Origin of the sequence: Pseudomonas sp. FYR_5, from assembly GCF_043106315.1 — a bacterium.
GTDB lineage: Bacteria > Pseudomonadota > Gammaproteobacteria > Pseudomonadales > Pseudomonadaceae > Aquipseudomonas > Aquipseudomonas putida_Y.
Genome location: NZ_JBICMK010000080.1, coordinates 1 through 57,162, shown reverse-complemented (window position 1 = coordinate 57,162; position 57,162 = coordinate 1). Strand labels below are relative to the sequence as shown.

The 57,162-nt window shown below is 62.4% G+C and carries 49 protein-coding genes and 1 other RNA gene (1 of these 50 only partly in view); 17 read left to right on the top strand and 33 right to left on the bottom strand.

The annotated features are described in order from the left end of the window. Together ACF8RA_RS13445 and ACF8RA_RS13440 are read right to left on the bottom strand one after the other, a co-directional pair. On the bottom strand, positions 1 to 395 hold the 5' portion of the coding sequence (locus ACF8RA_RS13445; protein ID WP_392519241.1) for an NCS1 family nucleobase:cation symporter-1. 1,138 nt of this gene lie to the left of the window's left edge; 395 of the gene's 1,533 nt are visible here — the first part of the coding sequence; the start codon lies at positions 393 to 395; its stop codon lies off the left edge, out of view. Positions 396 to 890: 495 nt separating this feature from the next. Next, positions 891 to 1,328: an Lrp/AsnC family transcriptional regulator gene (locus ACF8RA_RS13440; protein WP_003254357.1), complete on the bottom strand. Its 438-nt coding sequence runs from the start codon at positions 1,326 to 1,328 to the stop codon at positions 891 to 893. Positions 1,329 to 1,461: 133 nt separating this feature from the next. Between ACF8RA_RS13440 and ACF8RA_RS13435 the strand changes: the two genes are divergently transcribed. Beyond that, positions 1,462 to 2,385 (top strand): DMT family transporter, encoded by a 924-nt coding sequence (locus ACF8RA_RS13435; protein ID WP_392488494.1) that lies wholly within the window; start codon positions 1,462 to 1,464, stop codon positions 2,383 to 2,385. Positions 2,386 to 2,416: 31 nt separating this feature from the next. Then, entirely contained in the window at positions 2,417 to 3,343 is a 927-nt protein-coding gene (locus ACF8RA_RS13430; RefSeq protein ID WP_371928137.1) for a class I SAM-dependent methyltransferase, read from the top strand. Positions 3,344 to 3,356: 13 nt separating this feature from the next. Here ACF8RA_RS13430 and ACF8RA_RS13425 read toward each other — a convergent pair whose 3' ends face one another. From ACF8RA_RS13425 to gcl, 8 genes are all read right to left on the bottom strand, one after another. Further along, a complete protein-coding gene (locus ACF8RA_RS13425) occupies positions 3,357 to 4,355 on the bottom strand; it encodes a sulfate ABC transporter substrate-binding protein (RefSeq protein ID WP_103444723.1) in 999 nt (332 codons plus the stop codon). Positions 4,356 to 4,565: 210 nt separating this feature from the next. After that, on the bottom strand, positions 4,566 to 5,387 hold the full coding sequence (locus tag ACF8RA_RS13420) for an ion transporter (RefSeq protein WP_176685142.1): 822 nt from the start codon (positions 5,385 to 5,387) through the stop codon (positions 4,566 to 4,568). Between the two features lie 45 nt (positions 5,388 to 5,432). Next, entirely contained in the window at positions 5,433 to 6,305 is an 873-nt protein-coding gene (locus ACF8RA_RS13415; RefSeq protein WP_103462234.1) for an urea transporter, read from the bottom strand. Positions 6,306 to 6,510: 205 nt separating this feature from the next. Further along, positions 6,511 to 7,926 carry a pyruvate kinase gene (pyk, locus tag ACF8RA_RS13410; RefSeq protein WP_003254349.1) on the bottom strand — a complete coding sequence of 472 codons (1,416 nt, stop codon included), beginning with the start codon at positions 7,924 to 7,926 and terminating at the stop codon, positions 6,511 to 6,513. Further along, complete coding sequence (locus ACF8RA_RS13405) at positions 7,923 to 9,197, bottom strand: glycerate kinase (RefSeq protein ID WP_392519239.1); 1,275 nt, start codon at positions 9,195 to 9,197, stop codon at positions 7,923 to 7,925. The genes pyk and ACF8RA_RS13405 overlap by 4 nt, the downstream gene beginning before the upstream one ends. 241 nt (positions 9,198 to 9,438) lie before the next feature. Continuing rightward, the gene (locus ACF8RA_RS13400; protein ID WP_176685144.1) at positions 9,439 to 10,332 is read right to left on the bottom strand and encodes a 2-hydroxy-3-oxopropionate reductase; all 894 of its coding nucleotides are present in this window, start codon (positions 10,330 to 10,332) and stop codon (positions 9,439 to 9,441) included. Positions 10,333 to 10,484: 152 nt separating this feature from the next. Then, positions 10,485 to 11,267 carry a hydroxypyruvate isomerase gene (hyi, locus tag ACF8RA_RS13395; RefSeq protein WP_176685145.1) on the bottom strand — a complete coding sequence of 261 codons (783 nt, stop codon included), beginning with the start codon at positions 11,265 to 11,267 and terminating at the stop codon, positions 10,485 to 10,487. Positions 11,268 to 11,321: 54 nt separating this feature from the next. Beyond that, on the bottom strand, positions 11,322 to 13,097 hold the full coding sequence (gene gcl, locus ACF8RA_RS13390) for a glyoxylate carboligase (RefSeq protein WP_010955038.1): 1,776 nt from the start codon (positions 13,095 to 13,097) through the stop codon (positions 11,322 to 11,324). A gap of 257 nt (positions 13,098 to 13,354) precedes the next feature. Here gcl and ACF8RA_RS13385 point away from each other — a divergent pair, with 257 nt between their 5' ends. Further along, positions 13,355 to 13,795: a heme-binding protein gene (locus tag ACF8RA_RS13385; RefSeq protein WP_010955037.1), complete on the top strand. Its 441-nt coding sequence runs from the start codon at positions 13,355 to 13,357 to the stop codon at positions 13,793 to 13,795. Between the two features lie 122 nt (positions 13,796 to 13,917). On the opposite strand, the gene ACF8RA_RS13380 is transcribed toward ACF8RA_RS13385, so the two are convergent. Then, complete coding sequence (locus ACF8RA_RS13380) at positions 13,918 to 14,529, bottom strand: TetR/AcrR family transcriptional regulator (protein WP_209967314.1); 612 nt, start codon at positions 14,527 to 14,529, stop codon at positions 13,918 to 13,920. A gap of 132 nt (positions 14,530 to 14,661) precedes the next feature. On the opposite strand from ACF8RA_RS13380, the gene ACF8RA_RS13375 reads away from it, so the two are divergent. After that, a complete protein-coding gene (locus ACF8RA_RS13375) occupies positions 14,662 to 15,576 on the top strand; it encodes a DUF808 domain-containing protein (protein ID WP_209967311.1) in 915 nt (304 codons plus the stop codon). A 137-nt stretch (positions 15,577 to 15,713) separates the two neighbouring features. Here the strand turns inward: ACF8RA_RS13375 and ACF8RA_RS13370 are convergent, their stop codons facing one another. The 7 genes from ACF8RA_RS13370 to puuE all read right to left on the bottom strand — a co-directional run bounded on the left by ACF8RA_RS13370 (position 15,714) and on the right by puuE (position 22,671). Beyond that, positions 15,714 to 16,496 (bottom strand): outer membrane protein OmpK, encoded by a 783-nt coding sequence (locus ACF8RA_RS13370; protein ID WP_003254339.1) that lies wholly within the window; start codon positions 16,494 to 16,496, stop codon positions 15,714 to 15,716. 352 nt (positions 16,497 to 16,848) lie between these two features. After that, positions 16,849 to 17,634 carry an outer membrane protein OmpK gene (locus ACF8RA_RS13365; RefSeq protein WP_392519237.1) on the bottom strand — a complete coding sequence of 262 codons (786 nt, stop codon included), beginning with the start codon at positions 17,632 to 17,634 and terminating at the stop codon, positions 16,849 to 16,851. A 137-nt stretch (positions 17,635 to 17,771) separates the two neighbouring features. Next, complete coding sequence (locus tag ACF8RA_RS13360) at positions 17,772 to 19,127, bottom strand: nucleobase:cation symporter-2 family protein (protein WP_176685148.1); 1,356 nt, start codon at positions 19,125 to 19,127, stop codon at positions 17,772 to 17,774. 185 nt (positions 19,128 to 19,312) lie between these two features. Next, on the bottom strand, positions 19,313 to 20,632 hold the full coding sequence (locus tag ACF8RA_RS13355; protein ID WP_176685149.1) for a urate hydroxylase PuuD: 1,320 nt from the start codon (positions 20,630 to 20,632) through the stop codon (positions 19,313 to 19,315). 44 nt (positions 20,633 to 20,676) lie between these two features. Beyond that, positions 20,677 to 21,180, bottom strand: coding sequence for an ureidoglycolate lyase (locus ACF8RA_RS13350; RefSeq protein WP_003254333.1), 504 nt, complete (start codon positions 21,178 to 21,180; stop codon positions 20,677 to 20,679). A gap of 49 nt (positions 21,181 to 21,229) precedes the next feature. Next, on the bottom strand, positions 21,230 to 21,745 hold the full coding sequence (gene uraD / locus ACF8RA_RS13345; RefSeq protein ID WP_176685150.1) for a 2-oxo-4-hydroxy-4-carboxy-5-ureidoimidazoline decarboxylase: 516 nt from the start codon (positions 21,743 to 21,745) through the stop codon (positions 21,230 to 21,232). After that, positions 21,745 to 22,671 carry an allantoinase PuuE gene (puuE, locus tag ACF8RA_RS13340; RefSeq protein ID WP_176685151.1) on the bottom strand — a complete coding sequence of 309 codons (927 nt, stop codon included), beginning with the start codon at positions 22,669 to 22,671 and terminating at the stop codon, positions 21,745 to 21,747. The genes uraD and puuE overlap by 1 nt, the downstream gene beginning before the upstream one ends. 400 nt (positions 22,672 to 23,071) lie before the next feature. Between puuE and uraH the strand changes: the two genes are divergently transcribed. Then, positions 23,072 to 23,425: a hydroxyisourate hydrolase gene (gene uraH, locus ACF8RA_RS13335; RefSeq protein ID WP_003254328.1), complete on the top strand. Its 354-nt coding sequence runs from the start codon at positions 23,072 to 23,074 to the stop codon at positions 23,423 to 23,425. A gap of 835 nt (positions 23,426 to 24,260) precedes the next feature. Here the strand turns inward: uraH and ACF8RA_RS13330 are convergent. Further along, a complete protein-coding gene (locus ACF8RA_RS13330; RefSeq protein ID WP_392519235.1) occupies positions 24,261 to 25,610 on the bottom strand; it encodes an NCS2 family permease in 1,350 nt (449 codons plus the stop codon). A gap of 282 nt (positions 25,611 to 25,892) precedes the next feature. On the opposite strand from ACF8RA_RS13330, the gene ACF8RA_RS13325 reads away from it, so the two are divergent. Then, positions 25,893 to 26,648: a GntR family transcriptional regulator gene (locus tag ACF8RA_RS13325; protein ID WP_392461885.1), complete on the top strand. Its 756-nt coding sequence runs from the start codon at positions 25,893 to 25,895 to the stop codon at positions 26,646 to 26,648. Positions 26,649 to 26,797: 149 nt separating this feature from the next. Next, on the top strand, positions 26,798 to 27,496 hold the full coding sequence (gene aqpZ / locus ACF8RA_RS13320) for an aquaporin Z (protein ID WP_176685153.1): 699 nt from the start codon (positions 26,798 to 26,800) through the stop codon (positions 27,494 to 27,496). Here the strand turns inward: aqpZ and guaD are convergent. The 4 genes from guaD to xdhA form a co-directional block, all read right to left on the bottom strand. After that, complete coding sequence (gene guaD / locus ACF8RA_RS13315) at positions 27,493 to 28,797, bottom strand: guanine deaminase (protein ID WP_176685154.1); 1,305 nt, start codon at positions 28,795 to 28,797, stop codon at positions 27,493 to 27,495. The genes aqpZ and guaD overlap by 4 nt on opposite strands. Before the next feature lie 10 nt (positions 28,798 to 28,807). Next, positions 28,808 to 29,653 (bottom strand): xanthine dehydrogenase accessory protein XdhC, encoded by an 846-nt coding sequence (gene xdhC, locus ACF8RA_RS13310; protein ID WP_021783021.1) that lies wholly within the window; start codon positions 29,651 to 29,653, stop codon positions 28,808 to 28,810. Positions 29,654 to 29,772: 119 nt separating this feature from the next. Continuing rightward, complete coding sequence (gene xdhB / locus ACF8RA_RS13305) at positions 29,773 to 32,172, bottom strand: xanthine dehydrogenase molybdopterin binding subunit (RefSeq protein WP_392461883.1); 2,400 nt, start codon at positions 32,170 to 32,172, stop codon at positions 29,773 to 29,775. Next, positions 32,165 to 33,619 (bottom strand): xanthine dehydrogenase small subunit, encoded by a 1,455-nt coding sequence (gene xdhA, locus ACF8RA_RS13300; protein WP_392461881.1) that lies wholly within the window; start codon positions 33,617 to 33,619, stop codon positions 32,165 to 32,167. The genes xdhB and xdhA overlap by 8 nt, the downstream gene beginning before the upstream one ends. Positions 33,620 to 33,887: 268 nt before the next feature. Here xdhA and ACF8RA_RS13295 point away from each other — a divergent pair, with 268 nt between their 5' ends. From ACF8RA_RS13295 to ffs, 5 genes are all read left to right on the top strand, one after another. After that, the gene (locus ACF8RA_RS13295) at positions 33,888 to 34,547 is read left to right on the top strand and encodes a GntR family transcriptional regulator (RefSeq protein WP_176685158.1); all 660 of its coding nucleotides are present in this window, start codon (positions 33,888 to 33,890) and stop codon (positions 34,545 to 34,547) included. Positions 34,548 to 34,550: 3 nt separating this feature from the next. Next, the gene (smc, locus tag ACF8RA_RS13290) at positions 34,551 to 38,039 is read left to right on the top strand and encodes a chromosome segregation protein SMC (protein ID WP_392461879.1); all 3,489 of its coding nucleotides are present in this window, start codon (positions 34,551 to 34,553) and stop codon (positions 38,037 to 38,039) included. A gap of 205 nt (positions 38,040 to 38,244) precedes the next feature. Next, positions 38,245 to 39,138: a cell division protein ZipA gene (zipA, locus tag ACF8RA_RS13285; RefSeq protein ID WP_176685160.1), complete on the top strand. Its 894-nt coding sequence runs from the start codon at positions 38,245 to 38,247 to the stop codon at positions 39,136 to 39,138. Between the two features lie 236 nt (positions 39,139 to 39,374). After that, positions 39,375 to 41,705: an NAD-dependent DNA ligase LigA gene (gene ligA / locus ACF8RA_RS13280; protein ID WP_392461878.1), complete on the top strand. Its 2,331-nt coding sequence runs from the start codon at positions 39,375 to 39,377 to the stop codon at positions 41,703 to 41,705. 292 nt (positions 41,706 to 41,997) lie between these two features. Next, an RNA gene (gene ffs / locus ACF8RA_RS13275) (signal recognition particle sRNA small type) lies at positions 41,998 to 42,094 on the top strand. A gap of 28 nt (positions 42,095 to 42,122) precedes the next feature. On the opposite strand, the gene ACF8RA_RS13270 is transcribed toward ffs, so the two are convergent. Beyond that, positions 42,123 to 42,542 carry a helix-turn-helix domain-containing protein gene (locus ACF8RA_RS13270; RefSeq protein ID WP_176685170.1) on the bottom strand — a complete coding sequence of 140 codons (420 nt, stop codon included), beginning with the start codon at positions 42,540 to 42,542 and terminating at the stop codon, positions 42,123 to 42,125. Positions 42,543 to 42,625: 83 nt separating this feature from the next. Between ACF8RA_RS13270 and ACF8RA_RS13265 the strand changes: the two genes are divergently transcribed. Together ACF8RA_RS13265 and ACF8RA_RS13260 are read left to right on the top strand one after the other, a co-directional pair. Continuing rightward, the gene (locus ACF8RA_RS13265; RefSeq protein ID WP_392461876.1) at positions 42,626 to 43,114 is read left to right on the top strand and encodes a DUF2938 domain-containing protein; all 489 of its coding nucleotides are present in this window, start codon (positions 42,626 to 42,628) and stop codon (positions 43,112 to 43,114) included. A 364-nt stretch (positions 43,115 to 43,478) separates the two neighbouring features. Further along, positions 43,479 to 43,754, top strand: a complete 276-nt coding sequence (locus ACF8RA_RS13260; RefSeq protein ID WP_176685172.1) for a hypothetical protein — start codon at positions 43,479 to 43,481, stop codon at positions 43,752 to 43,754. A 261-nt stretch (positions 43,755 to 44,015) separates the two neighbouring features. Here ACF8RA_RS13260 and ACF8RA_RS13255 read toward each other — a convergent pair whose 3' ends face one another. Further along, a complete protein-coding gene (locus ACF8RA_RS13255) occupies positions 44,016 to 44,822 on the bottom strand; it encodes an ABC transporter substrate-binding protein (protein WP_176685173.1) in 807 nt (268 codons plus the stop codon). Positions 44,823 to 44,943: 121 nt separating this feature from the next. On the opposite strand from ACF8RA_RS13255, the gene dnaX reads away from it, so the two are divergent. The 3 genes from dnaX to recR all read left to right on the top strand — a co-directional run bounded on the left by dnaX (position 44,944) and on the right by recR (position 48,381). Next, positions 44,944 to 47,019, top strand: a complete 2,076-nt coding sequence (dnaX, locus tag ACF8RA_RS13250; protein WP_176685174.1) for a DNA polymerase III subunit gamma/tau — start codon at positions 44,944 to 44,946, stop codon at positions 47,017 to 47,019. A 63-nt stretch (positions 47,020 to 47,082) separates the two neighbouring features. Then, on the top strand, positions 47,083 to 47,418 hold the full coding sequence (locus ACF8RA_RS13245) for a YbaB/EbfC family nucleoid-associated protein (RefSeq protein WP_003254305.1): 336 nt from the start codon (positions 47,083 to 47,085) through the stop codon (positions 47,416 to 47,418). A 360-nt stretch (positions 47,419 to 47,778) separates the two neighbouring features. Continuing rightward, the gene (gene recR, locus ACF8RA_RS13240; RefSeq protein WP_003254304.1) at positions 47,779 to 48,381 is read left to right on the top strand and encodes a recombination mediator RecR; all 603 of its coding nucleotides are present in this window, start codon (positions 47,779 to 47,781) and stop codon (positions 48,379 to 48,381) included. Between the two features lie 118 nt (positions 48,382 to 48,499). Here the strand turns inward: recR and ACF8RA_RS13235 are convergent, their stop codons facing one another. The 8 genes from ACF8RA_RS13235 to ccoG form a co-directional block, all read right to left on the bottom strand. Continuing rightward, positions 48,500 to 49,048, bottom strand: coding sequence for an adenine phosphoribosyltransferase (locus tag ACF8RA_RS13235; RefSeq protein WP_009683910.1), 549 nt, complete (start codon positions 49,046 to 49,048; stop codon positions 48,500 to 48,502). Between the two features lie 55 nt (positions 49,049 to 49,103). Continuing rightward, positions 49,104 to 49,838 (bottom strand): Crp/Fnr family transcriptional regulator FnrA, encoded by a 735-nt coding sequence (gene fnrA, locus ACF8RA_RS13230; RefSeq protein WP_003254301.1) that lies wholly within the window; start codon positions 49,836 to 49,838, stop codon positions 49,104 to 49,106. 185 nt (positions 49,839 to 50,023) lie between these two features. Further along, complete coding sequence (hemN, locus tag ACF8RA_RS13225) at positions 50,024 to 51,406, bottom strand: oxygen-independent coproporphyrinogen III oxidase (RefSeq protein ID WP_176685175.1); 1,383 nt, start codon at positions 51,404 to 51,406, stop codon at positions 50,024 to 50,026. 104 nt (positions 51,407 to 51,510) lie between these two features. After that, a complete protein-coding gene (locus ACF8RA_RS13220; protein ID WP_176685176.1) occupies positions 51,511 to 52,191 on the bottom strand; it encodes a sulfite exporter TauE/SafE family protein in 681 nt (226 codons plus the stop codon). Then, positions 52,184 to 52,399 carry a cbb3-type cytochrome oxidase assembly protein CcoS gene (ccoS, locus tag ACF8RA_RS13215; RefSeq protein ID WP_176685177.1) on the bottom strand — a complete coding sequence of 72 codons (216 nt, stop codon included), beginning with the start codon at positions 52,397 to 52,399 and terminating at the stop codon, positions 52,184 to 52,186. The genes ACF8RA_RS13220 and ccoS overlap by 8 nt, the downstream gene beginning before the upstream one ends. Beyond that, positions 52,378 to 54,852: a heavy metal translocating P-type ATPase gene (locus ACF8RA_RS13210; RefSeq protein ID WP_392461874.1), complete on the bottom strand. Its 2,475-nt coding sequence runs from the start codon at positions 54,850 to 54,852 to the stop codon at positions 52,378 to 52,380. Before ACF8RA_RS13210 ends, ccoS begins: the two co-directional genes overlap by 22 nt. 136 nt (positions 54,853 to 54,988) lie before the next feature. Continuing rightward, positions 54,989 to 55,519, bottom strand: coding sequence for a FixH family protein (locus tag ACF8RA_RS13205; RefSeq protein WP_176685179.1), 531 nt, complete (start codon positions 55,517 to 55,519; stop codon positions 54,989 to 54,991). Positions 55,520 to 55,534: 15 nt separating this feature from the next. Beyond that, entirely contained in the window at positions 55,535 to 56,950 is a 1,416-nt protein-coding gene (ccoG, locus tag ACF8RA_RS13200; RefSeq protein WP_392461872.1) for a cytochrome c oxidase accessory protein CcoG, read from the bottom strand. Positions 56,951 to 57,162 lie beyond the last annotated feature (212 nt).

Sequence of the window (57,162 nt, the reverse complement as noted above, 5' to 3'; positions counted from 1 at the left end):
AGCGCCGGTATCTGCGCGCCGTGGATGCCGAAGGCAATGCGGCTGATGACCGGGAACGGTACCCCGGTTTTCTGCCCCATGTAACCCGACAGGTTCATGAAGAAGTACACCAGTGCCGCGCCGATGGCCAGCGACAACAGAATTTGCCAGCCACCCAGGCCGAGGGCGAACAAGCCCATGGCGAACGAATAGTTGGCGATATTGTGCACATCGTTTGTCCACAGCGCGAAGATGCTGTAGCCGCCCCAGCGACGGCCTTCCATACGCGTTGGCGCCAGGTCGCGGTTATGCAGGCGCGGGCTGAGAACAAGGTCCGGCTGGTGGCCGGCAAGCGTGGACGCGGGGTGTGTGCTGGCGACGGATTGTTCAGGGGCAAGGTCGAGGCTGCTACTCATTCCGGCGGGCTCCTGATGCACATGGACTGCGATGAGCGGGCATGCGCACGGGCTCGCCATCTCGTCGGTGCAGCGTTGGCATCACAGGGTTGTGGGCGCGGCGGCCGATATTGGGTCGGCGTCGCGGATTCTTGTGTATCTATGTTTTGTTTAAGTTGTATACAAAACACGAACACACAAAAGCGAGTTCCATGCCAAGGGAAGAGCAGGTTTCAGCAGGCGATCATTTCGAACTTATCTTGTTAAAAGGTAAGTTAATGAAATACAGAGAATATAAGTTGACCAAGTGAACAAGTTATATTTTTTAAAGACTGATTAGTTGATCATTTGGTCAAAATAACGGGTGGAAAGTGTGTAACGAATTGGGGCGCTGCTGAAGAAAGTGCACACAAAAATGGCACCTATGGTTACGTTTTTGTGTACAAAAAATAGTCAACTTTTCCAGTGCTGGCCTCTTCGCGGGCACGCCTGCGAAGAGGCCAGCACAGAAGCCAATCAATCCATTGGCGGCAACCGCCGCTTGACCGGGGTCTTCTTGATGATCGCGGTATTGGTCTCAGCCAGCACATTCATGAGGTCGAGCAGCGTGTCCAACTGCTCCATCGAGCGCACATGCAGTCGGGCGACGAAGCAGTCTTCGCCAATGACCTTGTCGCATTCGGTGAACTCAGGGATGGCAATGATCTGGCGCTCCACTTCTTGCAGCTTCCCCGGTAGCGGACGGATGCGCACGATCGCCTGCAACTGGTAGCCAAAGGCGCGTGGGTCGACCTCCACGGTATAGCCGCGCAGCACGCCACGCTCTTCCAGCCGGCGCAGGCGCTCGCTGACGCTGGGTGCGGACAGCCCGCTGACCTGCGCCAGAGCCTTGAGCGAGCGGCGCGAGTCCTCCATCAGGGCATTGATCAATAGTTGGTCGATGGCATCGGTCATACCCACCTCATCAGGTAATTCGTGTTATTTGCCTTGATAGTAAAGGCAGATCCACGAATATGCCTTGGTTATCCGCTGGATGGCCAGGCTGTTGCCTTTGCATACTGTGGCCATCATCAACGGGAGATTTGAGATGGACAGTTCATTGCGCCGTGGCTCGCTGGAAATGGTCGCCGCCATGCTGATTTCCGGGACCATTGGCTGGTTCGTGCTGGTGTCCGGCCAGCCGGTGCTGGATGTGGTGTTCTGGCGCTGCGTGTTCGGTGCCGTGACCTTGCTGGCGATTTGCGCCGCGTTTGGCTTTCTGCGCCCAGGTGTGATCAGCCGCACGGCATTTTTGCTGGCGATTGCCAGTGGGGCGGCCATTGTCGGCAACTGGCTGCTGTTGTTTGCCTCGTACGCGCGGGCGTCGATTGCCATCGGCACGGCGGTTTACAACGTGCAGCCATTCATTCTGGTGGGGCTGGCGGCGCTGTTTCTGGGCGAAAAGATCACCTTGGCCAAGGTGACCTGGCTGAGTGTGGCGTTCCTCGGCATGCTGGCCATCGTCAGTGCCCACGGCGCTGGGCAAAGTAATGGCGAGGACTATCTGCTGGGGATTGCCCTGGCGCTGGGGGCGGCGTTTCTGTATGCAATCGCGGCCTTGATCATCAAGCGCCTGAGTGGCACGCCCCCGCACCTGATAGCGCTGATTCAGGTAACCACGGGTGTACTGCTGCTGGCGCCGTGGGTCACGCTTGGCGGGTTGCCGGTTGAAGTGCCGGCGTTGGCCAGCTTGTTGACACTGGGCATGGTGCACACCGGCCTGATGTATGTGCTGTTGTACAGCGCCATCCAGCGTTTGCCCACGGCGTTGACCGGTGCGCTGTCGTTCATTTACCCGATTGCGGCAATTCTGGTGGACTGGGTGGCGTTCGGGCACCGCCTGGCGCCGCTGCAGTGGCTGGGCGTGGGGTTGATCCTGCTGGCGGCAGCGGGCATGCAGCAGGGGTGGTGGTTCCGCTCGGCGCGGCATCCTGTAGGCGCGGGTTTACCCGCGAAGAGGCCCGCAAGGTAGAATGCCGCTTTTTGCCAGCCTGCGATCCGCCATGACCTCGCCCATCGACACCCTTGAGCAACACCTGCTTGCCGCCCTCGACCCTGCACCACGGGAAACCCGCCGCCTGTTTCACGGCCGCGGCCGCTGCTGGCAGGGCCTGGAGCAGGTCACCGTCGACTGGCTGCAGGGCGTGCTGTCGGTCGCCTTGTTCCGTGAGCCGCCCGAGGGCCAGCTCGCCGAACTGGAAGCCATGCTGCGCAGCTTGGCCGAGCGCCCGCAGTGGACTGGGCAGGCAGTCATCATCCAGCACCGCTACCTGCCCGACAGCCCGGGCCAGTGGCTGCTGGGCGAGCCGTGCCAGCAACGCGAAGTGATCGAGGACGGCCTGACCTACCTGCTGGACTTGGGCGTGCGGCAAAACAATGGCCTGTTCCTCGACATGCGCTATGGCCGCCGCTGGGTGCGCGAGCAGGCCGCGGGCAAGCGCGTGTTGAACCTTTTTGCTTATACCTGCGGCTTTTCCGTGGCAGCGATTGCCGGTGGCGCCGAGCAGGTGGTGAACCTGGACATGGCCAAGTCGGCCCTGTCGCGGGGCCGGGACAACCATCGCCTCAATGGCCACGATGCATCACGGGTGGCATACCTGGGGCATGAACTGTTCAAGTCGTGGGGCAAGGTGCGCAAGTACGGGCCTTATGACCTGATCATCATCGACCCGCCTACCTTCCAGCGTGGCAGCTTTGTGCTGACCCAGGATTACGCAAAGATCCTGCGGCGTTTGCCTGAGTTGTTGAGCGAAGGCGGGACGGTGCTGGCGTGTGTCAACGACCCGGGGATCGGGCCTGAGTTTCTGATCGAAGGCATGGCAGAGCAGGCGCCTTCGCTGGCTTATGTCGAGCGCCTGGAAAACCCGCCGGAATTTCCGGACGTTGACCCGGCGGGGGGGCTGAAGGCCTTGGTGTTCCGCCGGGTTTGATGTTGCTCGTGCGTTACTGACCGGTATAGATCTGGTCAAACACCCCACCATCATTGAAGTGGGTCTTCTGCACGGTACGCCAGTCACCGAAGGTTTTCTCCACCGACAGGAAGTCCACTTTCGGGAAGCGGTCGGTGTACTTGGCCAGTACCGTCGCATCACGCGGGCGCAGGTAGTTGTTGGCGGCGATCTCCTGGGCTGCTGGTGACCACAGGTACTTCAGGTATTCCTCGGCCACGGCCTGGGTGCCTTTCCGGGCCACTACCTTGTCGACCACCGTCACCGGTGGCTCGGCTTCGGCCGATACGCTTGGGTAGACCACTTCGAACTGGTCGCGGCCGAACTCGCGGGCGATCATCTCGGCTTCGTTCTCGAAGGTGACCAGTACGTCACCGATCTGGTTGGTCATGAACGTGGTGGTGGCGGCACGGCCACCGGTGTCCAGCACGGGTGCCTGCTTGAACAGCTTGCCGACGAAGTCGCGGGCTTTGCTTTCATCGCCGCCTTGCTTGAGTACGTAGCCCCAGGCCGACAGGTAGGTATAGCGGCCATTACCCGAGGTTTTCGGGTTGGGCACGATCACCTGGACACCGTCCTTGAGCAGGTCGGGCCAGTCTTTGAGGGCTTTCGGGTTGCCCTTGCGCACGATGAACACAGTGGCCGAGGTGAACGGCGCGCTGTTGTTCGGCAGGCGGGTTACCCAGTTGTCGGGCACCAGCTTGCCCTTGTCTGCCAGGGCGTTGATGTCGGTGGCCATGTTCATGGTGATGACATCGGCCGGCAGGCCATCGATCACCGCACGGGCTTGCTTGCTCGAGCCGCCGAAGGACATCTGCACGTTGACCTTCTCGTTGTGTTCGGCTTCCCAGTGCTTCTGGAAGGCCGGGTTGTAGTCCTTGTAGAAGTCGCGCATCACGTCGTAGGAAACGTTGAGCAGGGTGGGGGCGGCCTGGGCGAGGTTACCCAGGGCCAGGCCTGCGGCGAGCAGCGAGGCGGTGAAGAGCTTTTTCACGATGCTTCCTTGTTCTTGAAGGGTGTTGGGGCAGATTGCCAGCGACTATAGCGGGTGGGTTTATACGGGTTAAAGAACAAAAAATGCTTTGGTTATGCTTCTGCCTGTGCCGGCCTCTTCGCGGGTAAACCCGCTCCTACGGGGGACCGCGCACGGTCCGCGCCTGTTGTAGGAGCGGGTTTACCCGCGAAGAGGCCGGCACAGGCGCTATCACGCTTTGGGAAACAACCCATTCCCACAGCGAGAACAGAACGCTGCCCCATGCTCGTGGGTCTTCTTGCAGCAGGTCGGGCAATCATGCTGCAACTGCTCCCCGCGCATGGCATTTGCCAGCTCTGCCGTGAAGATACCGGTCGGCACGGCAATGATCGAATAACCGGTGATCATCACCAGCGACGACAGCACCTGCCCCAGCGGAGTCTTCGGCACGATGTCGCCAAAGCCCACGGTGGTCAGGGTAACGATGGCCCAGTAGATGCCTTTGGGGATGCTGGTAAAACCATGCTCAGGCCCTTCGATCACGTACATCAGCGTGCCGAACACGGTCACCAGCGTCGATACCGTCACCAGGAACACGATGATCTTCTGTTTGCTGCCGCGCAGTGCCTCCATCAGGTAATGGGCCTGCTTGAGGTACGGGCTGAGCTTGAGTACACGGAAGATCCGCAGCATCCGTATCACACGAATGATCAACAGGTACTGGGCGTCGCTGTAGTACAGCGCGAGGATCCCCGGCACGACCGCCAGTAAATCGACCAGGCCATAGAAACTGAAGGCATAGCGCAACGGCTTCGGCGAGCAGTACAGGCGGGTGATGTATTCGGCCAGGAAGATCGCGGTAAAGCCCCACTCGATGCCGGCCAGCAGGCCGGCGTAGCCTTGGTGTACTTCGTCGATGCTGTCGAGGATCACCGTGACCAGGCTGGCCAGGATGATCAGTAGCAGGATCTTGTCGAAGCGGCGACCGGCTACGGTGTCGGTCTGGAAGACGATGACGAAGAGCCGCTCGCGCAGACTCGCTGGGTTGTTCATTGGCTCGTTCCACAAAAGCGATGGGCTGAGCCTAGGGGTTGCGTTTCAGCTGTGCAAGCGGCTGGCGTTGCGCTGCCTGGGTTGTGCCAGGTAGCTGCCCAAGTGCATCAGCCAACAGGCGGCAACGAAGGGGGCGGTCAGGGCAGGCAGCGGCAACAGCTTGAACAGCGGTTGCAGCAGCAGGGCCAGGGCTACTGCCAGCAACGTCACCCATGGTTTTTCGCCCTGGCGGCTAAACGCCAAGGCTGCCAGCGCGGCGTTGAAGCCGCAAAGGCCTAACCATGCGGCCTGTGCATGATCGGCGAGCAGGGCCACGCCGCCACCAATGGCCGAACCGATCACCGCCCACAACGCCGCATAGGGGTTGGCGATGAACATGCCGACGATGATCAGCAACCCGGCCAAGGGCTGGTCGAGCAGGAAGATCTGGCCCACGCCGCGGGCCAACGCATACAGCGGGTCGGCTTCGACGAAGCCGCTGGGCGAGGGGCTGGCGACCAGCAGTGTGGCCCAGCCCAGCAATACGAAAGGGGAGGTGTAGGCAATCAGCAACTTGCCGCCGCGCTTGCGCCACTGGTGGGTGATGATGCTGGACAGGCCGCCGGCGGCGATTATCAGTGGCGGCAGGATCGCTGACCAGGGCAGCACGGCGCTGATCAGGATGCCGATCAGCACGCCGTTGTAGCAATACAGCCCCGCTTGGCGGTCGGCACGGTCATAGCCGCGTGCCTGGGCGGTGAGCAGGCCGGCCAAGGCACCAAGCAGCGCGCCGCCGACCAGGTTGGGCGCCGTCAGCAGGATGGCCAGCAGGCAGCACAGGCCGCACAGGGGGTTGCGCAGCAGCAGCACCTGGCTGAAGCCGTTGAGTAACGCCGTGGCCCAGTCGGGGCACGGGTTGACGAAATTTTTGGTGTACATGGGGCAGTCAGTGAGGTTGATGGGGAGCGGTGGGCCTCTTTGGGCCTCGGTTTTCCGCGGTTGGGTAGAGCGGTATTCGGGGAGGGCTTTGCCCTCCAATCGCGACACAAGGACGCTCCCACAGGGATCGCATTCCCTTGTGCCAGCGCGGCCCTGTGGGAGCGGCCTTGTGTCGCGAAAGGGGCGCAACGCGCCCCCGGCAATCTCAGATCAAAGTCTCGATCCGCAACGTGTTGGTCGTACCCGGCTTGCCGAAAGGCACGCCAGCGGTGATCAGCAACGTGTCGCCACGGCTGGCCATGCCTTGCGCCTGGGCAATCTCCAGGGCGGTGGAAACCACCTCGTCGACCTGACGCAGGCGGTCGTTGACCACCGAATGCACGCCCCAGGCCACGCTCAGGCGGCGCGCGGTGTTCAGGTTCGGCGTCAGGTTGAGGATCGGTGCCCGTGGCCGCTCACGTGCCGCGCGCAGGGTCGAGGCACCCGACTCGCTGTAGTTGACCAGCACCGCCACCGGCAGAATGCCGCTGATGCGGCGGATGGCGCAGCTGATGGCATCCGATACGGTCGCTTCGGCCTTTGGCCGGCCGACGTCGAGCTGGGCCTGGTAGTCCGGGCCGTTCTCCACCTGGCGGATGATCTTGCTCATCATCTGCACAGCTTCCAGCGGGTAGTCGCCCGAGGCCGTCTCGGCCGACAGCATCACAGCGTCGGCACCTTCGGCCACCGCGTTGGCCACGTCGGTGACTTCGGCACGGGTTGGTGCTGGCGAGAAACGCATCGACTCGAGCATCTGCGTGGCCACCACCACCGGCTTGCCCAGCTGGCGGCAGGTACCGATGATGCGCTTCTGGATCTGCGGCACGCTTTCGGCCGGTACTTCCACGCCCAGGTCACCACGGGCCACCATGATCGCGTCTGCCAGTTCGGCGATGGCTTGCAGTTGCTCCACCGCCGATGGCTTCTCGATCTTGGCCATCAGGTAGGCGCGGTCGCCAATCAGCTGGCGCGCTTCGACGATGTCTTCAGGGCGCTGCACGAACGACAGGGCGACCCAGTCCACACCCAGCTCCAGGCCAAAGGCCAGGTCGCGGCGGTCTTTTTCGGTGAGCGGGGAGAGGTCGAGCACCGCTTGCGGTACGTTGACGCCCTTGCGGTCGGAAAGCTCGCCACCGTTCAGTACCTCGGTGTCGATGGCGTCGCTGTGCTTGGCGGTAACGCGCAGACGCAGCTTGCCGTCGTCCAGCAGCAGGTCCATGCCGGGCTCAAGGGCGGCGATGATTTCGGGGTGCGGCAGGTTGACCCGGCGGCTGTCGCCCGGGGTTTTGTCCAGGTCCAGGCGCAGGGCCTGGCCGCGTTGCAGCTGCACCTTGCCTTCGGCAAAGCGGCCAACGCGCAGCTTCGGCCCTTGCAGGTCCATGAGGATACCCAGCGGGTAGTTCAGTTGCTGCTCGACTTCGCGGATCCACTGGTAGCGCAGGGCGTGGTCGGCATGCTCGCCATGGCTGAAGTTGAGGCGGAAGATGTTCACCCCGGCTTCGACCAGCTGGCGGATATCGTCGATGCCGTTGATCGCAGGGCCAAGGGTGGCGAGGATCTTTACTTTTTTATCAGGCGTCATGATTGGGCAGTCTCGAGGATCAGGATGGCGCGGAAGTCGTTGACGTTGGTGCGAGTCGGTTCGGTGACGATCAGCGCATCCAGCGCGGCGAAGTAGCCGTAGCCGTTGTTGTTGTCCAATTCGTCGCTGGCCGACAGGCCCAACGCTTCGGCGCGGTCGTAGCTGGCGGGGGTCATGAAGGCACCGGCGTTATCTTCCGAGCCATCGATGCCGTCGGTGTCACCGGCCAGGGCGTAAACACCCGGCAGGCCTTTCAGGCTTTCGGTGAGGCTGAGCAGGAACTCGGCGTTGCGCCCGCCACGGCCATTGCCGCGTACGGTCACGGTGGTTTCGCCACCCGACAGGATCACGCAGGGCGCTTTGAGCGGTTGGCCGTGCTGAACGATTTGCCGGGCGATACCGGCATGCACCTTGGCCACTTCGCGCGATTCGCCTTCAAGGTCGCCGAGGATCAGCGGGCTGAAACCGGCCTGACGGGCTTTGACGGCGGCGGCCTCGAGCGACTGCTGGGGTTTGGCGATCAACTGGAAGTGGCTGCGGGCCAGGGCCGGGTCATCGGCCTTGACGGTTTCCGAGGCCGGGTTGTTCAGCCAGTCGATGACCGCTTTGGGCGCTTCGATGTCGTAGCGTTTGAGGATGGCCAGGGCGTCGGCCGAGGTGCTCGGGTCGGTCACGGTGGGGCCAGAGGCGATTACCGTGGCGAGGTCGCCCGGTACATCGGAAATGGCATAGGTGTAGACCGTGGCCGGCCAGCAGGCCTTGGCCAGGCGCCCGCCCTTGATCGCCGAGAGGTGCTTGCGCACGCAGTTCATCTCGCCGATGGTGGCGCCGGATTTCAGCAGCGCCTTGTTGATCTGCTGCTTGTCGGCCAGGGTCAGGCCCTCGGCAGGCAGGGCCAGTAGCGCCGAGCCACCGCCAGACAGCAGGAAGATGACGCGGTCGTCTTCGTTGAGGTTGCTGACCAGGTCCAGCACGCGCTTTGCCACAGCCAGGCCGGCAGCGTCCGGGACCGGGTGGGCGGCCTCGACCACCTCGATCTTCTGGCAGTTGGCGCCATGGCCGTAGCGGGTGACGACCAGGCCGGAGACTTCGCCCTGCCAGCTTTTCTCGACCACTTCGGCCATGGCGGCTGCGGCCTTGCCGGCGCCGATGACGATAACCCGGCCGCTGCGATCGGCGGGCAGGTAGGGTTCGAGGACTTGACGGGGGTGGGCGGCGGCGATGGCTGTGTCGAACAGCTCGCGGAGAAGTTTTTGCGGATCGACCGACATGGCAGGCTCCCAGTTATTGTTGTTCTGCAGAATCAAAGACGCCCCTGGAACTGCCTCCGTGCAGGCCGAACCAGGGGCGGGTGTTGCTCGATGCCACCATTGGGCCTGTGGTCGCAGGTTCAACGGCGTTGGCTTCTTCGCGGACAAGCCCCGCTCCTAAATGCACAGCTCTGAGCGATTGTGCGGTCTTTGGTAGGAGCGGGTTTACCCGCGAAGAGGCCAGTGAAGGCTAAAAAACGACTTATTTGTCGCCGCGGATCGAGAAGTTGGCCATGTGCTCCAGGCCTTTGATCAGCGCCGAGTGGTCCCAGTTGCCGCCGCCCAGGGCCTGGCAGGTGTTGAACACTTGCTGGGCATTGGAGGTATTGGGCAGGTTGATGCCCAGTTCCTTGGCGCCTTGCAGGGCCAGGTTCAGGTCCTTCTGGTGCAGGCTGATGCGGAAGCCTGGGTCGAAGGTGCCCTTGATCATGCGCTCGGCGTGCACTTCGAGGATTTTCGACGAGGCGAAGCCGCCCATCAGTGCTTCACGCACCTTGGCCGGGTCTGCACCGTTCTTGGCGGCGAACAGCAATGCTTCGCTGACGGCCTGGATGTTCAGGGCGACAATGATCTGGTTGGCGACCTTGGCGGTCTGGCCGTCACCGTTGCCACCGACGCGGGTGATGTTCTTGCCCATGGCTTCGAACAGCGGCAGGGTGCGCTCGAAGGCGTTCGGGCAGCCACCGACCATGATGCTCAGGGTCGCAGCCTTGGCACCGACTTCACCACCGGATACAGGAGCGTCCAGGTAGGCAGCGCCGGTTGCCTTGATTTTCTCGGCGAACACTTTGGTCGCGGTTGGCGAGATCGAACTCATGTCGATCACCACCTTGTTCGGGCCGACGCCTTCGGCCACGCCGTTTTCACCGAACAGAACGCTTTCGACCTGCGGGGTGTCGGGCACCATGACGATGATGAATTCGGCTTCCTGGGCAACCTCTTTCGGGTTGGCCAGGGCCACGGCACCGGCAGCGATCAGGTCGGCTGGCGCGGCGTCGTGGTGGGTGGAAATGAACAGGCTGTGACCTGCCTTTTGCAGGTTCTGGGCCATGGGCTTGCCCATGATGCCGGTGCCGATGAAACCGATTTTAGCCATGAGAAATTACCTCTTTGTAATTGTGATATCTCAAGCAAGCTTTGGCCCCCTGTGGGAGCGGGCTCGCCCGCGAAGCAGACAACTCGGTGGATGGCACCGGCTTTGCCGGTGTTCGCGGGCGAGCCCGCTCCCACAGGGTCCCGAGTTGTTCCTCAGATTGCGTTGTGGGTTTTCAGCCAGCCCAGGCCCGCTTCGGTGGTGGTCAGCGGCTTGTACTCCGCGCCCACCCAGCCCTGGTAGCCAATGCGGTCCAGGTGCTCGAACAGGAAGCGGTAGTTGATCTCGCCGGTGCCTGGTTCGTTGCGGCCGGGGTTGTCGGCCAGCTGGATGTGGTTGATCAGCTGCAGGTTGGTTTCCATGGTCCGAGCCAGGTCACCTTCCATGATCTGCATGTGGTAGATGTCGTACTGCAGGAACAGGTTGTCGCTGCCTACCTCGGCCTGGATTTCCAGCGCCTGTTGGGTGGTGTTCAGGTAGAAACCGGGGATATCGCGGGTGTTGATCATTTCCATGACCAGGCGGATCCCGGCGGCCTTGAGCTTGTCAGCGGCGTAGCGCAGGTTCTCGACAAAGGTCTTGCGCACGGTGGCGCAGTCCGGGCCTTGTGGGCGGATGCCGGCCAGGGCGTTGACCTGGGTGTTGCCAAGGACCTTGGCGTATTCGATGGCTTTGTCGACACCTGCGCGGAATTCTTCGATGCGGTCGGGGTGGCAGGTGATGCCGCGCTCACCTTTGGCCCAGTCGCCTGCCGGCAGGTTGAACAGCACTTGGGTCAGGCCGTTGGCCTCCAGCTGCTGCTTGATTTCAGCTGCGCTGAAGTCATAGGGGAAGAGGTATTCGACGCCGCTGAAGCCAGCGTCAGCGGCAGCTTTGAAGCGGGCCAGGAAGTCCTGTTCGGTGAACAGCATGGACAGGTTGGCAGCGAAGCGAGGCATGAGTTGTCTCCTTGCGATGAAGGCCCCCAGGGCGTGCCTGGGGGCGTCAGGCGATCAGTCCAGCAGCGAGATGGCGGTTGGCGCGTCGTTGCCGACCAGGGCCAGGTCTTCGAACTCGTTGACCGCGTTGATCTCGGTGCCCATGGAAATGTTGGTCACACGCTCGAGAATCACTTCAACCACCACCGGCACGCGGAACTCTTCGGCCATCTTCTGTGCCTTGATCAGGGCAGGGGCGATTTCTGCTGGCTCGAACACACGGATGGCCTTGCAACCCAGGCCTTCGACCACAGCGACGTGATCGACACCGTAGGTGGCAGCGTCGGTCGAGTTGATGTTCTCGAACGCCAGTTGTACACAGTAATCCATGTCGAAGCCACGCTGCGCCTGACGGATCAGGCCCAGGTAGGCGTTGTTGACCAGCACGTGGACGTACGGCAGGTTGAACTGTGCGCCTACCGCCAGCTCTTCGATCATGAACTGGAAGTCGTAGTCACCCGACAGCGCCACAACCTTGCGCTTAGGATCGGCTTTGACCACACCCAGCGCGGCAGGGATGGTCCAGCCCAGCGGGCCGGCCTGGCCGCAGTTGATCCAGTGGCGAGGCTTGTACACATGCAGGAACTGGGCGCCGGCAATCTGCGACAGACCGATGGTGCTGACGTAGCAGGTGTCCTTGCCGAATACCTGGTTCATTTCTTCGTAGACGCGCTGCGGCTTGACCGGCACGTTGTCGAAGTGGGTCTTGCGCTGCAGGCTCGACTTGCGCTCCTGGCACTCTTCGAGCCAGGCCTTGCGGCACTTGAGCTTGCCGGCGGCTTTCCACTCGCGGGCCACTTCCAGGAACACGTCCAGTGCCTTGCCCGCATCGGAAACGATGCCCAGGTCCGGGGTGAACACGCGGCCGATCTGGGTCGGTTCGATGTCGACGTGCACGAACTTGCGGCCTTCGGTGTAGACATCGACGGAACCGGTGTGGCGGTTGGCCCAGCGGTTACCGATACCGAATACCAGGTCGGATTTCAGCAGGGTTGCGTTGCCATAGCGGTGCGAGGTCTGCAGGCCGACCATGCCGACCATCTGCGCGTGGTCGTCCGGGATGGTGCCCCAGCCCATCAGGGTCGGGATCACCGGTACGCCGGTCAGTTCGGCGAATTCAACCAGCTTGTCGCTGGCGTCGGCGTTGATGATGCCACCACCGGCTACCAGCAGGGGGCGCTCGGCGTCATTGAGCAGAGCAAGGGCTTTTTCGGCCTGTACGCGAGTGGCGGACGGCTTGTGCACGGGCAGCGGTTCGTAGGCGTCGATGTCGAATTCGATTTCGGCCATCTGCACGTCGAACGGCAGGTCGATCAGCACCGGGCCTGGGCGGCCGGTACGCATTTCATAGAAGGCCTTCTGGAAGGCGTAAGGCACCTGGCCTGGCTCCAGAACGGTGGTCGCCCACTTGGTCACCGGCTTGACGATGTTGGTGATGTCGACAGCCTGGAAGTCTTCCTTGTGCAGGCGGGCACGTGGCGCCTGGCCGGTGATGCACAGAATCGGGATGGAGTCGGCCGAGGCACTGTACAGGCCGGTGACCATGTCGGTGCCGGCAGGGCCGGACGTGCCGATGCACACACCGATGTTGCCCGGGTTGGCGCGGGTGTAGCCCTCGGCCATGTGCGAGGCACCTTCGACGTGACGAGCGAGGACGTGATCGATGCCACCGACTTTCTTCAGGGCCGAATACAACGGGTTGATGGCAGCCCCCGGGATGCCGAACGCGGTATCTACACCTTCACGGCGCATGACCAGAACGGCTGCATCGATTGCTCTCATTTTGCTCATGGTTTGTGCCTCATCGATTTTGTAATTGTATACAACTTGCTTTGCGACAGAGTGTATTCACGCCTGGCGGCTCAGGTCAATGGGTTTTCATCGACTAAGCTGGCTTTCGTCAGAGCGCCCGTGAAAACGAGGGTTTGCGCCATCGCATACGATCGTTTAAAAATATTGTATACAAAAACATCTCTCGTTGTGTTCTATTTGTTCGATCGGTTTTCAACTGCCCTCAGGGCTTCTCACAACAAGAAGAGGACCTTTCCATGAACGTTCTGAACCTGAAAGTCGCTGTCAGCCTGGTGAATGCCGCGCTGGTGGCGGGCCGCAAGATCAATGCCGCGCCGCTGACCGTGGCGGTGCTGGATGCCGGCGGGCACCTGCTGGCGCTGCAGCGTGAGGATGGCGCCAGCCTGATTCGTCCTGAAGTGGCCACTGGCAAAGCCTGGGGCGCGATTGCACTGGGCAAGGGGTCGCGCTTGCTGGCGCTGGATGCGCAGCAGCGGCCGGCTTTTTTTGCCGCGTTGAACGGCATGGGTGAGCGGCCGGTGGTGCCGGCGCCAGGTGGGGTGCTGATTCGTGATCAGGACGGCAAGGTGCTGGGTGCCGTGGGGATCAGCGGCGATACGTCGGATATCGACGAGCAGTGTGCGATCAGTGCGATCGAGGAGGTGGGGTTGCGGGCAGATGCCGGGGTAGCGGCCTAAATCTCTATTGCCTGTTCTGGCCCATTCGCGGGCAAGCCCGCTCCCACAGCGACTCCACTACCTTCAGGCATGTGGTGATCCTGTGGGAGCGGGCTTGCCCGCGAATGGACCTTCGGGACGGTTCAGGCTGCCTCAGGCTCACAACCTTTCAAGACCATACGAATGATGGTTTCGGCTGCCGCGTCATAATCACTGTCGGCCAGCTTGGCCTTGCCGGTCACTGCAGAAATCTGCCAGTCGAAGTCCGCATAGGTCTGGGTCGCCGCCCAGATGCTGAACATCAGGTGATGCGCGTCCACATGGGCGATCTGCCCGCGGTCGATCCAGCGCTGGATACACTCGATGTTGTGTCGGGCCTGCTCGTTCAACTGCTCTACCTGGTTCGCTGACAGGTGCGGCGCGCCATGCATGATCTCGCTGGCGAACACCTTGGACGCATAAGGCAGATCACGCGAAATGCGAATCTTCGAACGAATGTACGCGCTCAGCACTTCCTTCGGGTCGCCGTCTGCATTGAACGGCGTGGATGCCTGCATGATTGGCGCGATGATGCTTTCCAGGACCTCGCGGTAAAGGTTGTCCTTGGACTTGAAGTAGTAATACACGTTCGGCTTGGGCAGGCCGGCCTTGGCCGCGATATCGCTGGTCTTGGTGGCGGCGAAGCCCTTGTCGGCGAATTCCTCGCTTGCCGCGCGCAGGATCAATTCCTTGTTGCGCTCGCGAATGGTGCTCATGGTCAGGGATCTTCCTCGTGTCTGGCCACCTCTAAGGGGGATCGGGCATGGTAGCACCGGGCTCGACGGGCGCTCAAGGCAGCGACTTTCGGCTAGACTCCGGCACATTCAATTCAGGGGAAACAGGCAAACATGGCAGGAAGCAGTCTACTGGTACTGATCGACGACATCGCCACGCTGCTGGATGACGTCTCGCTAATGACCAAAGTTGCGGCGAAAAAGACTGCGGGTGTGCTGGGTGACGACCTGGCACTGAATGCTCAGCAGGTCACCGGCGTGCGCGCCGATCGCGAGTTGCCGGTGGTGTGGGCGGTGGCCAAAGGCTCGCTGCTGAACAAGGCCATTCTGGTGCCGGCGGCCCTGCTGATCAGCGCCTTCATCCCGTGGGCGGTAACGCCACTGCTGATGCTGGGCGGTGCGTACCTGTGCTTCGAGGGTTTCGAGAAGCTGGCGCACAAGTTCTTGCACAGCAAGGAAGAGGATGAGGCACAGCACGAGGCGCGCAAGGAGGCCGTTGCCGATCCCAGCGTTGACCTGGTGGCTTTTGAAAAAGCCAAGATCAAGGGGGCGGTGCGTACCGACTTCATCCTGTCGGCGGAAATCATCGCCATTACCTTGGGTATCGTGGCTGACTCGCCGCTGACCCAGCAGATCATCGTGCTGTCGGGCATTGCGGTGGTGATGACCATTGGTGTGTATGGGTTGGTAGGCGGGATCGTCAAGCTTGATGACCTTGGGCTGTGGATGGCCCGCAAAACCTCCAGGCTGACTCAGGCAGTGGGTAACGGCATCCTGCGGGCGGCGCCGTACATGATGAAAAGCCTGTCGGTGATTGGTACTGCGGCGATGTTCCTGGTTGGCGGTGGGATCCTGGTGCATGGCATCGAGCCGCTGCATCATGCCATCGAGGCGTTCAGCGAAGGGCGTGGCGGGGCGTTGACCGGGGCGTTGCTCAACGGCGGGGTCGGCGTCATCGCAGGTGCTGTGGTGCTGGCGGTGGTAAGCGTTGCGGGGAAATTGTGGCGGGCAGTTCGGCCAGCCAATTGAGGCGTGTGGCCGGGGCTTTGCCCCGGTTCGCGGGTGAACCCGCCCCCCAGGTATCGCGTTTGCCTTGAACCCGGCGCGGCCCCTGTAGGAGCGGGTTTACCCGCGAATGGGCCGCAAAGCGGCCCCGGTAACTCAGGTCAGAAGTGAACCTTGACCAGGAAGCTCATGGTGTTCTGGTCGGTAGTGAAGGCATCGCTGTCCTTGATGCCGTACTTGTTCTTCCAGTAGTCGTACTCCACACCCACATACAGCTGTTTCTCACCCAGGTGCAATGCCTTGCCCAGGTCGTACTTGATCTGCGGGTTGAAGTGCAGGTTGGCCTGGTAGGTGCCGCGGCGGTTCTCGTCGTTGTCCACCACCCAGTCCATGAAGCCGTCGATCAGCACGTCGGAATCACCGACCGGAATGGTGTACGACCACACCGGGGTGATCTGCCACACGTTGTCGCCAGCGCGGCTGCCGTCGGTGGTGCGGTTGTAGAAGTTCAGCTGGAAGTAGTCGAAGCCCGGAATGGCCAGGTCGAAGCCTGGGCCGATCAGGTAAGACTCTGTGTCACCTTCGCCAAACTCGTAGGTCATCGCCAGCAGCACGTCCTTGACCGGGCCAAACTCGATCTTCTGATCGAAAATCTTGCCGAACGACAGGCGTGGGCTGATCTCACCGTAGTAGGTGTTCGGGCCGTTGCCGGCGTCTTTCTGGCCCTGGTAGAAAATCTTGTCGACGAAAATGAAGTTGTCTCCGTACTTCCAGCCATCGGCGTGCTCGAAGGTGACGGTTTGCTGAATCGCCGGGTTGACCTTGAAGTTCTTGCCCCACAGGTAGGTCAGGCTGTTGTTCTGCCACTGCAGCAGGTCGCCGCCGAAGGTGGTGCCGCAGGCCAGCAGGCCGCCAGCGAGGATCAGGCTCTTGATAGTACGCATTGCGAGTGTCGCTCCCTTGATTGATCTGTTGTCAGCGCTCGGTGTCGGCGCTTTTTTGTCTTTTGAGTCAGCTTTTTTCGATAGGCCACAGCTGTTTGGCAAGGGTTGGGCCAACTTTTCCGGGTTGGCAAAACCTTCCTGCTCGACTTCGTTCTGAACGGATGAAAAGGGTCTTTCAGGCTGGCAACACGTTGGCCAACCGCCCGAATTCATTGACTGAGCGGTCAGTAAACGCAGGCAGAATCCGTTCTGCCCTGATCGAGGGGGCGCGCAGATTACTGGCTTGCGCGCCGCGCCTCAAGTGCTCCGTCCTGGAGCGGGGTGGATCAAACCTGTGCGTTTGGTCAGCTTGTCAGAAGTGGACCTTGACCAGCGCGCTGGCGACGCTCTGGTTACTGTCCAGGTTGCCGCGGCTGTCAATGCCGTACTTGTCTTTCCAGTAGCTGTATTCAAAGCCAACGTAGAGCTGCTTGGCGCCCAGGTTCAGCGCCTTGCCCAGGTCGTATTTGACCTGCGGGTTGAAGTGCAGGTTGGCGTGATAGGTGCCACGGCGGGTCTGGTCGTTGTCGGTAACCCAGTCCATGTAACCGTCGATCAGAATGTCTGACCGCCCCACGGGGAGGGTGTACGACCAGCCGGGGGTAATCTGCCAGACGTTGTCACCGGGGCGGCTGCCTTCGGTGTTACGCACGTAGAAATTGAGGGTGAAATAGTTGAAGCCGGGGATGTTCAAGTCGAAACCGGGGCCGATCAGGTAGGCCTCGTTGTCGCCTTCACCACGCTCGTAGGTCATGGCCAGCAGCACGTCCTTGATCGGACCGAAGGCAAGCTTGCGGTCGAAGATCTTGCCCAATGACAGGCGTGGGCTGAACTCGCCGTAGTAGGTGGTCACACCTTTGCCGGGGTCGGCCTTGCCGTTGTAGAAGATCTTGTCGACGAACATGAAGGTGTCGCCGTACTTCCATTTGTTGGCGTGCTCGAAGGTGATGGTCTGCTGGATATCAGGGTTGACCTTGAAGTCCTTGCCGTACAGGTAGGTCAGGCTTTCGCCGTGCCATTGCAGCCATTCGCCTGCGTGCGAGGGTAGGGTGGACAGCAGGCTGCTGCCCAACAACAGGGACGTGGTGATGCGCTTCATGTTGTGATTCCCGGACTTATTGTTTTTGTTGGTGTTTTTGGCGCGCAGGCGCCCCGGGCGACCCATTCCGGCGGGTCGACGGCGTAGCGGTTACTGCAGAGGTGAATGAGGGGCGGCAATGCACCGCCCCCCTTGGCTCAATGCTGGTGACAGACGTCGTTGTGCATTGCGCGGTCGGCACCGCCAAGGATGTTGAACAGTACGTTCAACACCAGGGCACTGACCGTGGCCATGGCGATACCGCTGTGGGTGATGGGTTCCATCCACTGTGGCATCTGGGCAAAGAACTCCGGACGCACCACGGGGATCAACCCGAAGCCGACGCTCACGGCAACCAGCAGCTGGTTGCGGCGGTCGCCGATGTCCGCCTCCTGAAGAATCTTGATCCCGGTGGCGGTGACCATGCCGAACATGGCGATGGACGCGCCGCCCAGTACCGCAGGCGGGATAGAGGCAATCAGGAAGGCCGCCTTGGGCAGCAGGCTGAGCAGGATCAGCAGTGCACCGGCCACGATGGTGACATAGCGGCAGCGCACCCCGGTCATCTGCACCAGGCCGATGTTCTGGGCGAACGAGGAGTGGGTGAAGGTGTTGAAGAAGCCCGCAATGAACGACGCACCGGCATCGCACAGCAGGCCGCGACGCAGCATGCCAGGGGTTACTTCACGATCAGTCACCTTGCCCAGGGCCAGGAACATGCCGGTGGACTCGACGAAGATGATCACCACTACCAGGCACATGGACAGGATCGGCGCCAGGCTGAAGGTCGGCATGCCGAAGTGCAGTGGGGTGACCACCTGCAACCACGGTGCTTCATTCAGGCCCGACAGGTCGACCATGCCAATGGAGCCGGCCAGGATGTAGCCAAGGCCCATGCCCACCAGTACCGACACGTTGACCCAGAAACCGCGCATGAAACGGTTGATCAGCAGGATCACGGCCAGTACCAGGCCGGCCACCAGCAGGTAGATCGGCGAGCCGAACGTTTCTGCTTCATGGCCGCCACCGGCCCAGTTGACTGCCACCGGGAACAGCGACAGGCCAATCGAGGTGATCACCGTACCGGTGACCAGCGGTGGGAAGAAGCGGACAACCTTTGACATGAACGGCGCGATCAGCATGCCGAAGAACCCGGCAGCGATGGTCGCGCCGAAGATCCCCTGCAGGCCTACGCCGGGCATGCCGGCCATGGCCACCATGCTACCGACGGCAGCGAAACTGGCACCCATCATCACCGGCATGCGGATGCCCACCGGGCCGATACCGAACGACTGGATGATGGTAGCGACGCCGGCGACCAGCAGGTCGGCGTTGATCAGGAAAGCGACTTCTTCACGGGACAACCCGGCGGCCTGGCCGATGATCAACGGCACGGCGATCGCGCCACCATACATCAGCAGAACGTGTTGCAGGCCAACCAGGATCAGTTGGAACAGGGGCAAGGGTTCGCGCGGCGGCGCAATGGGGATATACGCCTTGCGTGACTCGGACATGCAGCACCTCGAGTTTTGTTTTTATTCTCGGATCCAAGCGGCAGGCTTCATGCCTGCGCGCTCGATGCTTGCTTGTTGCGTTACACATGAAGCCTGAGGCCGGGGCTACCGGCCTCTTCGCGGGCAAGCCCGCTCCTACAGGGAATTGTGATTCCCTTGGGGGCGGGTTGCCTGGCGAGGTGCTGTCAGTTGACCTGGGCGCCTTTGGCGATCCAGTCCCCGACGAGCTTGCGCTCTTCGGTGGTCATCTGGGTGATGTTGCCCAGCGGCATGATCTGGCTGGCAACCGCTTGCGCCTGAATGCGCGCGGCCTGGGCCTGGATCTGCTGCGGAGTGTCGAACATCACGCCGGCAGGGGCGGTGCTGAACAGTGGGCTGGTCGGCTTGGACGAGTGGCACACGGTGCAGCGTTCCTGGATGACATTGTGGATCTTGTCGAAGTCGCCACCACCGGCCTGGGCAGCGGCCTGGGCCGGTGCCTGCGCAGGTGTTTCGGCAGCCTTGGCGGCGTCCTCGGCGCGCTGCTCGGCAGCGGTCTTGCCGCCTACCGCAGTTGCCGGCAGCGGTTGGTACTCGATCTTCGCTGCTGCTTGCTCAGGGCTTACGGCCATCGGTTTCGGGCCGGTAACGTAAGCCAGGCAGATCATCGCCAGGGCGCCGACGGGCAGGGTCCAGGCGTACTTGTTGCTGTCGTGGCGGGTGTTGAAGTAGTGGCGGATCAGAACCGCGGCTACTGCGATACCGGCCAGGATCAGCCAGTTGTACTGGCTACCGTAGGTGCTCGGGAAATGGTTGCTGATCATGATGAACAGCACCGGCAGGGTGAAGTAGTTGTTGTGACGCGAGCGCAGCAGGCCCTTGGCCGGCAGTACCGGGTCGGGCGTCTGGTTGTTCTCGATCGCCGCCACCAGCTGGCGTTGGGCCGGCATGATGATGCGGAACACGTTACCGACCATGATGGTGCCGATGATCGCGCCGGTGTGCAGGTAGGCGCCACGGCCGCTGAACACCAGGCTGAAGCCCCAGCAGGCTGCGATGATCAGCACGAACAGCACACCACCGAGCAGCGCTGGCTTCTTGCCCAGGGGCGAGTCGCACAGGAAGTCGTAGATGAACCAGCCCGCGATCAGCGAACCGATACCGATGGCCACGCCTTCGGCACCGCTCAGGGTGCTGCCAGGTGCCAGCAGGTACAGGGTCGGGTTCCAGTAGAACACCACGCACAGCAGGGCGATACCGGACATCCAGGTGAAGTAGGCTTCCCATTTGAACCAGTGCAGGTTCTCGGGCATTTTCGGGGGGGCGAGCTTGTATTTCTCCAGGTGGTAGATTCCACCGCCGTGAATCGCCCAGAGATCACCCGACAACCCATCGCGCGGGTTGCTTCGGTTCAGGTGGTTCTCCAGCCAGACGAAGTAGAACGATGCACCGATCCAGGCGACGCCGGTGATCATGTGAACCCAGCGAATGCTCAGGTTCAGCCATTCGTGAAGGTGTGCTTCCACAGTATGTACCTCTGCCAGTCACCGAGAAGATGACTGACCTTTTCTTATTGGTGGGGATTGAGGATCAGCATCTGTTCCTCGGTGAAGTAATGCTCATCGCAGTTGTTGCCAGAACCACTGCGATCAACCACCAGGAAATCATCCCGCTTTTCGATCGTCAGCACCGGGTGGTGCCAGACGCCGCGATGGTAATTAACGCCCTGCCTGCCATTACTGCGGAAGGCTCGGACCAAGCCTGATACAGGTGCATCGCCAACGGGCGCGACCACGATCAGAAAGGGGTTGCCGAGCAGCGGGATGAAAGCCTGGCTGCCCAGCGGATGGCGTTCCAGCATGCGCACGGTCAGCGGCATGTCCTGCGCGTCGGCGCGGAAGATGCTGATGATCGCCTTGTCTTCAGGCTCGGCGGTTTCGACCGTGGCGAGCTTGTGAAAGCGCATGGTCGAGCCGTTGTTGATCATGAAGTGGTCGCTGCCGTCGGTTTCGATCACGTCTCCGAACTGGGCGAAGGCTTCTTTGGTCAAGGGCTCGATCATCAGGGTGCGCATGCGGTTATCTCTTCTATTGTTCGTTTTCTGAATAAGGTTCGGCTGTTGCTTACAGCTGCAGCAGGCGGAACAGGGCGATCTGGTTGATCTGCGTCAGGGCTTCCTTGAATTCGGCATCGGCATCGTTGTGGATGCGCTTTTCAAAGGCGGCGAGAATCTGGTGCCGGTTGCTGCCCTTCACTGCCATGATGAACGGGAACTGGAACTTGGCTTTGTAGGCATCATTCAGCTCGGTGAAGCGGGCGAACTCCTCGGCGGTGCACTGGTGAATGCCGGCGCCGGCCTGTTCGTTGGTGCTCGATTCTGTCAGCTCGCCCTGGATGGCTGCCTTGCCGGCCAGGTCCGGGTGAGCGTTGATCAGCGCCAGCTGGTCGGCGTGGTTGGCGCTGAGCAGGATGTCGCTCATGCGCTGGTGCAGCGCCTCGATCTCGTCCAGCTCGCCCAGTTGGCCCAGGTCGTAGGCTTTTTCGGCAACCCACGGCGAGTGCTCGTAGATGTCGGCGAAGGCCTTGACGAAGGTGTCACGGTCCAGGGCGGATGGTTTGAGGGTATTGAAGGCGGTCATCAGGCGTTCTCTTTCTTGTACGGGTGGGTGGTGTGCCAGTGGCGGGCGATATCCACGCGACGGGCGAACCAGACCTGGTCATGACTTTTTGCGTAATCGACGAAGCGCTTGAGTGCTGCCAGGCGCGCCGGGCGACCGACCAGGCGGCAGTGCAGGCCGATGGAAAGCATTTTCGGTGCGTCGGCGCCTTCGGCGTACAGCACATCAAAGGCATCTTTCAGGTACTGGAAGAACTGCTCGCCGCAGTTGAAGCCCTGTACCTGGGTGAAGCGCATGTCGTTGGTGTCCAGGGTGTAGGGGATCACCAGGTGCGGCTTGCCAGTGGGGTTGTTTGGCTCCCAGTAGGGCAGGTCGTCGTCGTAGGTGTCGCTGTCATAGAGGAAACCACCTTCCTCCATCACCAGGCGGCGGGTGTTCGGGCCGGTTCGGCCGGTGTACCAGCCCAGCGGGCGTTCGCCAGTGAGTTCGGTGAGGATACGGATGGCTTCGAGCATGTGCTCGCGCTCCTGGGCCTCGTCCATGTTCTGGTAGTCGATCCAGCGGTAGCCGTGGCTGCAGATCTCGTGGCCGGCTTCGACCATGGCGCGGATCACGTCGGGGTGGCGCTGGGCGGCCATGGCCACGGCGAAGATGGTGAGTGGTACGCCGCTGTCCTTGAACAGCTTCAGTAGGCGCCATACACCGGCACGGCTGCCGTATTCATACAGCGACTCCATGCTCATGTTGCGCTGGCCCTGCAGTGGTTGGGCAGCGACCATCTCGGACAGGAAGGCTTCGGATTCCTTGTCACCGTGCAGGATGTTGCGTTCGCCACCTTCCTCGTAGTTGAGGACGAAAGACAGCGCGATGCGGGCGTTGCCCGGCCATTGCGGGTGAGGAGGGTTGTTGCCGTAACCGATCAGGTCGCGAGGGTAATCAGCGCTCACTGCAGTCTTCCTTCTTGTGCGTTAGTGCGGGGGGGTGGGCGGGCCGCGTCGGTATGTCGCACCACCGGATGGGCTGATTGTATACAACTTCTGAAATCTTTTGTAAGCCTGTTTTTCCGCATTTCTTCCCTTTTGTCGCCTGACAGCGACTTGGAAATACAGTGCAAGAAACCTGCCTGATTGGTCAGCTAATAAAGTTGGCATCGTTATGGTGCGCGTATTTGCGACCGATGGGTCGTTTATGGGCATCAAAGGGAGGGTGCGACAGGGGAGATCAAAAAATTGTGTACAATTCATGGGTGGAATGTCTTAATAACGTCATTCCCGCCTGCCGCAGGCGCTAAGCTGGTGCGATGGCTGAGTATTTTTTGCCCACAGATTGAACAAGAGGCGACACGCAATGGGACGTTTGACCACACACGTACTGGATGCCGCGCATGGCTGCCCGGGTAGCTCGATCAAGGTCGAGCTGTACCGCGTCGAAGGCCAGCAGCTGGAGCTGGTGAACACCGCCCTGACCAATAGCGATGGCCGCGTCGATGCGCCGCTGTTGCAGGGGGACGATTACCGCACTGGCGTTTACCAGTTGCAGTTCAGCGCTGGGGATTACTACCGCGCCCGTGGCGTGCAACTGCCGGCCCAGGCGTTTCTGGATGTTGTTGTGCTGCGCTTTGGCATCGACGAGTCGCAGGAGCATTACCACGTGCCGCTGCTGATTTCGCCGTACAGCTATTCGACCTATCGTGGAAGCTAGTTGGTCGCTAGAAGAATCTTCGTAGGTCCTTTGGCCCGCTCTCACACTGGCGGGCTTTTTTTCGTCTGCTGTTTTTTGCGTTGCCTGTGCCGGCCTCTTCGCGGGTGAACCCGCTCCTACGGCGGGCTGTGTCCAACTGTCCGCCACCGTGGTAGGAGCGGGTTTACCCGCGAATACGGTGGCGGCAGCAACGGTGAACGGCGGGTGGGGATTGGCAGGCAGGGCCGGCCTCTTCGCGGGTGAACCCGCTCCTACGACGGGCTGTGTCCAACTGTCCACCACCGTGGTAGGAGCGGGTTTACCCGCGAATACGGTGGCGGCAGCAACGGTGAACGGCGGGTGGAGATTGGCAGGCAGGGCCGGCCCTTTCGCGGGTGAACCCGCTCCTACAGCGGGCTGTGTCCAACTGTCCACCACCGTGGTAGGAGCGGGTTTACCCGCGAATACGGTGGCGGCGGCAACGGTGAACGGCGGGTGGAGATTGGCCAGCAGGGCCGGCCTCTTCGCGGGTGAGCCCGCTCCTACGACGGGCTGTGTCCAACTGTCCGTTGTAGGAGCGGGTTTACCCGCGAATACGGTGGCGGCAGCAACGGTGAACGGCGGGTGGAGATTGGCCAGCAGGGCCGGCCTCTTCGCGGGTAAACCCGCTCCTACGGGCGACCGCGAAGGCCTTTCAAATGTTGAGCAAGGGCGCCATATCGCGGCGTACCAACAAGGCGGTCGCGCGCGTCCCTCGCGGGCATTGATGGCCCGAAACAAGCATAGGAGCGACGCGATGCGCCGCGGGGCGGCGCTCGGTCGAAAACACTGGAAATCTAAAGCCAGGCACCCTTGATCAGAGGAACACGAACTTGGCGATGAAGATCGCGCACAGCACCCACAGGCTGGCAGAGATTTCCTTGTACTTGCCTGTACCCGCCTTCAAGGCCACATAGCTGATGAAGCCCAGGGCAATACCATCGGCGACCGAGAACGTCAGCGGCATCATGATCACCGTGACGATCGCCGGAATGCTGTCGGTGGCCTCATCCCAATGGATGTGCGCCATGCTACCCATCATCAGCATTGCAACGTAGATCAGTGCACCTGCTGTCGCATAGGCAGGAATCATCCCGGCCAGCGGCGCGAAGAACATCGCGGCGATGAACAGCAGGCCTACCACCACAGCCGTCAGGCCAGTTCGGCCACCTGCGGCAACCCCCGCGGCACTCTCCACATAGCTGGTCACCGGCGGTACACCTACCACCGCACCGAACACACTCGAGGCACTGTCAGCCTTCAACGCCTTCGACAGGTTCTCGATACGCCCGTCCGGCGCCACCAGGTTGGCCCGTTGCGCGACGCCCATCAGGGTGCCGGCAGTGTCGAACATGTGCACGAAGAGGAACGCCAGCACCACGCTGATCATGCTGACGTTGAACACGCCAGCCACGTCCATGGCCATCCAGGTGGGCGCCAGGCTCGGCGGCATCGATATCACCCCGCCAAACTTGACCAGGCCCAGGCCCCAGCCTGCGACGGTGACACCGATGATGCTGATCAGGATCGCACCGAAGACCCGCTTGTAGCTGAGGATGGCGATCAGCAGGAAGCACACGGCTGCCAGCAGTGGCCCCGGTTCATGCAGCGAGCCCAGCTTGATCAGGGTGGCAGGGCTGTCGACGATGATGCCTGCGGTCTTAAGGCCGATCAGCCCGAGAAACAATCCGACGCCGGCCCCCATGGCATGGCGCAGGCTGACCGGGATGCTGTTGAGCAGCCATTCGCGCACTTTCGACAAGGTCAGGAACATGAACAGCACGCCCGAGACGAATACCGCCCCCAGCGCCGTTTCCCAGTTGTAGCCCATGGTGCCGACAACGGTGTAGGTAAAGAAGGCATTGAGCCCCATGCCTGGCGCCAGGCCTACCGGCCAGTTGGCGTACAGGCCCATCAGCAGGCAGCCCAGCGCGGCGGCGATGCAGGTGGCGACGAAAGCGGCACCATGGTCGATGCCGGCGTCGGCCATGATGTTGGGGTTGACGAAGATGATGTAGGCCATGGTGATGAAGGTGGTCACCCCGGCGATCATTTCGGTTCTGACGGTGCTGCCGTGTTGCTTGAGTTTGAAAATCCGCTCCAGCCAGCTCGTTTCGAGCGGTGGGGCGAGATCCAGCGTAGGGGCTTCGGATTTGCGGCTTTCCACAGCGGGTACTCCTCAAGTCTTTCTTGTTGTTATGGAGCCAGTTTCCTGCGCAATGCACTTGGCGGCTCCGCGAGGGAAGGCAGACGTCTGACCGTTTGTTGACTCAAGGGTCAAGAAGTTGCTCGATGGATTATGCTTTTGTGTACAAATAATGCAAATAATGTTTTATGTTTTGTATGCGCAATGCGTCGTACAACGGCTATATAGGTAAAACGCCCCCTGCGGAATCGCCTCAGCCTGTGTACAATGGCGCCATACTTTCTCTTCGTGCCTCGAGAGCCCATGAACGAACAGCTGCAACCTCTGAAAAAACCTGCACGAGTCGGCAAGGCCGGCCGCAGCGGTACCCAGGACGACATCGTCTACGCGCATATTTTCGAGGCCATCCTCGAGCAGCGTCTGGCTCCGGGCACCAAGTTGAGCGAGGAAGCGCTGGGCGAGATCTTTGGCGTCAGCCGCACCATCATCCGCCGCGCCTTGTCGCGCCTGGCCCACGAAAGCGTGGTGTTGCTGCGGCCCAACCGCGGCGCGGTGGTGGCCAGCCCGACCGTGGAAGAGGCGCGCCAGGTGTTCTTCTCGCGGCGCATGGTCGAACGCGCCATCACCGAGCTGGCGGTGCAGCATGCTACCCTCGACCAGCTCAACGAGCTGCGGCAGATGGTGCGTGAGGAGCGCGACAGCTTCTCGCGCGGTGACCGGGGTGCCGGCATCCGCCTTTCCGGTGAGTTCCACCTCAAGCTGGCCGAAGCGGCGGGCAATGCACCGCTGGTAAGTTTCCAGCGCAGCCTGGTCTCGCAGACTTCGCTGATCATTGCCCAGTACGAAAGCGGCAACCGCTCGCACTGCTCTTACGATGAGCACATGCAGCTTATCGATGCCATCGAGGCGCGCGATGCCGAGCAGGCCGTGAGCCTGATGATGCATCACATGGACCACATCGACAGCAAGCTGAACCTGGACGAGGAGAGCGCCTCGGACGATTTGCATGCGGTGTTCTCGCACCTGTTGAAAAAGCCGAAGGTTTCCATCAAGGGTTGATCGTTTGCCGGTGTGATCGAGGGGCTGCAAGGCAGCCCCCAGGCACTACTGGCCATAACCCAAAGGTCTGCTAAATTCTTGTGAGCAAACCTTCATCAAGCAGTTGGGCTTGCGCATTCGTTGCGTTCAACTTCTTGAGGAACGGATTCATGAGCATGTCCCTGGGTAAACGCATGGGGGCCGAACTGATCGGCACCTTCTGGCTGGTCCTTGGTGGCTGTGGCAGTGCGGTACTCGCAGCCAGTTCCCCTCTCGGCATCGGTGTACTCGGTGTCGCCTTCGCCTTCGGCCTCACTGTACTGACCATGGCTTTCGCGATTGGCCATATCTCTGGTTGCCATCTAAACCCTGCCGTGTCGTTCGGGCTGGTGGTAGGCGGGCGCTTCCCGGCCAAAGAGCTGCTGCCTTATGTGATCGCTCAGGTCATCGGTGCCATCCTGGCGGCCGGGGTGATCTACCTCATCGCCAGCGGCAAGGCCGGTTTCGAGCTGTCTTCGGGGTTGGCTTCAAACGGCTACGCCGACCACTCGCCCGGTGGCTACACGCTGGGCGCCGGCTTCATCAGTGAAGTGGTGATGACCGCCATGTTCCTGGTGGTGATCATGGGGGCGACCGACGCCCGCGCACCGGCCGGTTTTGCACCCATCGCCATCGGCCTGGCCCTTACCCTGATCCACCTGATCTCGATCCCGATCACCAATACCTCGGTCAACCCCGCGCGTAGCACGGGGCCGGCCTTGTTCGTCGGGGGCTGGGCCCTGCAGCAGCTGTGGCTGTTCTGGGTGGCGCCGCTGATCGGGGCTGCAATCGGCGGCGCGCTGTATCGGGGTTTGGCGAAAGAACCTTAGCGCTGGTGCACGCAGCGCCCGGCGGCGTAGGTTTCACGCACGGTACGGTCATCGCCCAGGGTGGTGAGCACGAACAAGGTTTCTTCGATGCTGTTGGACTGCTGGATGCGGTAGTCCAGCAGTGGCGTGGCCTTGTAGTCCAGCACCACGAAGTCGGCATCGTTGCCCGGGCGCAGGCTGCCGATACGGTCGTCCAGGCGTAGCGCGCGAGCGCCGCCGAGGGTGGCCAGGTACAGCGATTTGTACGGGTGCAGGCGCGCGCCTTGCAGCTGCATCACCTTGTATGCCTCGTTCAGGGTGTTAAGCAGAGAGAAGCTGGTGCCGGCGCCAACGTCGGTGCCCAGGCCCACGTTGACCTTGAACCGCTCGGCCTGGGGCAGGTTGAACAGGCCGCTGCCGAGGAACAGGTTGGAGGTGGGGCAGAAGGCCACGGCCGAGCCGGTTTCGGCCAGGCGTTGGCACTCTTCGTCGCACAGGTGCACGCCGTGGGCAAACACTGAGCGTTCGCCCAGCAGCTCGAAGTGATCGTAGACGTCCAGATAACCCTTCTGCTCGGGGAACAGCGACTTGACCCAGTCGATTTCCTTGAGGTTTTCCGACAGGTGCGTGTGCATGTACACGCCCGGGTGCTCCTTGAGCAATTGGCCGGCCAGGGTCAATTGTTCCGGCGTACTGGTTGGGGCGAAGCGCGGGGTCACGGCATAGTGCAGGCGGCCTTTGCCGTGCCAGCGCTCGATCAGTGCCTTGCTTTCGGCATAGCCGGACTCGGCGGTGTCGGTCAGGTAGTCTGGGGCATTGCGGTCCATCATCACTTTGCCGGCGATCAGGCGCAGGTCCAGGCGCTCGGCTTCTTCGAACAGGGCGTTGACCGACTCCGGGTGCACGCTGCCGAATACCAGCGCAGTGGTGGTGCCGTTACGCAGCAGTTCCTTGAGGAAGATCTTCGCCACCTGGTCGGCGTGATCTTTGTCGGCGAACTGCTTTTCGCAGGGGAAGGTGTAGGTGTTGAGCCAGTCCAGCAACTGCTCGCCGTAGGAACCGATCATGCCGGTCTGCGGGAAGTGGATGTGGGTATCGATGAAGCCCGGGGTGATCAGCGCGTCCTGATAGTGCTCGACCGGGATGCCGGCATCCAGCGTCGGCAGCAGTTCACTGGCGTGCCCAACGGCGCTGATGCGGCCATCGTCGACCACCAGCAGGCCGTCTTCGTAGTATTCATGGGAAGCCTCCAGGCCCACCTCGGCCGGGTCGGCAATGCTGTGCAGGATGGCGGCACGGTAGGCTTTGCGGGTAACGGTCATAACACACTCGTCAAATGGCTTGGCTGCGGCGGGAGGGCGGCAGCAATTGGGCAATGGGGCCGGCATTGGCGGCAGCGTCGTGCTGGCCGAAGCAGGCGTTGTAAGTGGCAATGATTTCACCGGCGATAGACACGGCGATCTCGATGGGCAGCTTGCCCTTGACCTCGGTCAGGCCCATAGGGCAGCGCATGCGTGCCATGACGGCCTCGTCGAAACCTCGCTCGCGCAGGCGGTGCTCGAACTTGACCCGTTTGGTCTTCGAGCCGATCAGGCCGAACCAGGTGAAATCGTTGCGCTTGAGAATGGCGGCGGTCAGTTCCAGATCGAGCTGGTGGTTGTGGGTCATGACGATGCAGTAGCTGCCGGGCGGCAGGTCCGCGACTTCGTCGACCGGTTCCTCACTGACGACCTTGGTCACCCCTTTGGGGATGAGTTCGGGGAATTCCTGTTCACGCGAGTCGATCCAGCGCACCCGGCAGGGGAGCGCGGCGAGCAAGGGTACCAGAGCCCTGCCGACATGGCCCGCGCCGAACACGGCGATCTGTGCCTGCACAGCGGCCATCGGCTCGAACAGCAGCACGGTGGCGCCGCCGCAACACTGGCCCAGGCTGGCGCCGAGGCTGAAGCGCTCCAGGTGCGGGGTGGTGCGCTGCTCTTCGAGCATTTGCCGGGCGATGTGCAAGGCCTTGTATTCGAGGTGCCCGCCGCCGATGGTGTCGAACAGGCCGCTGGCGCTGACCACCATCTTTGAGCCGGCATTGCGCGGTGTCGAGCCGCGTTCCTCGATGATGGTCACCAGCACGCAGGCTTCGCCACGTGACTGGTGGTCGGCGAGGGCGTTGATCCATTGGTGCATGATGCAACCTCTCTAAGCCATGCTGCCGACCCTGGTAGGAGCGGGTTTACCCGCGAATGTAGCGATGAAGCTGATATCGCATTCGCGGGTAAACCCGCTCCTACCAGGGCCTTGCGTTGTCAGGGGGTGATGGTTTCCAGTTCCCGTTCGCGCGACTGTGTTTCAGCCACTGCCTTGCGCATCTGCTCGCAGCCCCACAGCACCCGCTCCGGCGTAGCTGGTGCATCCACCTGCGGCTGCACGCGGTAATCAGCCAGGCTGGCCACGGCATCCTTGATTGCACACCAGGCAGCAATGCCGAGCATGAACGGGGGCTCGCCCACGGCCTTGGAGTGGAATACGGTGTCTTCCGGGTTCTTGCGGTTCTCCACCAGCTTCACCCGCAAGTCCAGTGGCATGTCGGCCACGGCCGGGATCTTGTAGCTGGCCGGGCCGTTGGTCATCAGCTTGCCTTTGGCGTTCCACACCAGCTCTTCGGTAGTCAGCCAGCCCATGCCCTGGATGAAACCGCCCTCTACCTGGCCGATGTCGATCGCAGGGTTCAGCGAATCGCCCACGTCGTGCAGGATGTCGGCGCGCAACATCTTGTATTCGCCGGTCAGCGTATCGACGATCACTTCCACGCAGGCAGCGCCAAAGGCGAAGTAGTAGAACGGCCGGCCGCGGGCCTGGCTGCGGTCGTAGAAGATCTTCGGTGTGCGGTAGAACCCGGTGCTGGACAGCGACACCTGAGCGAAGTAAGCCTGCTGCACCAGTTGCTCGAAGCTGACGATCTGGTCGCGCACGCGCACATGGCCGTTACGGAACTCGACGTCTTCCTCGGTCACCTGATAGTGCCGTGCGGCAAACTCGGTCAGGCGGCGCTTGAGGATTTCAGCCGCGTTCTGCGCCGCCTTGCCGTTAAGGTCGGCGCCGCTGGAAGCAGCCGTAGGCGAGGTGTTAGGCACCTTGTCGGTGTTGGTGGCGGTGATCTGAATGCGGCTGAAATCCACCTGGAAGATCTGCGCCACCACCTGGGCCACCTTGGTGTTCAGGCCCTGGCCCATCTCGGTGCCGCCGTGGTTCAGGTGGATGCTGCCGTCTGTATAGATGTGGATCAGCGCACCGGCCTGGTTGAGGAAGGTGGCGGTGAACGAAATGCCGAACTTGACAGGTGTCAGCGCCAGGCCTTTTTTCAGGATCGGGCTGTTGGCGTTGAAGCGGCGGATCGACTCGCGGCGTTCGGCGTAGTCGCTGCTGGCTTCCAGTTCGGCGGTCATCTCCTCGAGCATGTTGTGCTCGACGGTCTGGTAGTAGTGGGTGACGTTGCGTTCGGTCTTGCCGTAATAGTTGGCCTTGCGCACGGCCAGCGGGTCACGGCCCAGATGACGGGCGATATGGTCCATCACCTGCTCGATGGCGACCATGCCCTGTGGGCCGCCAAAGCCGCGGTAGGCGGTGTTGGAGGCGGTGTTGGTCTTGCAGCGGTGGCCGTGGACGGTGGCATCGCCCAGGTAGTAAGCGTTGTCGGAGTGGAACATGGCGCGGTCGACGATCGAGCCGGACAGGTCGGGCGAATAGCCGCAGTTGCCGGCCAGGTCGAAATTGATGCCGTGCAGCCGGCCGTTGTCGTCGAAGCCCACGTCATACTCGACGTAGAACGGGTGGCGCTTGCCGGTCATGGTCATGTCTTCGACCCGCGGCAGGCGCATCTTGGTTGGCTGGCCGGTCAGGCGCGCAACTACCGCGCACAGGCATGCCGGGCTGGCGGCCTGGGTTTCCTTGCCGCCAAAACCACCACCCATGCGGCGCATGTCCAGCACCACCTTGTTCATCGGTACGTCGAGCACTTCGGCGACCAGTTTCTGCACTTCGGTGGGGTTCTGCGTGGAGCAGTAGACGATCATGCCGCCGTCTTCGGTAGGCATTACCGAAGAAATCTGCGTTTCCAGGTAAAAGTGCTCCTGGCCGCCGATGTGCAGGGTGCCCTGAATGCGATGCGGGGCGCTGGCCAGGGCGGCAGCCGAATCGCCGCGCTGGTGGGTGTGGCTATCGAGCACGAAGTGCTTCTTGCGCAGCGCCTCGACCACGTCCAGCACCGGTTCCAGGTCTTCGTACTCGACGATGGCGGCCATGGCCGCTTTACGTGCGGTTTCAAGATCGCGGGCAGCGACAGCGAGCACCGGCTGGCCGAAGAACTCGACCTTGTCGATGGCCAGCAGCGGGTCGCCGGCCACCACCGGGCCGATGTCCTTCAGGCCGGGGATGTCTTCGTGGGTGATGGCAATGCGCACGCCCTCGAAGGCGTAGCACGGCGTGGTATCGATGCGCAGGATACGCGCATGGGCGCGGTCGGCGGTGCGGGCATAGACGTGCAACTGGTTGGGGAATTCCAGGCGGTCGTCGATGTACACCGCCTCGCCGGATACATGCTTGTCGGCGCTGTCGTGCTTGACGCTGCGGCCCACCCCGGTGGTCAGGTCCTGGCTGAACAGTTCGGCCATCTCGGCCTGGCTTTTGGCTACGTGATGGTTAGACATAAGCGGTCACCCGGGTTTCGATGTGCGGTGTTTGCTGTTCGATGAAATACTTGCGCAGCAGGTTCTGCGCGGTCAGCAGGCGGTATTCCTTGCTGGCGCGGAAGTCGCTTAGCGGGGTGAAGTCCTCGGCCATTGCCTGGCAGGCGCGCTCGATGGCAGCCTGGTCCCATGGCTTGCCACGTAGCGCCGCCTCACAGGCGCGGGCGCGTTTGGGGATCGCCGCCATGCCGCCGAAGGCGATGCGTACCCCGCTGACTACGCCGTCTTCGATGCTGAGGTTGAACGCCCCGCACACGGCGGAGATGTCATCGTCCAGGCGCTTGGACACTTTATAGGCGCGGAACGCCCAGTCGCTGGTGGCGCGCGGCACAATGATCTTCTCGATGAACTCGCTGTCCTGTCGGGCGGTGATGCGGTAATCGATGAAGTAGTCTTCCAGTGGCATCACCCGCTGACGCTCGCCCTGGCGCAGAACGACCTGCGCATCCAGCGCGATCAGCAAGGGTGGCGAGTCGCCAATCGGCGAGGCGTTGCCGATGTTGCCGCCGAGGGTGCCCTGGTTGCGGATCTGCAGCGAGGCGAAGCGGTGAAGCAGTGCCCCGAAGTCAGGGTACTCTTCGTTCAGCGCGGTGTAGCAGTCAGTCAGCGGCGTGGCGGCGCCGATTTCCAGGTGGCTGGCGGTTTTCTCGATGCGCTTGAGCTCCGCCACATGGCCGACGTAGATCATCACTGGCAGGGTCTTGTGGAACTGGGTGACTTCCAGCGCCAGGTCGGTCCCCCCCGCGAGCAGGCGCGCTTCAGGGTGCGAGCTGTACAGGTCGGCCAGGTCGGAGACGGTCAGCGGCACCAGGCAGCGCTTGTCGCCGCTGTTCAGCTCGCCGGTCTGGGTCGGGGCAATGGCCTTGAGGCGGCTGATGGTTTGCGCCTGCTGGCTATCGAACTGGTCGCGGCAGGGCTGGCGGCAGCTCTGCTCGGCAGCGTCGAGGATCGGTCGGTAACCGGTGCAGCGGCACAGGTTGCCAGCCAGGGCTTCCTGGGCCTGGTGCAGGTCGGGGCCGCTGCTGTTCTTTTGCAGGGCAAACAGTGACATGACGAAGCCGGGCGTGCAGAAGCCGCATTGCGATCCGTGGCAGTCTGCCATCGCTTGTTGAACGCTGTGCAGTTGGCCCTGTTGTTTGAGACCCTCGACGCTGATCAGTTGCTTGCCGTGCAGCGACGACACAAAGGTCAGGCACGAATTGAGGCTGCGGTAGCGCAGGCTGTCGTTGCCTTGGTCGTCCTGGCTCAGTTCGCCGACCACCACGGTGCACGCACCGCAGTCTCCACTGGCGCAGCCCTCCTTGGTGCCGGTTTTGCCCAGGTGCTCGCGCAGGTACTGCAGCACCGTCATGTTTGGGTCCAGGGCGTGCTCACTACGCAGCTCCTGGTTGACGAGAAACTGGATCACGGGGATGGCCTCGCAATGGTTTTATTGTTGTTGGGCGGACTCTAAGCAAGACCTGTCTAGCAGGTCAATATTTTTCTGACCCAAAGGTCAAGAAAATGCACATGTCCATGCCCAGCCGAACACACTGCCTCTATTCCAAGCATAGATCGCGCCGGGCGCGTGGCTGTCTGACAGGTCAAATAAACCACCTGGCCCCTCTGCGCGACTACCGCCCAAGTACGCTACAATTCGCCCCTTGTGCCCAGTTCAATGATTTTGAAGGAAAACCATGACGTTCAAGGCCCCGGACAGCCTCTCCGAGCAGATTGCCGATTACCTGGCCGAACGCATCATCCGCGGCGAGCTGGCACCAGGCGAACGTATCCAGGAGCAGAAGGTTACCCAGGCGCTCAACGTCAGCCGCGGCTCGGTGCGCGAGGCATTGCTGATCCTCGAACGCCGCCATCTGGTGGCGATCCTGCCGCGCCGGGGCGCCCATGTGACGCAGCTGGACGAGCGCAGCGTTCGCAGCCTGTGCTCACTGATGGGCGAGTTCTACATCCTGCTGGGCAATGCGGTTGCGCAAAAATGGCGCACCGAAGCCGACCTGCGCCCGTTTCTGGAGATCCAGCAGCGGCTGCAGCGTGCCCATGACCAGCTCGACATCAAGACCTTCGTCGCCGACAGTTTTGCGGTCATGCGTGCGGCCTATCCATTCGCCGACAACCCGTTCCTGCAGGAAACCGTGGAAAACCTGCAGCCGGCCATGAGCCGTGCCTATTACCTGTCGCTGGACCAGCGCCAGGCCAACATGAGCGACTATCTCGACCTGTTCGCCCGCCTGCTCGAAGCCGTGGTCTCGCGTGACCTGCCACGCATTCGCGAGGTGCTCACCGCCTATGGCCAGCGCAGCTGCGAACTGGTGCTGGCGGCACTGGCCAGAGGCTGACCGATGCGCCTGAAGTGCATTCGCCTGGCCGGGTTCAAGTCGTTCGTCGACCCGACCACGGTCAACTTCCCCAGCAACATGGCGGCCGTGGTCGGTCCAAACGGCTGCGGCAAGTCCAATATCATCGACGCGGTGCGTTGGGTGATGGGCGAGAGTTCGGCTAAGAACCTGCGCGGCGAGTCGATGACCGACGTCATCTTCAACGGCTCCAGTGGTCGCAAGCCGGTCAGCCAGGCCAGTATCGAGCTGGTGTTCGACAACAGCGAAACCACCCTGGTCGGCGAGTATGCCGCCTACGCCGAGATTTCGATCCGCCGCAAGGTTACCCGCGACGGGCAGAACAGCTACTACCTCAACGGTACCAAGTGCCGCCGGCGTGACATAACCGATATCTTCCTCGGGACGGGGCTGGGGCCGCGCAGCTACTCGATCATAGAGCAGGGCATGATCTCCAAGCTGATCGAGGCCAAGCCCGAGGAACTGCGCAACTTCATCGAGGAAGCGGCTGGCATTTCCAAATACAAGGAACGCCGCCGTGAAACCGAGAACCGCATCCGCCGCACCCAGGAAAACCTGGCGCGTCTGACCGACCTGCGCGAAGAGCTCGAACGCCAGCTGGAGCGTCTGCATCGCCAGGCCCAGGCCGCCGAGAAGTACCGTGAATACAAGGCTCAGGAGCGCCAGATGAAAGCGCGCCTGTCTGCCTTGCGCTGGCGAGACCTGGACGAACAAGTACGCCAGCGCGAATCGGTGATCGGCGATCAGGGCGTTTCTCACGAGGCGCTGGTGGCCGAGCAGCGCAATGCCGATGCCAGCATCGAACGCCTGCGTGATGGTCATCACGAACTGTCCGAACGTTTCAACCAGGTGCAGGGCCGTTTCTACTCGGTTGCCGGTGACATCGCCCGGGTCGAGCAGAGCATCCAGCACGGCCAGCAGCGCCTGCGGCAGTTGCAGGACGACTTCAAGGAAGCCGAGCGCACACGCCTGGAAACCGAATCGCACCTGGGCCACGACCGTACCTTGCTGGCGACCCTGGGCGAAGAGCTGGCCATGCTCGAACCCGAGCAGGAAATGACCCTGGCGGCTGCCGAGGAAGCCGCGGCCGCGCTTGAAGAGGCCGAACTGGGCATGCACGGCTGGCAGGAGCAGTGGGACAGCTTCAACAGCCGTTCCGCCGAACCGCGCCGCCAGGCCGAAGTGCAGCAGGCGCGCCTGCAGCAACTGGAAACCAGCCTTGAGCGCCAGGCCGAGCGCCAGCGCAAGTTGGTCGAGGAGCGCGAGCAACTGGGCAGCGACCCGCAGGATGCCGCCATGCTCGAACAGGCCGAGCAGTTGGCCAGCAGCGAAATGCTGCTGGAAGAACTGCAGCTCTGCGAAGAGCAGGTGATCGAGCGCCTGGAAAACGCACGCGAGCAACTGCAGCAGGCCACCCAGGCGCAACAGCAGGCACAGGGCGACCTGCAGCGCCTGGGCGGGCGCCTGGCCTCGCTTGAAGCCTTGCAGCAGGCCGCCCTGGAGCCGGGCGCAGGTGCTGCGCAATGGCTGCACGGCCAAGGGTTGGAGCAACAGCCGCGGCTGGCCGAAGGCTTGCGGGTGGAGCCGGGGTGGGAGCTGGCGGTAGAGACCGTGCTTGGCGCCGATCTGCAGGCTGTGCTGGTGGAGGATTTCAACGACCTCGATTTTGCCGGCCTGGAACAGGGTGAGCTGCGCTTGCTGCTGGCCGTCGGCGCGGGGGTGACGTTGACCGGCAGCTTGCTGGAGAAGGTCGAGGGCCGTATCGACCTGGCGCCCTGGCTGGGCCAGGTAAGGCCTGTGGAAGACCTGGCTCAGGCACTGGAGCAGCGCGGGTCGCTCGGCGAAGGGCAGAGCCTGGTCAGTCGCGATGGCTATTGGGTCGGCCGGCACTTCCTGCGGGTGCGCCGGGGTGGCGAGGCCGAAGGCGGCGTGCTGGCGCGTGGCCAGGAAATCGAACGCCTGGGCCAGGAACAACTGGTACAGGAAGCGGCGCTGGAACAGCTCGATCAACAGTTGCAGGCCCTGCGTGAGCAGCAACTGGACCTGGAGGAGCAGCGCGAACAGTTGCGCCGCCGTACACAGGATGAAAACCGCCTGCACGGCGAGCTGAAGGCCAGTCTTTCGGCCAGCCGCGCGCGCGCCGAGCAGGTCGAGTTGCGCCGCCGCCGCCTGCATGAAGAGCTGGGCGAGCTGGAAGAGCAGCGCGCCCTGGAACACGAGCAACTGGGCGAAGCCCGCCTGCTGCTGCAAGAGGCTCTGGAGCTCATGGCCCAGGACACCGAGCAGCGCGAACAGTTGATGGCCCGCCGCGACACCCTGCGCGAAAGCCTTGACCGGGTGCGTCAGGAGGCCCGTCAGCACAAGGACCACGCTCACCAGTTGGCGGTACGCCTGGGTTCGCTGCGTGCCCAGTACGATTCTACCCGCCAGGCTCTGGAGCGTCTGGAGCTGCAAGCTGCACGCCTGACCGAGCGCCAGGAACAACTGAGCCTGAACCTGGAGGAGGGTGAGGCCCCGCAGGAAGAGCTACGCCTGAAGCTGGAGGAGCTGCTGGAGCGGCGCATGAGCGTCGACGAGGAAATGCGCCTGGCTCGCCTGCACATGGACGAAGCCGACCGCGAACTGCGCGATGCCGAAAAGCGCCGCACCCAGGCCGAACAGCAGGCGCAGTTGCTGCGCGGTCAACTGGAGCAACTGCGCCTGGAGTGCCAGGGCCTGGATGTGCGGCGCAAGACCCTGCAAGAGCAGTTGCTGGCTGACGGCTATGACCTGCAAGGCGTGCTCGCCACCCTGGAAGCCGAGGCCAGCGAGCAGGGTACCGAACAGGAACTGGAGCAGCTTGAAGCGCGCATCCAGCGCCTGGGCGCGATCAACCTGGCGGCCATTGAAGAGTACGAGCAGCAGTCCGAGCGCAAACGTTACCTGGACGCCCAGGACGCTGACCTGGTCGAAGCGCTGGAGACCCTCGAAAACGTCATCCGCAAGATCGACAAGGAAACCCGCAACCGCTTCAAGGATACCTTTGATCAGATAAATGCCGGATTGCAGGCACTTTTCCCAAAAGTTTTCGGTGGTGGCAGCGCTTATCTGGAACTGACGGGCGAAGATCTACTCGATACAGGGGTGACGATCATGGCGCGACCACCGGGCAAGAAGAACAGCACCATCCATTTGCTGTCCGGCGGCGAGAAGGCACTGACCGCTTTGGCGCTGGTGTTTGCCATCTTCAAGTTGAACCCCGCACCGTTCTGCATGCTCGACGAGGTCGATGCGCCGCTGGACGATGCCAACGTCGGGCGCTACGCGCGTCTGGTCAAGGAAATGAGTGAAAGCGTGCAGTTCATCTACATCACGCATAACAAGATTGCGATGGAGATGGCGGATCAATTGATGGGGGTGACCATGCATGAACCGGGTTGTTCACGCCTTGTTGCAGTTGATGTGGAGGCGGCCATGGCCATGGTCGACGCTTGATGCGCGACGATAGGGGCACATTCTGTAGCGAAATGCCCCCGCCATGTGCGACAGACGGTGTAAAGTTGTCTTTGGTCGTGCTAGCTTAATGTCACTCGTTTTTTGCGTGGGTAAAACGCCTGTCAGAACATAGAGTTGGCGCCACGTGTTAAAGGGCTTTGAACCCTTTGTTTTCAAGCATATTTTTATAGAGGCACGGGATTACATGGAAATCGGTCTGCGCGAGTGGCTGATCGTCATCGGCATCATTGTTATTGCCGGGATACTTTTCGACGGCTGGCGCCGCATGCGCGGCGGCAAAGGCAAGTTGAAATTCCGTCTGGATCGCAGTTATTCCAACCTGCCGGACGAAGAGGGTGGCAGTGCCGAGGTGCTCGGCCCGTCGCGAGTGCTCGATACCCACAAGGAGCCTGAGCTGGACGAAAGCGACCTGCCGTCGCTCAGCGCGTCTGCGCGTGATCGCGAGCGCGAGCCCAAGCCGGTCAAGGCCAGCAAGCGCGGCAAGCGTGCCAGTGCGGCTGCCGATGTGCAGCAGGGTGACCTGAACCTGAGCGCCGAGCAGCGTGAGCCCGACCTGTTTGCCGACAGCGATGACGACTTTGCCGCCGACAACAACCGTGGCAGCGGCGCAGCGCCTGCCAGCAGCAGCGTCAAGGAGTTGCCACCCGCTGAAGAGGTGCTGGTCATCAGCGTGATCTCCCGTGACGAGGGAGGCTTCAAGGGCCCGGCGCTGCTGCAGAACATCCTGGAAAGCGGCTTGCGCTTCGGCGAAATGGACATCTTCCACCGTCACGAGAGCATGGCCGGTCACGGCGAGGTGCTGTTCTCGATGGCCAACGCAGTCAAGCCTGGCGTGTTCGACCTGGACGACATCGATCACTTCAGCACCCGCGCGGTGAGCTTCTTCCTCGGCTTGCCGGGCCCACGTCATCCGAAACAGGCTTTCGACGTGATGGTTGCCGCGGCGCGCAAGCTGGCCCACGAACTGAACGGTGAGCTCAAGGACGACCAGCGCAGCGTGCTGACCGCCCAGACCATCGAGCACTATCGCCAGCGTATCGTCGAGTTCGAGCGCCGTGCGCTGACCCAGAAGCGCTGACAGATCCAGACGAAAGAGCAGCCTGAGGGCGTGCTGGCCGGTTCGGGTATCGTCGTTGCCTGTGCCGGCCTCTTCGCGGGTAAACCCGCTCCTACAGGTACATCACCACCCTGGAGGTATGTGGTGCCCTTGTAGGAGCGGGTTTACCCGCGAAGAGGCCGGCACAGTCAATAGACACCTGGAACCCCACGCACACCCCAAGCTGCTCTTTTGCTTTGCAAGAGAAGACAAATCCCATGACCGCCGAAACCCGTATCCTCGAACTGCGTGCCGAGCTCGACCAGCACAACTATCGCTACTACGTGCTCGACGATCCCAGCGTGCCCGATGCCGAATACGACCGCCTGTTCAACGAGCTCAAGGCGCTGGAAGCCGAACACCCTCACCTGGTAACCCCTGACTCGCCCACCCAGCGTGTAGGTGGAGCTGCCCTGGCGGCGTTCAGCCAGGTGCGCCACGAAGTGCCCATGCTCAGCCTGGGCAACGCCTTCGAAGAAGCCGACCTGCGTGAGTTCGGCCGTCGCGTGGTAGAAGGCCTCGATCAGCCTGGCGCGGTCGACTACAGTTGCGAACCCAAGCTCGATGGCCTGGCCGTGAGCCTGCTGTACCGCGACGGGCAGTTGGTGCAGGGCGCCACCCGTGGCGACGGCACCACTGGCGAAGACATCAGCGCCAACGTACGCACCGTGCGCAACATCCCGCTCAAGTTGCAGGGTAAGGGCTGGCCGGCAGTGCTGGAGGTGCGCGGCGAGGTGTACATGAGCAAGGCCGGTTTCGACCGGCTCAATGCCGCCCAGGCCGAGGCCGGTGGCAAGACCTTCGCCAACCCGCGCAACGCTGCCGCTGGCAGCCTGCGCCAGCTGGATTCGAAAATTACCGCCAGCCGCCCGCTGGAGTTCTGCTGCTATGGCGTCGGCCAGGTGTCCGAGAGTATCGGCGACAGCCACATCGGCATCCTCGAGCAACTCAAAGTCTGGGGCCTGCCGATCAGCCGCGAGCTCAAGCATGCGGCCGGCATCGAAGAATGCCTGGCCTACTACCGCGACATTGGCGAGCGCCGTAACAGCCTGCCGTATGAGATCGACGGTGTAGTGTTCAAGGTCAACAGCCTGGCCGCCCAGCGCGAGCTGGGCTTCCGCGCCCGTGAGCCACGTTGGGCGATTGCCCACAAGTTCCCGGCCATGGAAGAGCTGACCGAGGTGCTGGACGTCGAGTTTCAGGTTGGCCGTACGGGGGCGGTAACGCCTGTGGCGCGCCTGCGGCCGGTCAAGGTGGCCGGTGTGACCGTGTCCAACGCCACCCTGCACAACATGGACGAAATCGCCCGCCTTGGCCTGCGCATTGGCGACACGGTGATCATTCGCCGGGCCGGCGACGTGATCCCGCAGGTGATGCAGGTGGTGCTGGAGCGTCGTCCGCAAGACGCCCGCCCGGTAGGCGTACCAAGCGAGTGCCCGGTGTGTGGTTCGCAGGTCGAGCGTACCCAGCTGGTAAAGCGCAGCAAAGGCAAGGCAACCACCAGCGAAGGCGCAGTGTACCGCTGTGTTGGTCGCCTGGCCTGTGGCGCCCAGCTCAAGCAGGCGATCATTCACTATGTATCGCGCCGTGCCATGGACATCGACGGCCTGGGCGAGAAGAGCGTCGAGCAGTTGGTGGATGAAGGCCTGATCGGCTCACCGGCTGACCTGTACAAGCTGCAGTTCGAGCAGATCGTCGGCCTTGAAGGCTTCGCCGAGGTGTCCAGCAAGAAGTTGCTCGATGCCATTGAAGCCAGCAAGCGCCCGAGCCTGGCGCGCTTCATCTACGCCCTGGGCATTCCTGATGTAGGCGAAGAGACCGCCAAGGTGCTGGCCCGCTCGCTGGGTAGCCTGGCCCGCGTGCAGCAGGCGCTGCCGCAGGTGCTCACCTACCTGCCGGACATCGGCCTGGAGGTTGCCTACGAGATCCACAACTTCTTTGAAGACGAGCACAACCAGAAGGTTATCCAGCAACTGCTCGACAGCGGTATGCAGTTGCAGGACGAAGGCGAGCTGGCTGCCGAGTTCGCTGCCAGCACCACCTTGGCCGGGATGATCGCCAAGCTCGACATCGCCTCCGTCGGCCCGACCGGTGCCGAAAAGTTGGTGGCCAAGCTCGACAGCCTGGACAAGATCATCGCCGCCGACGGCATTGACCTGCGGCAGGCCCTGGCGGCCAAGCAGGCTGACGCGGTGCGCGAGTTCTTCAAGGACGAAGCGAACCAGAAGCTGGCGCGGGACATCGAGGCACAGCTGCTGGCGTTCGGCATGCACTGGGGCTGTGAGAAGAAGGTAGCCGAAGGCTTGCCGCTGGCCGGGCAGACTTGGGTCTTGACCGGGACGCTAGAGCGTATGAGCCGGGACATTGCCAAGGACAAATTGGAAAGCCTGGGGGCCAAGGTAGCCGGTTCCGTTTCTGGCAAGACCCACTGCGTGGTGGCAGGGCCTGGGGCAGGCTCCAAACTGGCCAAGGCTGCTGAGCTGGGTGTGAAGGTGCTGGACGAAGATGCCTTCGTTACCTTCCTGGCTGAGCAGGGCATAGCGGTCTAGGCATCCGCGGCCCCTGTGGGAGCGGGCGTGCCCGCGAACACCGGCGTAGCCGGTGCCATCCATCGCGGCGCCTGCTTCGCGGGCAAGCCCGCTCCCACAGGGACGGTGCTGCTTGCGACATTCAAGCGGTGCCTGTGGGGAGGGTTTACCCGCGAGAGGCCCGTCCATGCCGTCTCGACTCTGACAAGTCATTGAGAAATGATGACTTTTTCTCGCCCCGGAGGTTGTATCTGCTCGCAAGACCGGTACAATGGCGCCACTCGCTGCTCAGCGAGGCATGTAGTGGTGGCCCCATCGGTCCCCCCGCATTGATTACCCGTTAACCTGGTCAGGCCCGGAAGGGAGCAGCCATAGCGGGAACATCGAGTGCCGGGGTGTGGCTGGTGGGGCCGCCTCCATTTTCGGGGTCGGAAAACCTCAATCTATAACGAACGCTTTCGTTCTTTCCTGCTTTTCGCCCAGTGCTCCCGCCGCCGACAGCTTCATCAGCCGCTGAAATTTCGGGCATGCCAGATGATCTTTCTCAGGGCATTGCGCTGCATGGCGCAACCCCTTGCTCATGGCCTGCAAGCGCCTGATCCGCGCGTCAAGCTCGTCTGCCTTGGTATTCAGCTTCTGCCGGTCGACCTGCAGGTCCACCAGCATCGCCCCCACTTCATCCAGCGAAAACCCTGCAGCCTGCCCCAGGGCGATCAGCGCCAGCCTGTCCGCCACATCGGCTGCAAACTGTCGTCGCTGGCCGCGCCCTGCCAGGGACTTGAGCAAGCCTTTCTTCTCGTAGTAGCGGAGTGTCGATGCAGGTACGCCTGTGCGTTTGGCGACGTCGGCAATGTCCATTTCGGGCCCTTGACTTGAAGTTGACTTCAACTTCTATGCTGCGGGGCATGGGTAATGACCGTCAACTTTCGAGGGCTTGTTCAATGACGTTTACTTCAATGTTTTTAGCTGCGTTGCCGATTGGCATCGGTGCCACAGTAGTGATGGACCTGTGGGGCCTGCTGCTGAGGCGGTTGGGTGTGGCAACGCTGAACTTTGCCATGGTCGGGCGTTGGGCGGGGCACTTGCTAGGCGGGCGTGTTTCGCACCAAGCGATTGCCAAAGCGGAACCGGTGCGAAACGAGTTGGCGTGGGGATGGGTGATTCACTGCGCCACCGGCGTGCTTTTCGCGATGCTGCTGCTTGTGATCGTAGGGGAGGGCTGGTTGCGATCGCCTACTCTTTTACCTGCGGTAGTTGTGGGTGTGGGTACAGTCATGGCGCCGCTGTGCTTCATGCAGCCGGCCATGGGGGCAGGGTTCTTTGCGTCCAGAACGCCGACACCTGCGCGGAACTGTTTGAAGAGCCTGGCCACGCATTTTGTGTTTGGTGTGGGGTTGTTCTTGAGTGCGTATTTACGGGCTTTGGTGTGAAGACAGGGATCCCGATTACAGTAAGCACATGATCAGAGTGCCCACTTTTAAGATAGGTCTGATAACAGTCTAGGAAAGCCCCTACGCGTCAGGCAGGCATAGCGAATTATCCTACGTGTTCCGTCGACTCCCGTCTGATTGTCCCGGTCAACCTCGCCCACTAGGCTTTCGCGGTCGCTGTCAGTTCAGCGATCGGGTGTGGAAGCCTGGGTGGCACATGGGACAGTTGTCATTTATGGCGGCTGTGCGCGGGAGGTATTCATACCTGCCGGGTCTACCGTGTGCCTGGTCTTCCACCCCGCGTACAGTTGCCACCCTAATGCGTGGAAGCAGAAGGGGACAACACAGCCAACACGGAGCTGTCATGAAAAAACTGGTCCCCGATCCGCCCCACGTCTTCGATCTTCCCCAAGGCAAATCCCTTTCCCGCGCGATCAGCGAAGGCATCGTCCCGATGGAGTTCGCGTTGATGAATGTGTCCCACTACCTGATGTTCGCCTACAGCGATAGCCGGCGGGCGCTTGAGCGTATTCAGGACGTAGAAACCAGGCAGTTGTTGGAGCATGGGTTGCGGGCCATGCAGATTGCCTGGGGGCAGGCGGATGCTGTCAGCGTGGCGTTTGAACGTAAAGGCCGGTGACGTTGAGTTTGTGATAGAGATTGTGAGTGTGCCGCACAACGCTGTGGGAGCGGGCGTGCCCGCGAAGAATATAGCGCGGTGGATGGCACGGGCTTCGCCCGTGTTCGCGGGCAAGCCCGCTCCCACAGGGATGGACTGCCCCCAAGAAGTTGGACACCAATCCAACCCTTGGGAGCAGTCCAGGGATAGCGCCAGCTTTTAGAAATTGAGCAAGACAGTTGCTCCCACAGTGCGCAAGCGTTCGCGAAATGAGCAGTGCCGTTAGTTGCGCTGGCTGTGTGCCGGCATTTTGCTGGGTATTTCGGGTCGGGCCACAGACATACTGTCCGGGTCACCCGTCCCTCCATACCGCCGCACAATTCGCTCGATCTCCCCTGACTGCTTCATTCTTACCAGCGCCCGCAACAGCCCTTGTGTCGGTATCGCCGGATCGTTGCGCACCATGCACCCCAAATCCTGTTCGTCCAGCACCGCCAGTGTTTGCAGCTGCTGCTCCGCTGGCAATCCCTGGTTGAACCACTGCAACGACAACTGGTTGCTCACCGCATGGCGGTACCGGCCTGCCTGCAGCTTTTGCAGCACCAGCAACTGGCTGCGGCTGTCCTCACGGTGCAGTTGGCCGTTGTCCAGCAGTGGTTGCAGGGTTGAATAGGTGTAGCCCAGCACCGTGCCGATCGCCTGGGGTGGCAGTCGCTCCGGGGGTGTCGGGGTGCTGTCGCCAGCGCGGCCAACCAGCACGTCGCGCTGATGAATCAGCGGGATACTCCACACAAAATCCCTTGGACGGTCGTTGAGCCATTGGGTACTCACGTAGCAACGGACATCTATGTCGCCGCTGCTCATCGCCTCCTCCAGACGCAGGCGGGCCATGACGTGAAACTCGGGGCGAACGCCCACCTCCCTGGCAACGGCTTGCATCAGGTCGTGAAGCAATCCCTCCACTGGCTGATCGTCTTCGATGCGCACCAGCGGCATGCTCCAGCTCTCGGCTACGGAAAAGCGTAGCACCGGCTGGTCAGCCAGGCTGTGGGTAGACCACAGCAGTAACAGGGCCAGCAGACTTCGCAAAGGCAATCCTCCCTGGACAATGCGTCATTCCAAGCTTAGACGACTCGCGCAGGGTGCAATTTTGCCCCCGCTCCGCTAGCATTAGCGATCTTCCGCTCGATCAGGCTACGATGGTTTTTCGATGAGTTATCAGGTTCTTGCACGAAAATGGCGTCCGCGCTCGTTCCGCGAAATGGTCGGCCAGACCCATGTGCTCAAGGCCTTGATCAATGCCTTGGACAACCAGCGCCTGCACCATGCCTACCTGTTCACCGGTACCCGCGGCGTGGGCAAGACGACCATCGCCCGTATCATCGCCAAGTGCCTGAACTGCGAAACCGGCATCACCTCCACGCCCTGTGGCACCTGTTCGGTGTGCCGTGAAATCGACGAAGGCCGCTTCGTCGACCTGATCGAGATCGACGCCGCCAGCCGCACCAAGGTCGAGGACACCCGCGAACTGCTCGATAACGTGCAGTACGCCCCCAGCCGTGGGCGCTTCAAGGTCTACCTGATCGACGAAGTGCACATGCTCTCGACCCACTCGTTCAACGCCTTGCTCAAGACGCTGGAAGAGCCGCCGCCCTACGTCAAGTTCATCCTCGCCACCACCGACCCGCAGAAGCTGCCGGCCACCATCCTGTCGCGCTGCCTGCAGTTCTCGTTGAAGAACATGAGCCCGGAGCGGGTGGTGGAGCACCTCAGCCATGTACTGGCCGCCGAGAACGTGCCGTTCGAGGAAGATGCCCTGTGGCTGCTGGGCCGTGCGGCCGATGGCTCCATGCGTGATGCCATGAGCCTGACCGATCAGGCCATTGCTTTTGGTGAAGGCAAGGTACTGGCCGCCGATGTGCGTGCCATGTTGGGTAGCCTCGACCATGGCCAGGTGTATGGTGTCTTGCAGGCACTGCTCGAAGGCGATGCCAGGGCTTTGCTGGAGGCCGTGCGTAACCTGGCCGAGCAAGGGCCGGACTGGTCGGGTGTTCTGGCCGAAATGCTCAATGTGCTGCACCGTGTAGCCATTGCCCAGGCGCTGCCCGACGCGGTAGACAACGGCCAGGGTGATCGCGAGCGGGTGTTGGCACTGGCTTCGGCGCTGCCGGCCGAGGATGTGCAGTTCTATTATCAGATGGGCCTGATTGGCCGCCGTGACCTGCCCCTTGCGCCGGACCCGCGCGGCGGCTTCGAGATGGTGCTGCTGCGCATGCTGGCGTTCCGCCCGGCCGACACGGACGACGCGCCGAAGCCGGTGCTAAAGCCAGTGGGGATCAGCCAGGCCACAGCTGATCCTGCAGCGCAGGTGGCAGCCCCGGCGTCGGTCGCGCTTTCATCGCCTGTCGCCGCCGTGCCGGCGGAGCCGGTAGCGCAAGTGCCGCAGCTGGAGGTGCCTGCCCCCGCGACGGCTGACCATGAGCCGGAGGCCGAGCCAGACGTTGAGCTGAAGGCCGAAGCCGAGGCCATCTCCGTACCTGAGCCTGTCGCCGAAGTGGTCGACCTGCCGTGGGAAGAACCTGCAGTTGCACCTGCGCCTTTAGCGGCTGAACCTGCGCCTGCCCCGGCTCCTGCGCCCGAGCCTGTTGCCCCGGTGGCGCCCGCACAGGCTACCCCAGCGCACGACGAGCCGCCCTTCGACCCGTCCGCCTACGCTGCCGTGGGGATGGACCGCGACGATGAGCCACCGCTGGACGAAGACTATTACGGCGGCGAAATCGATCCGGCAGGTTTCAGCTACCTGGACGAGTTGGCCGAACATGTTCAGGAAGACGTCTCCAAACCGGCTGCCGAACCGTTGCCGGCAGCCAAACCGGCTACCGGCCTGGCCCTGCAATGGCTGGAATTATTCCCACAGTTGCCTGTGTCCGGGATGACAGGCAACATCGCGGCAAACTGTACGCTGATTGCCGCCGAGGGCGACGACTGGTTGCTGCATCTGGACCCGGGCCAGGGGGCGCTGTTCAACGCCACCCAGCAGCGGCGCCTGAACGAAGCGCTCAACCAGCACCTGGGGCGCACGCTGAACCTGCGCATCGAGCTGATCCTGCCAGAGCAGGAAACCCCGGCTCAGGCGGCGGCACGCAAGCGAGCCGAGCGCCAGCAGGACGCCGTCGCGTCGATCGAGCAGGATCCGTTGATCCAGCAGATGATCAAGTTGTTCGGCGCCAAGGTGCGGCAGGATACTATTGAGCCTGTAGAAGCCCTGGCCAGTCAGGGCCAGTAACGGATAACCATGCGGCCGGCCCGGTGCCGGGCCGCATCACATGACCCAATCGAGGTATACCCCATGATGAAAGGTGGCATGGCCGGCCTGATGAAGCAGGCCCAGCAGATGCAGGAAAAAATGCAGAAGATGCAGGAAGAACTGGCCAACGCCGAAGTCACTGGCCAGTCCGGTGGCGGCCTGGTGAGCGTGGTGATGACCGGTCGTCACGACGTCAAGCGCGTCAGCATCGACCAGAGCCTGATGTCGACTGATGAAGACGACAAGGAAGTACTGGAAGACCTTATTGCCGCTGCGCTGAACGACGCAGTGCGCAAGGTTGAGCAAAGCAGCCAGGAAAAGATGGGCGGCATGACCGCCGGCATGCAGCTGCCGCCAGGCTTCAAGATGCCGTTCTAAGGCATTGAGGTACTCAAAAACGCCGCTGATATCAGCGGCGTTTTTTTGCGTAGATTTCACCCAACTGCGGTCTGCTTTTTTATGTCGGGTGCAACTGTTGTGCTCGAACTTTGAAATTTTGCACGATCACTGTGGGAGCGGGCATGCCCGCGAACACGGGCGAAGCCCGTGCCATCCACTGTGCAGCCTGCTTCGCGGGCATGCCCGCTCCCACAGTGATCACACTAGCTTTCCAGTTTTGTGCAAGGCAGTTGCTTCTATCATAAAACTGCAGGCCGCGTAGACTTGGGGTGACCTGATTTGACGCCACCGCCCCCGCTGGGTATAAACCGCCTCTTATTGAATTGTCAGGCCTTTCCCATGAGCTTCAGCCCCCTCATCCGCCAACTGATCGATGGCCTGCGCATCTTGCCAGGCGTTGGCCAGAAAACCGCCCAGCGCATGGCCCTGCAACTGCTCGAGCGCGACCGCAGCGGTGGGCTGCGCCTGGCTCAGGCCTTGACCCAGGCCATGGAAGGGGTAGGGCATTGCCGCCAGTGTCGCACCCTCACCGAGCAGGAGCTGTGCCCGCAGTGTGCCGACCCGCGCCGTGACGACACACAGCTGTGCGTGGTCGAGGGGCCGACCGATGTGTATGCGGTGGAGCAGACTGGCTACCGTGGCCGTTACTTCGTGCTCAAGGGGCACCTGTCGCCGCTGGATGGCCTGGGGCCTGAGGCGATCGGTATTCCGCAGCTGATGGCGCGGATCGAAGAGCAGGGCACTTTTACCGAGGTGATCCTGGCGACCAACCCGACGGTGGAGGGGGAGGCGACGGCGCATTACATTGCCCAGTTGCTGAGCGAGAAGGGCTTGGTGGCGTCTCGCATTGCCCATGGTGTGCCGCTGGGCGGTGAGCTGGAGATGGTGGACGGCGGTACCTTGGCCCATGCCTTTGCAGGGCGCCGGCCCATTTCGCTCTGATTCATTGGGGCCGCTTGGCGGCCCATTCACGGGTAAACCCGCGCCTACAAAACATACGCGGCCTTTGTAGGAGCGGGTTTACCCGCGAATGGGCTGCAAAGCAGCCCCAAAAGCCCACTCAGTACTCGCTGAGGGAAAACTCGGTCAGGCAGAAGGTAGGCACCCCGGCCGCCTGCAACCGACGCGAGCCGTCCAGTTCCGGCAGGTCGATGATCGCCGCCGCCTCGAACACCTGCGCCCCGGTACGACGTACCAGGTTGGCCGCCGCCAGCAGCGTGCCGCCAGTAGCAATCAGGTCATCGAAGATCAACACCGAATCGCCTTCACACAGACTGTCGGCATGCACTTCCAGGAAGGCCTCGCCGTACTCGGTCTGGTAACCCTCGCTCAGCACGTCAGCCGGCAGCTTGCCCTGCTTGCGGAACAGGATCAGCGGCTTGTTCAACTGGTGGGCAATGATCGAGCCGATCAGGAAGCCCCGCGCGTCCATGGCGCCGATGTGGCTGAATTCCGCCTCGACATAGCGCTCGATGAACTGGTCGGCCACATAGCGCAGCCCGCGTGGCGACTGGAATAACGGGGTAATGTCGCGGAAGATCACACCCGGTTTGGGGAAGTCCACTACCGGGCGGATCAGGGCTTTGAGGTCGAAGGCGTCGCTGTGCATTGTTGCGGGTATCCTGGGAAAACGAATGCCCAAGTATACCCGCTAAAGACTGGCCTCAGGCCTCGATTGCACCACCGGCCAGCGCGCACAGCTGGATCGGGTCGAGGATGTGCACTTCCTTGCCCTCGGCGCGCAGCAGGCCGTTCTGCTGGAAGCGGGTGAACACCCGCGACACGGTTTCTACCGCCAGGCCAAGGTAGTTGCCGATTTCGTTGCGCGACATGCTCAGGCGGAACTGATTGGCCGAATAGCCGCGAGCGCGGAAGCGCGCCGACAGATTGACCAGGAAGGTGGCAATGCGCTCGTCGGCGGTCTTTTTCGACAGCAGCAGCATCATTTGCTGGTCGTCGCGGATTTCGCGGCTCATTACCCGCATCAGCTGGCGACGTAGCTGTGGCAGTTGCACCGACAGCTCGTCCAGCCGCTCGAAGGGGATTTCACACACCGAAGTGGTTTCCTGAGCCTGGGCCGATACCGGGTAGGCCTCGGTATCCATGCCCGACAGGCCGACCAGCTCGCTGGGCAGGTGAAAGCCCGTGATCTGCTCTTCGCCGCTGTCGCTGAGGCTGAAGGTTTTCAGGGCCCCGGACCGTACTGCGTAGACCGAGCCAAAACTGTCACCCTGGCGGAACAGAAACTCGCCTTTCTTGAGCGGCCGCCCGCGTTTGACGATTTCATCCAGTGCGTCCATGTCTTCCAGGTTCAGCGAAAGAGGCAGGCACAGGGGGGCCAGGCTGCAATCCTTGCAATGGGCCTGGTTGTGTGGGCGCAGTTTGACTGGCTCGGACATTTGAATCGATCCTTGTGGGAAAGCACACATAAGTCGTAAGGGTAACTCACGACACAGGGTGTAGGCCAGTGTGCGCGATGATGGTGCGCGCTGGCGAAACCCCGGCAGCTGGCCTGCCGGGAGTCCTTGTGTGCTGATAGTGTGCCTGACAAGGAAGCTTGTCCATGCGGTGAACGCCTTGTTTTTCAGATCACTCGCGAGAAGCGCTGGCGGTTGTGCATCGTCAGGTAGGCGTCGAACACCATGCATACCGAGCGCGCCAGCAGCCGGCCGGCGGGCAGGATGCGAATGCCCTTGTCGTCCAGGCTGATCAGGCCGTCGCGCTGCAAGGTCAGCAGCTCGGGCCAGAGGTCGTTGAAGTAACCGCGAAAATCCAGGGTGAAAGCCTGTTCGATGGGTTCGAAATCCAGCTCGAAATGGCAGATCAGTTGCTGGATCACCGCCCGGCGTATGCGATCGTCGTGGTTGCACAGCAAGCCGCGCTGGGTGGCCAGTTGGGCGTTGGACAGGCTGTCCTGATAGGTGCTGAGGTCACTGCTGTTCTGGCAGTACAGGTCGCCGATCTGGCTGATCGCCGACACGCCCAGGCCAATCAGGTCGCAATGCCCGTGGGTGGTGTAGCCCTGGAAGTTGCGCTGCAAGGTGCCTTCTTCCTGGGCAATGGCCAGTTCGTCGTCGGGCAGGGCGAAATGGTCCATGCCGATGTAGCGGTAACCGGCGGCGGTCAGTTGGTCGATGGTGGCGTGCAGCATCTCCAGCTTGGCGGCGGCGCTGGGCAGGTCGTTGCTGTCGATGCGCCGTTGCGGCATGAAGCGCTCTGGAAGGTGGGCATAGTTGAACACCGACAGGCGGTCGGGCTGCAGGCGGATCACCTCTTCGACGGTGCGGGCGAAGCCTTCCGGGGTTTGCTTGGGCAGGCCGTAGATCAGGTCGAGGTTGACCGAGCGAAACTGTAGTGTGCGGGCAGCCTCGATCAGGGTGCGGGTCTGCTCCAGGCTCTGCAGGCGGTTGATCGCCCGCTGCACGGCCGGGTCGAGGTCCTGCACGCCCAGGCTGACGCGGTTGAAGCCCAATTCGCGAAGCAGGCCCATGGTCGACCAGTCGGCTTCGCGGGGGTCGATCTCGATGCCGTAGTCGCCGGAATCGTCGTCCAGCAGGTGGAAGTGCTGGCGCAGGGTGGCCATCAGCTGGCGCAGTTCCACATGGCTGAGGAAGGTTGGTGTGCCGCCGCCAAAATGCAGCTGTTCCACACGTTGTTTAGGGTCCAGGTGGCAGGCGATCAACTGGATTTCCTGCTCCAGGCGCTGCAGGTAGGGCGCGGCGCGCGCGCGGTCCTTGGTGATGACCTTGTTGCAGGCGCAGTAGTAGCAGATGTTGGCGCAGAACGGCACATGCACGTACAGCGACAGCGGGCGCACGGCCCGTCGGCTCTCGCGCAGGGCGTTGAGCAGGTCGAACGAACCCACCTCGCTGTGCAGTTGCACGGCGGTTGGGTAAGAGGTGTAGCGTGGCCCGGCGAGATCGTAGCGGCGGATCAGGTCGGTATCCCAACGTAGTTCGTCGAGCATGAGGGTAGTCCCCGGAAAGAGCAGCAGTGCACCGGAGTCTATGGCCGTCTGTAGGAAACTGTGTTGATTTGTATCAAGGGCATTGGGTCCGCAGAGCGGCCCCGTCAATGCCCCATCAGCCAGTGCTGGTGTGGGCCTGGCAGGGTCCAGACACCGAACAGCATCACCAGCACACCGCCCGCCACACGCACGCTGCGTCGTCGCAACAGGGCGTTTACCCGTTCGGCAGCCAGCCCGGTTGCCAGCAACACTGGCCAGGTGCCCACCCCGAACGCCAGCATCAACGCTGCGCTGTAGCCGGCATTGCCCTGGCTGGCCGCCCACAGCAGGGTGCTGTACACCAGCCCGCACGGCAGCCAGCCCCATAGGGCGCCCAGCAGCAATGCCCGGGGCAGGCTGGACACCGGCAGCAAGCGCGACGTCAGCGGCTGGATATGCCGCCACAACCCGCGGCCAAGCGCCTCGATGCGGGTCAGCCCGCTCCACCAGCCGGCCAGGTACAGGCCCATGGCAATCAGCAGCAGCGCCGCAGCCACCCGCAGCGCCAGCGCTGCCGGGCTGCTGGCCACGGCCCAGCCTGCCAGGCCCAGCAGCAGGCCGGCGCAGGCATAACTGAGAACGCGCCCGAGGTTGTAGGCCAGCAGCAGGCGCAGGCGCCTGCCACGTTGTTCGGGCGGTATTGCCAGGGTCAGGGCCCCCATCAGGCCGCCACACATGCCCAGGCAGTGGCCGCCACCCAGCAGGCCAAGGACCAGCGCCGAGCCAAGGGGAAGCAGGTCAGGCACGTGGAGGTGGTTCCTTGTCGGTGTCGGTTGGGGCGTCGTCGGGCTTCACGGCCGCCTGGTGGCGCGGGTCCTGATCGTCGAACAGGATGCTGTGGGCGGGGCCTTCAAGGTCGTCGTACTGGCCGCTGTCTACCGCCCAGAAGAAGATGTACACGGCCACGCCGACCAGCAGCAGGGCTGCCGGAATCATGACATAGAGGGCGGGCATGGCGACTTCCTCCCGGATAAAGGGGCTTCGTGGGGCAGCGGGCCCAAGGCCACTGGCATACGGGTCAGGCGCAGGGCATTGAGCACCACGATCAGCGAGCTGACCGACATGCCGATGGCGGCCCACACCGGCGTGATCCAGCCGAGCGCGGCAAACGGCAACATCAGGCCATTATACAGGGTCGCCCACAGCAGGTTCTCGAGGATGTTGCGCCGCGTTCGACGGGCCAGGTCGAAGGCCTGCACCAGCGCTTGCAGGCGGTTGGACAGCAGTACGGCATCGGCGCTGGTCTTGGCAAGGTCGGTGGCGCTACCCATGGCGATGCTGATGTCGGCAGCGGCCAGCACCGGCACATCGTTGACACCGTCGCCAAGCATCAGCACCTTGCGCCCCTGCGCCTGCAGGGCTTTCAGCCGGTCAAGCTTGTCGTCTGGCCGCAGGCCGCCAATGGCCTGGTCGATGCCCAGTTGTGCGGCCACTTCGGCAACCATCGGCGAGCTGTCGCCCGACAGCAGCAGCGTGCGCCAGCCACGTGCCTTGCAGGCAGCGAGCAGGGCAGGGGCATCGTCGCGCAGACGGTCGTCCAGGCCAAACCAGGCCAATGGCCCCTGGCGGTCGCCCAGCAGCAGCCATTGGCCGCGAGGCTCCGGCACGGCGGGGATCTGCGCGCCGCTCAAGGCGCAGACGAAGGTGGCCTGACCAATGCGCAGGCGCTGCCCGTCCACCAGCCCTTCCAGGCCCAGGCCAGGTACGGTCTGCACATCATCGGCAGGCGTGGCGGTACGGCCGAAGGCACGGGCGATGGGGTGTTCGGAACGGTTTTCCAACGCGGCGGCAAGGGCCAGGCAGCGGTCGGCTGCCTGGTTGCCGAGCGGGCGAATGCTGCGCAAGGTCAGGCGGCCTTCGGTCAGTGTGCCGGTCTTGTCGAAGATTACCGTGTCGATCTGGTTCAGGCCTTCCAGCACATGACCGCGGGTCACCAACAGGCCGAGCTTGTGCAGGGTTCCGGTGGCGGCGGTCAGTGCGGTTGGCGTAGCCAAAGACAGGGCACAAGGGCAGGTGGCCACGAGCATGGCCAGCACGATCCAGAACGCCCGCGTCGGGTCCAGGTGCCACCACCACAGGCCGATGGCAACGGCGGCCAGCAGCGAAAACAGCAGGAACCACTGCGAGGCACGGTCGGCAATTTCCGCCAGGCGCGGTTTTTCGGTCTGTGCACGCTCCAGCAGGCGGACGATGGCCGACAACCGTGAATCGTGACCGAGGGCTTCGACTTCCACGTTCAGGGTGCTTTCGACGTTCAACGTGCCGCCGGTGACCCGTTCGCCTACTTGGCGGGGCTGTGGCAGGTATTCGCCGGTCAGCAGTGATTCGTCGACGCTGGAGCGGCCTTCTACGATACGCCCGTCGGCCGGGATTACCGCACCTGGCAGCACTTGCACGGTGTCACCGCAGCGCAGTTCGCCAAGGAGGATGCGCTCGCTGCGGCCGATGGCGTCCAGGCGCAGGCACGAGGCTGGCAGCAGGTTGACCAGCTGGGCAGTGGCCGCAGCCGTGCGTTCTCGGGCTCGGCGTTCCAGGTAGCGGCCGGTGAGGAGAAACAGGGCGAACATGCCCACGGTGTCGAAATACAGCTCGCCGCTGCCGGTGATGGCCGTCCAGATGCCAGCGCCGAAGGCCAGGCCAATGGCCAGCGACACTGAAACGTCCATGGTCAGGTGGCGGGTGCGCAGGTCGCGTGCCGCGCCTTTGAAGAACGGCGCGCAGCTGTAGAACACGATGGGGATGGTGAGGAACAGTGCCACCCAGCGCAGAATGGTGTGCAGTTCGGGCGACAGGTCGATGTTGAACTCCGGCCAGGTGGCCATGGTTGCCATCATCGCCTGGAACCACAGCAGCCCGGCCACGCCCAGGCGGCGCAAGGCGCTACGGTTCTCCCGGGCCAGCTGTTCGGTAGCCTGGTCGGGCTGATAGGGATGGGCGGCGTAGCCGATCTGTCGTAGCTCGGTGAGCAGGCGCGACAGCGGTAGCTGGTTGTCGTCCCAGTTCAGCAGCAGGCGGTGATTGGACAGATTCAGGCGCGCTTCGGCGACACCGGGCAGGTTGCGCAAGTGCTTTTCGATCAGCCAACCGCAGGCGGCGCAACTGATGCCTTCGACCAGCAGGGTGGTTTCGGCCAGCTCGCCCTGGTGGCGGACGAAGGTTTGTTGCACGTCGCTGCGGTCGTAGAGGGCCAGTTCGTCCTGCAGTTGCTTGGGCAGGGCTTCGGGGTTGGCGCTGTTGTCGCTACGGTGCTGGTAGTAATGTTCCAGGCCTCCAGCGACGATCGACTCGGCCACCGCCTGACAGCCTGGGCAGCAGAACTGCCGGGGCTGGCCGAGGACCACGGCGGTGAAGCGGCTGCCGGTGGGGACGGGCAGGGCGCAGTGGTAGCAGGGGGTGGGTTGGGTCATAGGGCAGACACTGCTCAGGCAGATAGGAAACCCTGTGGGAGCGGGCGCGCCCGCGAATGCGTCAGACCTGGAAATACCTTTGCCTGAGCTATCGCATTCGCGGGCGTGCCCGCTCCCACAGGGATTTGCGGTGTTGCTACTGTTGGTGTTCGGCGCCTTGCAGTGCTTCATCACCCAGCTGCAAGGTCACACCATGCGCCACTTTTTCCTCTTCGAACAGCCGCCACACCTGGCCCCCTTCGCTGCCCAGCAGTTCGACAAAGCGGCGCCCGTCGACCTTGTCTTCCAACTGCCCCACATAGCGCCCTGCTTCGACCCGGCTCAGTAGCACCTTGCGGTCCTTCTCTGGCTGGGTTGGCGAAATCAGGTTCAGCTCCAGGCTTTGCGGGTCGCTGTTACCGGTCAGGCGCAGGTCTGCTTCGCCGGTCAGTTCGTCCAGATGCACGCTGGCTTTCAGGCCCAGCTGCTGCGCCAGCAGCTCGCGGTCCAGCGAGCGGTTGATGCCCTTGCCGGCCTCGTAGTAGTTGTCGTTCACCAGGTTGTCCGGGTTGTGCACAGCGATGCTGACCATGGTCAGGCTCAGGCACACCGAGGTGGTAAGGATGCCGATGATGATCCAGGGCCAGAGGTGTTTGTACCAGGGGCTGGCGGCGGTGGCGGCAGGCATTGTGCGTTATCTCTCTTAGCGGATCTGTGGGCCGATGAAACGGCTCTTGGCTTCAACCTGGGCGTCACTGTCGTCGGCGCTCTTGAGGATGAAGGTGATTTCGTTGGTGGTCGATGGCAGTTTCTCGGGGGCGACCGACAGCTGCACGGGAAGGCTGACGATATCACCGGCTGCCACGCGGATTTCGCGTTGGCCTTCGAGCTTGAGGTCCGGCAGGCCGGCGGCGTCCAGCACGTAGACGTGATCGCGCTGGTCCTTGTTCATCACCTTCAGGCTATACACGTTCTCGATCCGCCCCTGGGCGTTTTCGCGGTACAGCACGCGGTCTTTGCTGACGTCGAAGCCGACCAGCGAACGGGTAGCGAAGGCCGTCGCCAGCCCGACCATCATCACCAGCAGTACCACGGCATAGCCGATCAGGCGCGGGCGCAGCATGTGGGTCTTCTGCCCGGACAGGTTGTGTTCGGTGGTGTAGCTGATCAGCCCTTTGGGGTAGTTCATCTTGTCCATGATGCTGTCGCAGGCATCGATACAGGCGGCGCAGCCGATGCACTCGATCTGCAGGCCGTCACGGATATCGATGCCGGTAGGGCAGACCTGCACGCACATGGTGCAGTCGATGCAGTCACCCAAGCCTTGGGCCTTGTAGTCAGCGTCTTTTTTTCGTGGCCCGCGGGTTTCGCCGCGGCGTGGGTCGTAGGACACGATCAGCGTGTCCTTGTCGAACATCACGCTCTGGAAGCGTGCATAGGGGCACATGTACACGCACACCTGTTCGCGCAGCCAGCCGGCGTTGCCGTAAGTGGCGAGGGTGAAGAAACCGACCCAGAAGTAGGCCCAGCCAGCGGCCTGGCCCGTGAAGAATTCGATCACCAGTTCACGGATCGGTGAGAAGTAGCCGACAAAGGTCATGCCGGTGACAAAGCCGATCAGCAGCCACAGGCTGTGCTTGGCGAATTTGCGCAGGAACTTGTTGCCGCTCATGGGGGCTTTGTCGAGCTTCATGCGCTGGTTGCGGTCACCCTCGGTGACCTTTTCGCACCACATGAAAATCCAGGTCCACACGCTTTGCGGGCAGGTGTAGCCGCACCACACCCGGCCGGCGAACACCGTGATGAAGAACAGGCCGAAGGCGGCGACGATGAGAATGCCCGAGAGCAGGATGAAGTCTTGCGGCCAGATGGTGGCGCCGAAGATGTAGAACTTGCGCTCGGGCAGGTTCCACCACACGGCCTGGTGACCGCCCCAGTTCAGCCACACAGTGCCGAAGTACAGCAGGAACAGTGCGGCACCACCGACCATGCGCAGGCGACGGAACAGGCCGGTGAAGGCGCGAGTGTAGATTTTTTCGCGGGAGGCATAGAGGTCGACGGAATCCTTCCCTTTGTTGGCGGGCGGGGTTACATCATGTACCGGAATTTGCTTGCTCATCATCAAGTCCCACGGCAGTGGAGAAACGCCGCGGCCAGTGCGTGCGGGCCGCAGTCTCGCGCAATCTGCTAGCGCTCTGCGGACCATGATACGCCGCTGATGGCAGTATGGGTTCGCACTGCGACCTTTAGTCGCGTTGGGTTCGTGGTATGAAACGTGTTATGGCGGGTGTCAATTGATCCAGGTCACTTGCCTGCGAGAAATGCTGTGCC

Coding starts and splice junctions, on each gene's coding strand:
- ligA (WP_392461878.1), top strand. CDS start 39,375: ATGACCGCCGAAACCCGTATCCTCGAACTGCGTGCCGAGCTCGACCAG.
- ACF8RA_RS13350 (WP_003254333.1), bottom strand. CDS start 21,180: ATGCGCACCCTGATGATCGAGCCCTTGACCAAAGAAGCCTTCGCCCAG.
- ACF8RA_RS13245 (WP_003254305.1), top strand. CDS start 47,083: ATGATGAAAGGTGGCATGGCCGGCCTGATGAAGCAGGCCCAGCAGATG.
- smc (WP_392461879.1), top strand. CDS start 34,551: ATGCGCCTGAAGTGCATTCGCCTGGCCGGGTTCAAGTCGTTCGTCGAC.
- ACF8RA_RS13440 (WP_003254357.1), bottom strand. CDS start 1,328: ATGACCGATGCCATCGACCAACTATTGATCAATGCCCTGATGGAGGAC.
- ACF8RA_RS13205 (WP_176685179.1), bottom strand. CDS start 55,519: ATGCCTGCCGCCACCGCCGCCAGCCCCTGGTACAAACACCTCTGGCCC.
- ACF8RA_RS13415 (WP_103462234.1), bottom strand. CDS start 6,305: ATGTACACCAAAAATTTCGTCAACCCGTGCCCCGACTGGGCCACGGCG.
- recR (WP_003254304.1), top strand. CDS start 47,779: ATGAGCTTCAGCCCCCTCATCCGCCAACTGATCGATGGCCTGCGCATC.
- ACF8RA_RS13325 (WP_392461885.1), top strand. CDS start 25,893: ATGAACGAACAGCTGCAACCTCTGAAAAAACCTGCACGAGTCGGCAAG.
- zipA (WP_176685160.1), top strand. CDS start 38,245: ATGGAAATCGGTCTGCGCGAGTGGCTGATCGTCATCGGCATCATTGTT.
- aqpZ (WP_176685153.1), top strand. CDS start 26,798: ATGAGCATGTCCCTGGGTAAACGCATGGGGGCCGAACTGATCGGCACC.
- ACF8RA_RS13405 (WP_392519239.1), bottom strand. CDS start 9,197: ATGTCGGTCGATCCGCAAAAACTTCTCCGCGAGCTGTTCGACACAGCC.
- ACF8RA_RS13210 (WP_392461874.1), bottom strand. CDS start 54,852: ATGACCCAACCCACCCCCTGCTACCACTGCGCCCTGCCCGTCCCCACC.
- ACF8RA_RS13360 (WP_176685148.1), bottom strand. CDS start 19,127: ATGTCCGAGTCACGCAAGGCGTATATCCCCATTGCGCCGCCGCGCGAA.
- ACF8RA_RS13235 (WP_009683910.1), bottom strand. CDS start 49,048: ATGCACAGCGACGCCTTCGACCTCAAAGCCCTGATCCGCCCGGTAGTG.
- xdhB (WP_392461883.1), bottom strand. CDS start 32,172: ATGTCTAACCATCACGTAGCCAAAAGCCAGGCCGAGATGGCCGAACTG.
- ccoS (WP_176685177.1), bottom strand. CDS start 52,399: ATGCCCGCCCTCTATGTCATGATTCCGGCAGCCCTGCTGCTGGTCGGC.
- ACF8RA_RS13265 (WP_392461876.1), top strand. CDS start 42,626: ATGACGTTTACTTCAATGTTTTTAGCTGCGTTGCCGATTGGCATCGGT.
- gcl (WP_010955038.1), bottom strand. CDS start 13,097: ATGAGCAAAATGAGAGCAATCGATGCAGCCGTTCTGGTCATGCGCCGT.
- ACF8RA_RS13435 (WP_392488494.1), top strand. CDS start 1,462: ATGGACAGTTCATTGCGCCGTGGCTCGCTGGAAATGGTCGCCGCCATG.
- hyi (WP_176685145.1), bottom strand. CDS start 11,267: ATGCCTCGCTTCGCTGCCAACCTGTCCATGCTGTTCACCGAACAGGAC.
- ACF8RA_RS13420 (WP_176685142.1), bottom strand. CDS start 5,387: ATGAACAACCCAGCGAGTCTGCGCGAGCGGCTCTTCGTCATCGTCTTC.
- pyk (WP_003254349.1), bottom strand. CDS start 7,926: ATGACGCCTGATAAAAAAGTAAAGATCCTCGCCACCCTTGGCCCTGCG.
- ACF8RA_RS13295 (WP_176685158.1), top strand. CDS start 33,888: ATGACGTTCAAGGCCCCGGACAGCCTCTCCGAGCAGATTGCCGATTAC.
- dnaX (WP_176685174.1), top strand. CDS start 44,944: ATGAGTTATCAGGTTCTTGCACGAAAATGGCGTCCGCGCTCGTTCCGC.
- uraD (WP_176685150.1), bottom strand. CDS start 21,745: ATGACCGCCTTCAATACCCTCAAACCATCCGCCCTGGACCGTGACACC.
- ACF8RA_RS13385 (WP_010955037.1), top strand. CDS start 13,355: ATGAACGTTCTGAACCTGAAAGTCGCTGTCAGCCTGGTGAATGCCGCG.
- ACF8RA_RS13260 (WP_176685172.1), top strand. CDS start 43,479: ATGAAAAAACTGGTCCCCGATCCGCCCCACGTCTTCGATCTTCCCCAA.
- ACF8RA_RS13380 (WP_209967314.1), bottom strand. CDS start 14,529: ATGAGCACCATTCGCGAGCGCAACAAGGAATTGATCCTGCGCGCGGCA.
- ACF8RA_RS13400 (WP_176685144.1), bottom strand. CDS start 10,332: ATGGCTAAAATCGGTTTCATCGGCACCGGCATCATGGGCAAGCCCATG.
- ACF8RA_RS13430 (WP_371928137.1), top strand. CDS start 2,417: ATGACCTCGCCCATCGACACCCTTGAGCAACACCTGCTTGCCGCCCTC.
- ccoG (WP_392461872.1), bottom strand. CDS start 56,950: ATGAGCAAGCAAATTCCGGTACATGATGTAACCCCGCCCGCCAACAAA.
- ACF8RA_RS13365 (WP_392519237.1), bottom strand. CDS start 17,634: ATGAAGCGCATCACCACGTCCCTGTTGTTGGGCAGCAGCCTGCTGTCC.
- hemN (WP_176685175.1), bottom strand. CDS start 51,406: ATGCTCGACGAACTACGTTGGGATACCGACCTGATCCGCCGCTACGAT.
- ACF8RA_RS13375 (WP_209967311.1), top strand. CDS start 14,662: ATGGCAGGAAGCAGTCTACTGGTACTGATCGACGACATCGCCACGCTG.
- xdhC (WP_021783021.1), bottom strand. CDS start 29,653: ATGCACCAATGGATCAACGCCCTCGCCGACCACCAGTCACGTGGCGAA.
- uraH (WP_003254328.1), top strand. CDS start 23,072: ATGGGACGTTTGACCACACACGTACTGGATGCCGCGCATGGCTGCCCG.
- ACF8RA_RS13270 (WP_176685170.1), bottom strand. CDS start 42,542: ATGGACATTGCCGACGTCGCCAAACGCACAGGCGTACCTGCATCGACA.
- guaD (WP_176685154.1), bottom strand. CDS start 28,797: ATGACCGTTACCCGCAAAGCCTACCGTGCCGCCATCCTGCACAGCATT.
- ACF8RA_RS13370 (WP_003254339.1), bottom strand. CDS start 16,496: ATGCGTACTATCAAGAGCCTGATCCTCGCTGGCGGCCTGCTGGCCTGC.
- fnrA (WP_003254301.1), bottom strand. CDS start 49,838: ATGTCCGAGCCAGTCAAACTGCGCCCACACAACCAGGCCCATTGCAAG.